This is a genomic window from Streptomyces vulcanius (assembly GCF_042653945.1).
In the GTDB taxonomy this organism is placed as follows: Bacteria; Actinomycetota; Actinomycetes; order Streptomycetales; family Streptomycetaceae; genus Streptomyces; species Streptomyces mangrovi.
The window spans coordinates 1-57,671 of record NZ_JBHSFK010000043.1; the positions used below are offsets into that span (position 1 = coordinate 1).

Here is a 57,671-nt window from a genome sequence, read left to right on the forward strand (position 1 = left end):
GCAGGAAGTTCGTACATGAGGGTTTCCGTGTCATCGGCACCGACCGCGTCCCCGAGTACCACGCGGACGGCTCGGTGAAGCTGAACGCGAAGACCGGCAGACAGGTCATGGGCCGCTCGGTCGTGGTGCGCAGGCTGAACCGGCGGTGGGCGCAGGTGAAGGTGCCCGGCTGCGGCTGGGTCCGCTTCCGCCTCAGCACCGGCGGCAAGGGCCTTCCGCAACGGGCAGTGGCATGCCGCGTTCGCCGTCGTCCCCGAGCCGACACCCGCACCCGGCACCGGCGAGATCATCGGCATCGACCGCGGCGTCACCATCACCGCCGCTCTCTCCGACGGGCGGAAACTGAACTGCCCGCAGCTCACCGTCCGGGAGCGCGCCCAGGTCCGCGAACACCAGCGGCGCGCCGCCCGCGCCCCCGAAGGCAGCGAGCAGAAGGCGGCCGGGTACGCGGCAGTCGCCCGGCTCAGGGCCCGCGAGGCCAATCGCCGCAAGGACTGGTGCGAGAAGACCAGCACCCTGCTCGCCCGCACCTACGACCTGATCCGCTTCGAGAAGCTGAACATCAAGAACATGACCCGCTCCGCGAAGGGCAGCGTGGAGCGGCCCGGCCGGAACGTGGCGCAGAAGGCGGGCCTGAACCGGGGCATCCTCGCCCAGGGCTGGGGCCTGCTCCGGCAGCGCACCGGGCACAAGGCCCCAGGACGCGTCGAGGACATCCCGGCCCCGTACACGTCTCTGCGGTGCAGTGCCTGTGGATGGATCGACAAGAACTCGCGCAAGAGCCAAGCCGAGTTCGTCTGTTCCTCCTGTGGCTTCACCTGCAACGCGGACACCAACGCAGCATCCAACGTCGCGGCAGGACAGGGCGGGATCCCCCGCCCCCGGCGAACAGCCGGTGCCGGAGGGGTGACAACGGCCACCAGCCGTGCGAACGCCCGTGAACCTCAACCCACCTGGGTTGGAATCCCCCTCTTTGTAAGAGGGGGAGGATGTCAACGCGGCATGCTCGAGTTCGTCGGCTACCGTGTCCTGGCTCCCGTGATCACCTACGGGCCGGCACGCCTGGCCGACCATGACCGGGCAGCGGCGCTCGACGCGGTGCGGGAGTCCTTCGCGCTCATCGCGGCCGAGCCGCAGCCACAGCCCAGCACCCGGTGACCTCGGCTGCCGACGTGCGGTCCGTCAACAACCTCACCGCGGACTTCCGCGCCGGGCCCTCACTCGCCTCATTTCGACGGGCCGTGAAGGCTGTTGAGGACGGCGGCGAGCTTTTCGGGCGCGCTGATCATGGCCATGTGGCCGGTGTCGAGATCGATGACCTCGGGCCGGAGCAGCGCGATGGATCGCTGCTGGAGTTCCTCGACGTAGCACTGGTCCCGGGTGAGGTGTACGTACGTCTGCGGGATCGGGCGTCCGTAGCCGCTCAGGTCCACGGTCTCGCTCAGCAGGGCGGCCGAGTCGTCGGCGAGCCGGTCCAGGGTGGCGGCGGCGGTCGCCTCGTCCATGTCGTTGCACAGCATCGCGGCGGCGCCCTCGCGGCTCTGGTGGTAGACGCCGCCGGTGATGGACTGCTCGACCAGATTCCGCACTGCGGGATCGATCTGGTCGAGCACCCGGGATCCGTCCGCCGGCACCACGGCCGACACAAGGACGACGTGGCGGATCCGGTCGGGTATGAGGTTCAGGACGCGCGGGACCGTGACTCCCGCGAAGGAGTGACCGACCAGCACCACATCCCGCAGATCCTTCGCCTCGACGTCCTCCCGGACCGCGTCGGCGCAGTCCGCGAGAGTCACCGATCCCAGATCGACTTCGGCCCTTCTCCCGCGCCCCGGAAGGTCCACTGCCAGCGCTTCCGCCTCTAGGTGGGGGATCAGCTCGTCCCAGCAGTTCGCGCCGAAACCCGCCCCGTGGATGAGAACGAACGCCATGGTCGACCTCCTCGTCAACGACATCAGCAGAACCGTAACTGAATTCAGTTCTGTTAGGGAGGTCGCGGAGGTCAGGAAAGTCGGCGAGTGTCCGGATTCAGGGCTTGCCGGTGAGGTCGGCGTCCTCCGTGCTGACGGTGCCGGCCGTCCGGCCCGGGGCCGTCTGGTACGCCCAGTAGAGGTTGGTGTGGGCGATGACCTGGGCGGGCGGGGGCGCGCCCCAGGCTGTCTTGTCGCCGGTGGTGTGGGCGTCGGCGACCAGCGTCGTGTCGTAACCGCGCACCAGCGCGCCATGCAGCGTCGAGCGGATGCACGCGTCGCTCTCCGCGCCGGCGACGACGAGCCGTCCGACACCGAGGTCCGACAGGACGGTCTCCAGGCCGGTGTCCTCGAAGGAGTCGCCGTAGTTCTTGTGGACGAGGGGTTCGGCGGCGTCCGGCTTCAGTTCGGGGGCGAGCTGCCAGGCGTCGCTGCCCCGGGTGAGTTCCTCGTCGGAGTGCTGGACCCAGACCACGGGCACCCCCTCCCGCCGCGCCCGCTCGACCAGCGCGGCCACGTTGGTCACGACCGCGTCGCGTGCGTGCGCCCCGTCCACGACGCCGTTCTGCACGTCGACGACCAGTAGCGCGGTGTTCGGCCGGTTCTCGAGTGTGGTCATGGTCTCGCCCTCTCCCCGTCGGATGCCGTGCCCACCAACGTAGCCCCAGCCACTGACAACGGGCCGCGCCCCGTGCGCGGCAAGGGCACCCCTCAACCTCCTCGCACCGGTCTGACCTGGTGGAGGCGGCGCTCGCGCCAGGTGGCGAGCAGGCTGACGCCGTTGTAGCCGCGGCCGACGACGTAGAACATGGGACCGGCCACGAACATCACGAACACGGCGATCACGCTGACCGAGAAGAGGACGGGCAGGGACTGGCCCTCGGGAAGGGTGCGCCCGCCCTCGTGGAAGGCGTAGCCGAGGGCGGCGACCAGCACCACCGCGCAGACTGCCGCGAGGACGAGACACAGGGTCGCCGTCCGCCGCGTGCGGGCCTCGGTGCTCACCTCGGCCAGCAGGGAGGCGTCGCAGACCGGGCAGGTGAGTTCCACGATCTCTCGGCCCGACTTCGGACGGCGCACCCGGTACAGACTGTCCTGCCAGGTGACGGTGCGCGTCTTCGGCCGGATGATGCCGCCGGTGACCTTGTCGCTGAGGATGTGCCGCACCGCGACCTGCACGGTTCCGGGTATCGGTCTGTTCATGCCCTGGCGGTCCCCTCCGGCGCACGGCTCGCTGGTGAGCGAGTGGGCTCAACAGTGTGTGGCGTGTGGCTGAGGGGGCTCAACGCGCCGCGTAAGTCTTTGCCCTGACGTTGCTACAGCTTTCCGTCGCCCGTCAGGCGCCTCTGGCTCAAATGAGTTCCAAATCTTCCGTCGAAAACCTTCATGTGGCGGTGCTTCTTCGAAAGGATCCAGCCAGGATCGTGAACCTTCCGGTCCTGCTCGGATCAACCCCCCATGCTGTGAAGGAACTTCATGAGAAGAAGCACAGCCGTGCTGTGCGGCGCGACCGTCGTACTGGCCGGGTCACTCACGGCCGTCCCGGCCGATGCCGCCACGTCGCAGTCCGCGCAGGCCGTCCAGGCGGCGAAGGTCACCTGGAAGAAGTGCGCCACGGACGACTACCCGACCCTCCAGTGCGCGTCGGTGAAGGTGCCGCTCGACTACGCCAAGCCGCGAGGCCGGAAGATAACCCTGGCCCTGTCCCGCGTCCCGCACACCGCGAGGAAGTACCAGGGCCCGCTGCTGGTCAACCCTGGGGGCCCCGGCGGCAGTGGCCTGACCCTCGCCGGGTTCGTCGCGTCCTCGCTGCCCAAGGCGGTCGCGGCCCAGTACGACGTCATCGGCTTCGACCCGCGTGGGGTGGGCGAGAGCAAGCCCGCCCTGGACTGCAAGCCGGGCTACTTCAACCCGGTCCGTCCGGACTCCGTGCCCAGCACCTCCGCGATCGAGAAGGCCAACCTCTCGCGCGCCAAGTCCTTCGCCAAGGCCTGCGGCACGAAGTACGCGGATGTCCTGCCGTACATCAACACGGTCAACGCCGTGAAGGACATGGACTCGATCCGCGCGGCCCTCGGCGCCAAGAAGATCAACTACTTCGGTTACTCCTACGGCACCTACCTGGGCCAGGTCTACGCCAAGCTCTTCCCGACCCGGGTGCGCCGCCTGGTGCTGGACTCGATCGTCGACCCCGACGGGGTCTGGTACGACGCCAACATCTCCCAGGACTACGCCTTCGACGCCCGGCAGAAGGCGCTGATGGCATGGATCGCCAAGTACAACGGCACGTACAAGCTCGGCACCGACCCGGCCAAGATCGAGGCCAAGTGGTACGCGATGCGGGCGGAACTCGCCAAGAAGCCTGCGGGCGGCAAGGTGGGTGCCTCCGAGCTGGAGGACACCTTCATCCCCGGCGGGTACTACAACGGCTACTGGCCCTCCCTCGCCGAGGCGTTCGCCGCCTACGTGAACGACAAGAACGCCGACCCGTTGGTCGAGGCGTACGAGAACTTCGCGGCCATCGACGCCTCCGGCGACAACGGCTACAGCGTCTACACCGCTGTGCAGTGCCGTGACGCCTCCTGGCCGCGCGACTGGAACCAGTGGCGCAAGGACAACTGGGCCGTGTACAAGAAGGCCCCGTTCATGGCCTGGAACAACGCCTGGTACAACGCGCCGTGCGCGTTCTGGCCCACGAAGTCGATGAAGCCGGTGAACGTCGCCAACAGCAAGCTGCCGCCGGTGCTGCTGTTCCAGGCGACCAACGACGCGGCCACCCCGTACCAGGGCGGCGTCACCGTCCACCGCCTGCTCAAGCACTCCAGCCTGGTGGTCGAGCAGGGCGGCGGCAACCACGGCATCACGCTGAGCGGCAACACCTGCCTGGACAAGTACCTGGCCAAGTACCTCACCGACGGCACGGTGCCGCACGGCAGCGGTGTGGCCGACGCCGTCTGCCAGAAGACCGCCGACCCCAAGCCGGCGAGCACGGCGAAGTCCGCCCTGACCACGGACCGGTCGGCCACCACGGCCACCACGGCCCCCGCCGACACCCTGCACGGGCTGCTCGGCTCCCGCGGCTGAGCCAGAAACCTCGAGGGGCACCCGGCGGTGATCCACCGGGTGCCCCTCAGGTCGTACAGATCAGGTCGTACAGATCATGTCGTACAGAGAACTGCTACAGCTTCTCGATCACGTAGTCGACGCAGTGGGTCAGTGCCTCGACGTCCGCCGGGTCGATCGCCGGGAACATCGCGACACGGAGCTGGTTGCGGCCGAGCTTGCGGTAGGGCTCGGTGTCGACGACGCCGTTGGCGCGCAGGACCTTGGCGACCGCGGCGGCGTCGATCTCGTCGGAGAAGTCGATCGTGCCGATGACCTGCGAGCGCTTGGCCGGGTCGGTGACGAACGGCGTCGCGTGCTTCGACTCCTCCGCCCAGGTGTACAGCCGCGTCGAGGAGTCCTTCGTACGCGCCGAGGACCACGCCAGACCGCCCTGGCCGTTGATCCACTCCAGCTGCTGGTTCAGCAGGAACAGGGTGGCCAGCGCCGGGGTGTTGTACGTCTGGTTCTTGCGGGAGTTGTCGATCGCCGTCGGGAGCGAGAAGAACTCCGGGATGTGACGGCCGGACGCGTGGATCCGCTCCGCGCGCTCGATCGCGGCCGGGGAGAACACGCCGATCCACAGGCCGCCGTCGGAGGCGAAGGACTTCTGCGGCGCGAAGTAGTAGACGTCGGTCTCGGCGATGTCGACCGGGAGGCCGCCGGCGCCCGACGTGGCGTCCACGAGGACCAGCGCGCCCTCGTCGGCATCCTGCACGCGCGCGAGAGGGGCCGCTACGCCCGTGGACGTCTCGTTGTGGGTGAAGGCGTAGACGTCGACGCCCGCCTCGGCCCGCGGCTCGGGGTGCGTGCCGGGGTCGGAGGAGATCACGGTCGGCTCGGCCAGCCAGGGCGCGAGCTTCGCGGCCTTCGCGAACTTCGACGAGAACTCGCCGAACGTGAGGTGCTGCGACCTGTTCTCGATCAGACCGTGGGTCGCGATGTCCCAGAAGGCCGTCGAGCCGCCGTTGCCGAGGATCACCTCGTAGCCCTCGGGGAGGGAGAACAGCTCGGAGATGCCCTCACGCACCTGGCCGACCAGGTTCTTCACCGGTGCCTGGCGGTGGGAGGTGCCCAGGAGAGAGGCACCGGTGGCGGCCAGGGCGTCCAGCGCCTCCACCCGCACCTTGGAGGGGCCCGCGCCGAATCGACCGTCGGCGGGCTTGATGTCAGCAGGAATCTGGATCTCAGCCACGCAGGGAGGTTAGCCGGTGGAGGAAACCTCGGCGAAACCTCGTCCGTCGGGTGAGACGGCGTTCCAGTGGGTGGGCCGGTTCCGGGCGGGCTGATTTGCTGGACGTATGCCGGATCTCGAAGGTGAGTTGCGCAAGGCCGTCCGGGGCGACGTCGGCTTCGACGTCACCTCCCGCGCGCTGATGACCATGGACGCTTCCAACTACCGCCGGGTCCCGCTCGGCGTCGTCGCGCCCCGGGACGCCGACGACGTGGCGGCCGTACTGGAGGTGTGCCGGGCGCACGGAGTGCCGGTCGTGGCCCGTGGCGGGGGCACGTCGATCGCGGGGCAGGCGACCGGCACGGGCGTGGTGCTGGACTTCACCCGCCATCTGAACCGGTTGGTCACCCTGGATCCGGGGTCGCGCACGGCCGTCGTCCAGCCGGGGCTGGTCCTGGACCGGCTCCAGGAGGCCGCCGCCCCGCACGGACTGCGCTTCGGCCCCGATCCGTCCACCCACAGCCGCTGCACGCTCGGCGGGATGATCGGCAACAACTCCTGCGGCTCGCACTCGGTCGCGTGGGGCACGACCGCCGACAACGTGCGTGAGGTCGAGGTCGTCACCGCGCGCGGGCGGCGGGCGCGGCTGGGGCAGGGCTGGGCCGGGGCCCCCGACGGCCTGCGGGAGCTGGTGGACGGCGACCTGGCGCGGCTGCGCACCGGATTCCCCGTCCTTCCCCGCCGTATCTCGGGGTACGCGCTGGACGCGCTGCTGCCGGAGCGGGGTGCCGACGTCGCCCGCTCCTTCTGCGGCTCGGAGGGCACGCTGGCCGTGCTGACCGAAGCGGTCGTCGATCTCGTCGAGGCCCCACGCGCGCGTGTGCTCGCCGTGCTCGGCTACGCCGACGAGGGCGCCGCGGCGGACGCAGCCGCCGGGCTCCTCCCGTACGGGCCGCTCACCGTCGAGGGCATGGCGGCCGACCTGGTGCCGTCGCCGGCCAAGGGCGGGGCGCCGGCCGGACTGCCCCGGGGCGGGGCCTGGCTGTTCGTCGAGACGGGCGGCGACACGGCCGACGAGGCACACGCGCGTGCGCGGGCGATCGTGCGGGCGGCGGACGTCCTGGACGCGACCGTGGTCATGGACGAGACCGCCCAACGGGTGCTGTGGCGCGTCCGCGAGGACGCCAGCGGTACGGCGACCCGGATGCCTGGGGGCACCTCCCAGCCCCCTAGGGCTGGGGGAGGCTCCGAGGCCTGGCCCGGCTGGGAGGACTGCGCGGTGCCCCCGGCCCGCCTCGGCGCCTACCTGCGCGACTTCCGCGCCCTGCTCGCCTCCCACGCCCTGCGCGGGACGCCGTACGGCCACTTCGGCGACGGCTGCATCCATGTCCGTATCGACTTCGACCTGCTGACGTCGGCGGGCATCGCCCGCTTCCGCCGTTTCTCGGAGGAACTCGCCGGACTGGTCGTGTCCCACGGCGGCTCCCTCTCCGGCGAACACGGCGACGGACAGGCGCGGGCCGAGCTTCTGCCGAAGATGTACGGCGCGGAGATGGTGACGCTGTTCGAACGGGCCAAAGGGCTCTGGGACCCCGACGACCTCCTCAACCCCGGCATGCTGGTCCGCCCCGCCCCCCTGGACAGCAACCTCCGCTTCTCCGTCCTCCCCCGCGAACCCGTCCCGGTGGCCTTCGGCTACCCGTCCGACGGCGGCGACTTCGCCGCGGCCGTCCGCCGCTGCGTGGGCGTCGCGAAATGCCGTACGACGACGGTGCCGGCGGCGGGGCCCGCCGTGATGTGCCCGTCGTTCCGCGCGACGGGGGAGGAACAGCACTCCACGCGCGGGCGTGCCCGTCTGCTGCACGAGATGCTCGCGGGCGAGGTCGTGACCGACGGCTGGCGGTCGGAGGAGGTGCGCGAAGCGCTCGACCTGTGCCTGTCCTGCAAGGGCTGCCGGTCCGACTGCCCGGTCGGCGTCGACATGGCCACCTACAAGGCGGAGTTCCTGCACCACCACTACGCGGGACGGCGCCGCCCCGCCGCCCACTACGCGATGGGCCGGCTGCCCCAGTGGCTGCGCTGGGCGTCCCGCACGCGCGTGACGGCACTTCTCAACGCCCTCGCGCGCGTGAAGCCCTTGGCGTGGGCGGCGAAACGGGCCGCCGGCATCGCTCCCGAGCGGCGGATCCCCGCGCTGGCGGGGGAGCCGTTCAGCCGATGGTGGAGCCGCCGAGGCGCACCCACGACCACCGGCCGTCGTCCCCGGCGGGGCGAGTCTGCCGCTGCGTGGCAGTGGGGCAGGCGCCGCGAGTCTGCCGGTGTCTGGCGGTGGGGTCGGCGGGGTGAGTCTGCCGCTGCCGGCGGCGTCGGGCGCCCGACTGCCGAAGGTGCCGGTGATCTCGTCGTGCTGTGGCCCGACACCTTCACCGAGTATCTCTCGCCCTCCGTCGGCCGGGCGGCCGTCCGGGTCCTGGAGGCGGCGGGGCTGCGGGTGGCGCTGCCGCCGACCCTGCGGATGCGGGGGCGCCCGGTCGGCGACGGCCGCTCCCGCAACCCGCTCGCCCTGCTCACCGCCCGCCGGGGCCGCGTCTGCTGCGGGCTGACGTACGTCTCCACCGGACAGCTGGACCACGCGCGCGTGGTGCTGCGCCGGACGCTCGACCTGATGGCACCGGTGCTGGAGACGGCGGCGCCGGTCGTCGTCCTGGAACCGAGCTGTGCCGCGGCCCTGCGCACGGATCTGCCGGAACTGCTGCCCGAGGACCCGCGCGCCGCCCGGCTCGCCGCCCGCGTGCTGACCCTCGCGGAGGCCCTGGAGCGGTACGCCCCCGACTGGCGGCCGCCCCGCCTCGACCGCACGGTCGTCGGCCAGACCCACTGCCACCAGCACGCGGTGCTCGGCGACGCCGCCGACCGCCGCCTCCGCGAGGCCGCCGGCCTCACCGGGGAGCTGAGCGGCGGCTGCTGCGGCCTGGCCGGCAACTTCGGCTTCGAGAAAGGGCACTTCGAGGTGTCGGCGGCCTGCGCGGAGGAGCAACTGCTGCCCGCCGTACGGCAGTCCCCGCCCGGCACGGTCGTCCTCGCGGACGGCTTCTCCTGCCGGACGCAACTGGAGCAGCTGGCGGGCGTACAGGGCCGGCATCTGGCGGAGGTACTGGCGGACGGACTCCTCACGTAACTGCCAGCTTTTCCCAGAGTATTCACAGTGCGCCTTTGCTCTTTTTGCTGTTTGCAGAGAGGGGGAGCGTGTAGGTTTCTCGACATCGGGAGCCGGACGCGGAAACCCGAAACGATGGAAGTAAACGAAAGTACAGCGCATCCCCCAAGGAGTCGGAATGAGCTTCAAGAAGCTTGCCCCGCTGACCGCGAAGCCCAAGTCGAAGCAGCTCCCGCCCCCGCCGAAGCCCAAGCCGAAGAAGAAGCTCAAGCCGCAGCCGCCGCTGCCCGGCCGGGACAACTGAGCCCACGGTTCACAGCTGAAAAGGGCCGATGGGGCACCGTCGGCCCTTTCTCTTTTCCTTCGGGAGGAATATCAAGAATTATCGGGAAGGGAATTCATGATGGATGAAGAGGGTGAAGAGTACGAGTACGAAACCCCCACCATTCCCGCCCGGACCGCCTTCCGCCGCTTCTGGCCGCTGGCCAGAGGTCTGCGGAAATGGCTGCTGATCGTCTGGGTGTGCACGATCCTCACCGCGCTCGCCGAGACCGAGGCGATCCTGCTCTTCGGTGAGCTCACCGACAACGCCCTGCGCCAGGGCTCGCTCGCCGCGTTCTGGGCGCCCGCCGCCAAGTGGCTGGGCGTCGCCGCGGCCGGCGCGGTCGTGGCCTACGCCGGCAACTCCCTGGCCGCCTGGGCGACCGAACGCTTCGTGATGCGGCTGCGTGAGCATGTCTTCGACCACGTACAGCAGTTGCCGCCGCACTTCTTCCAACGCCATCGCCAGGGCGACCTGTTGTCCCGCCTCACAAGCGATGTCGAGGCGATCGAGACGATGGTCGTGTCCGGGCTCGTCGGCGCCGCCTCCGCCGCCTTCTCCGCCCTCTTCTACGCGGCGGCCGCGTTCTGGCTGCGCTGGGACCTCGCCGTCGCCACCTTCGTCCTCGCCCCCCTCTTCTGGCTGGCCGCGCGCCGTTTCTCCGGCTCGATCAAGGACGTCTCCCGCGCGGGCCGGGTCGCCGACGGCGCGATCACCTCGGTGGTCGAGGAGTCCCTCGGCAACATCGTGCTCACCCAGGCCTACGACCGCCGCGACGCCGAACGCCGCCGGCTCGGCGAGGAGGCCCAGGCCTGGTTCCGCGCCTCCGTCCGCTCCACCCGTCTCAACGAGGCGTACGAGCAGCTCGTGCAGGTCATCGAGACGGTGTGTGTGCTCGCGGTGATCGGCATCGGCGCCTGGGAGATCTCCACCGGCCGGATGACCCTCGGCCAGCTCCTCGCGTTCGCCGCCTTCCTCGGCTACCTCTACCCGCCCGTGCGCGGCCTCGCCCAGCTCGGTCTGACGATCACCGCGGCGACGGCGGGCGCGGAACGCCTCATCGAGATCCTCGACGTCCGCCCGTCCGTCAGCGACCCCCGCCGCCCCGTGGAGACCGGCCGCCCGGACGGCGCCGTCGAGCTCAGGGACGTCTCCTTCAGCTACCCCGGCGCGGACCGTACGGCCCTGGAGGGGCTGACGTTCGCCGCGCACCCCGGCGAGCTGGTGATCGTCACCGGCCCGAGCGGCGCGGGCAAGTCCACCGTCTCGAAGCTCCTCCTCCGCTTCTACGACCCCGACGCGGGCGAGGTCCTCCTGGACGGCACCCCGGTCCGCGACCTGCCTCTCGCCCGGCTGCGTGAGTACGTCACCCTGCTCCCGCAGGAGACCCTCGTGCTGCACGACACCGTCCGCGCCAACATCGCCTGTGGCCGCCCCGGCGCCAGTGAGCATGCCGTCGAGGAGGCCGCGCGGGCCGCAGACGCGCACGAGTTCGTCATGGGCCTGCCGGACGGCTACGACACGAGGATCGACCCCGGTTCGGCCCGCCTCTCGGGCGGCCAGCTCCAGCGCCTCGCCATCGCCCGCGCGCTGCTGCGCGACGCGCCCGTCCTGGTGCTGGACGAGCCGACGACCGGTCTGGACGCGATGGCCGCCCGCCGGGTCGTCAAACCCCTGCGCCGCCTGATGGCCGGCCGCACCACCATCATGATCACCCACGATCTCAATCTCGCCCCCGACGCCGACCGCATCCTCGTCGTGGACGGGGGGCGGATCGTGGAGACCGGCCGCCACGAGGACCTCCTGGCGCGCGGCGGCGCGTACGCCCGCCTCCATCGCTCCCAGAACAGCGCGGTGACGGACACGGGCGAGCTGCGTATGCCGCTGTTCGTGGAACAGCCGGTACCGGCGGCGGTCGCGTACGACTACCCGTACGACCACGGCACCTACGACCACGGGCAGCCCGCGGCCCACTGGCCGCAGCCGGTGTACGCCCCCTACGACCCGTACGCCGCCCCGGCCCCGATCCCCACCGTCCTGCCCGACGGCCGCCCCCTGTTCCGCGACGAGGAGTACTGGACGCCCGGCATCTGAGACAGCGGTATAAGCGGTTTACGCACCTGACGTAGTCCATTACCGTGGACTCGCCAGTGCACCGCGATGAACACATGAGCCCTTGGACCGCCCGTGACCACCACGTCAGAAACCGCCACCGTCTCCGTCGGCACTCCCGGCCGCCGCCGAGGCTCCCTCGGCCCCGTGGGTCTCGTCCTCGCGGGCGGCATCTCGGTCCAGTTCGGCGGCGCGCTCGCGGTGACGCTGATGCCGAGGGCGGGCGCGCTGGGCGTCGTGGCGCTGCGGCTGGCGGTGGCGGCGGTGGTGCTGCTGGTGGTCTGCCGGCCCCGGCTGCGCGGTCACTCCCGCACCGACTGGGGCACGGTGGTCGTCTTCGGCGTCATCCTGGCCGCGATGAACGGCCTGTTCTACCAGTCCGTCGCCCGCATCCCGCTGGGTCTGGCGGTCACCCTCGAAGTCCTCGGCCCCCTCGCCCTCTCGGTCGTCGCCTCCCGCCGCGCGGTCAACCTGCTGTGGGCCGGTCTGGCCCTCGCCGGCGTCTTCCTGCTCGGCGGCGGCGAGGGCTTCGGCCACCTCGACCCGGTGGGCGTCGCGTTCGCCCTGAGCGCGGGCGCGATGTGGGCGGCGTACATCGTCTTCAGCGCCCGCACCGGCCGCCGCTTCCCGCAGGCCGACGGCCTGGCCCTGGCGATGGCGGTGGGCGCGCTGCTCTTCCTCCCGCTGGGCGTCGCCGAGTCGGGCATGAAACTCCTCGACCCGGTCACCCTGGGCCTCGGCGCCTCGGTCGCGCTCCTCTCCTCCGTCCTCCCCTACACCCTCGAACTCCTCGCCCTGCGCCGTCTGCCCGCCTCCACCTTCGCGATCCTGATGAGCCTGGAACCGGCGATCGCGTCCACGACGGGCTTCCTGGTCCTCGGCCAGACCCTGTCGCTGGTGGAGGCGGCGGCGATCGCCCTGGTCATCGGGGCGAGCATGGGCGCGGTGCGCAGCCATGTGAGGCGGGGGAAGCCGCCGGTCCCGGAGGCCTGACCCGTCAGGAGGGGGCGGGGGAGCGCCGGGCGGCGAGCACCTCGCCGATGCGGTCCAGGGCGAGGAAGAAGAGGGGCAGGCAGAGCAGCGGGACGCACACCATCAGCAGGACGGAGTGCGTCGGCCGGTCGGTGAAGATCATCCAGATGTCGAGGGCGAACATCGCGACCGCGACGGTCAGGGCGCCGAGGACCGCCCGGTTCCCCGCGGTGCGCCGACGCGCCCCGCGCAGGATGCGCTCCTCCGTCTCGGGCCGGGTCTCCCGACGCATCAGTCCGGCTCCTACGGCGGTGGCGCACAGGCCTTCGACCTCGGCGATCGGGTCGGCCAGCTGATGCTCGTCGATGTGGGGCAGGAGGACCCGTCGCCCGTCGGTGCCGTAGAGGTAGGCGGGCCAGCGCGAGGTGCCCCGCTTGGTGCCCTCGACCCGGATGTCGTAGACCTCGGACCAGGCCCAGGTGCGGGTGCGCAGCAGCCCTCGTACGGTGATCCCGGCGGCCGTGACGGACGTACGTGCCCGCCACTGCTCCAGCACCACCCGGCCACCGAGGCCCAGCCAGATCACCGGGGTCACGATGTCCCAGGGCGACGTCCCGGACAGCGTCGTCGCCTTCAGCGCGCTGACGACGACCAGTACCGCCGCGGCCACCAGGGTGAGGTGCGCCGCGGGCACCCCTCGCCGTCTGCGGTACTCCCGCTCGATCCCGTCGTCCACCGGAACTCCCCCGTTCGCAGGCCCCGCACGGCACCGGACGCGTGAGGGCGTGGGGATGGTACCGCCGGTGTCTGTGGCCGGATCTCGTGCCCTCTGCGGTCCCTCCGAGACGGCAAATTAAATGCAAGCACGCTTGCTTGTTTCTTGGGGCCCTGCCATGCTCCACCCCATGGCCGACCCGACGCCCGTGATCGACGACCTCTGTGCCGAAAGCGACGAACTCGATCTGATCGTCGTCGAGTTGGCGCCCGAGCAGTGGGCACTCCCGACCCCCGCCCCGGGCTGGAGCATCGCCCACCAGATCGCGCACCTCGCCTGGACCGACCACTCCTCGCTGCTCGCGGTGACGGACCAGCCCGCCTTCTCCCGGCAGATCGAGAAGGCGCTGGCCGAACCCGGGGACTTCGTGGACAACGGCGCGGAGGAAGGCGCGGGGAAGCCGCCCGCGCAACTCCTCGCGGACTGGCGGACCGGCCGCGCGGCCCTCGCCGACGCCCTGCACGCCGCCCCCGACGGCGCCCGTTTCCCCTGGTACGGCCCGCCCATGTCCACCGCCTCCATGGCCACCGCCCGCCTCATGGAGACCTGGGCCCACGGCCTGGACATCGCCGACGCGCTCGGCGTCGTCCGCACCCCCACCGACCGCATCCGGCACATCGTCCGGCTCGGCATCCGCACCCGCGACTTCGCCTTCGGCGTGCACGGACAGCCCGTGCCGTTCGAGGAGTTCCGCGTCGAACTCACCAGCCCGTCGGGCGAGTTGTGGGTGTACGGCCCCGAGGACGCCGACGACCGCGTCACCGGCCCCGCGCTCGACTTCTGCCTCCTCGTCACCCAGCGCGCCCACCGCGCCGACCTCGCCCTCACCGCCGTGGGCCCGGACGCGGACCGCTGGCTGGACGTCGCCCAGGCGTTCGCGGGCCCGCCCGGAAACGGCCGTGCGCCCAAGGGGGAGCCGGCATGACGCCGCCCCTGCGCATCGGCAACGCCTCCGGCTTCTACGGCGACCGTCTCGACGCGATGCGCGAGATGCTCACCGGCGGTGAACTCGACGTCCTCACCGGCGACTACCTCGCCGAGCTGACCATGCTCATCCTGGGCCGGGACCGGCTCAAGGACCCGTCGGCCGGCTACGCCCGCACCTTCCTGCGCCAGCTGGAGGAGTGCCTGAGCCTCGCCCACGACCGCCGGGTCCGGATCGTCACCAACGCCGGCGGCCTCAACCCGGCCGGACTCGCCGACGCCGTACGGAAGTTGGCGGACCGTCTCGGCATCCCCGTACGTGTCGCGCACGTCGAGGGCGACGACCTGACTTCCCGTCACCCCGGCAGCCTCACCGCGCACGCCTACCTCGGCGGCTTCGGCATCGCCGCCTGTCTGCGCGAGGGCGCGGACATCGTCGTCACCGGGCGGGTCACGGACGCGGCCCTGGTCACCGGGCCCGCCGCCGCCCACTTCGGCTGGGCGCCGGGGGAGTACGACCGGCTCGCGGGGGCCGTCGTCGCCGGGCACGTCCTGGAGTGCGGGACGCAGGCCACCGGCGGCAACTACGCGTTCTTCCGGGACGGGGACGTCCGCCACCCCGGCTTCCCCCTCGCCGAGCTGCACGAGGACGGCAGCTGCGTCATCACCAAGCACCCCGGCACCGGCGGCTTCGTCGACATCGGCACGGTCACCGCCCAACTCCTGTACGAGACCGGCCCGGCCCGGTACGCCGGTCCCGACGTCACCGCCCGCCTCGACACCGTACGGCTCACCCAGGACGGCCCCGACCGCGTCCGTGTCGACGGCGTCCGCGGCGAGGCCCCGCCGCCCACCCTCAAGGTCGGCCGCACCCGCGTCGGCGGCTTCCGCAACGAGGTCGTCTTCGTGCTCACCGGCCTCGACATCGAGGCCAAGGCGGCTCTCGTACAGGACCAGTTGGCGACGGCACTCGGCAAAGTCGCCGACGCCCGCTGGGAGCTGGTGCGCACCGACCGCTCCGACGCCGACACCGAGGAGACGGCGAGCGCCCTGCTCCGGCTCGTCGTACGCGACCCCGAACAAGCGGCTGTCGGGCGGGCGTTGAGCGGCGCGGCCGTGGAACTCGCCCTCGCGAGCTACCCCGGCTTCCATGTCCTCGCCCCACCCGGCAAGGGCTCCCCGTACGGCGTCTTCGAGGCCGCCCACGTCCCCCGGGGCGAGGTCGAGCACCTCGCCGTCCTCGACGACGGACGCCGGATCCCCGTGGCGCCGGGCGCCGACACCCTCGTACTCGACGGTGTGCCGCAGCCGCCGCTCCCCGAGCCCCCGCCGCCGGGGCCCACGCGGCGCGCCCCCCTCGGGCTCGTCGCCGGCGCCCGCAGCGGCGACAAGGGCGGGGACGCCAACGTCGGCGTCTGGGTACGCACGGACGAGGCATGGCGCTGGCTCGTCCACACCCTGACGGTCGACCGTTTCCGTGAACTGCTCCCGGAGACCGGCGGGTTGACGGTCACCCGGCACGTCCTGCCCCGGCTCCGCGCCCTGAACTTCGTCGTCGAGGGCATCCTCGGCGCCGGCGTCGCCGCCCAGCACCGCTTCGACCCGCAGGCCAAGGCGCTCGGCGAATGGCTGCGCTCCCGTCACCTGGACATTCCGGAGGACCTGCTGTGACCGTCCTGCCGTCGGCGCTGGACACGACCGGCCCCGACTACCGAGCCCACCGCGAGGCCATGCTCGCCAAGCTCGCCGACCTCGACACCGAGCACGCGAAGGCACTGGCGGGCGGCGGCGAGAAGTACGTCGCCCGGCACCGGGGGCGCGGCAAACTCCTCGCCCGCGAACGCGTCGAACTCCTCCTCGACCCGGACACACCGTTCCTGGAGCTGTCGCCGCTCGCCGCCTGGGGGAGCGGCTACGCGGTCGGCGCCTCCCTCGTCACCGGCATCGGGGTCGTCGAGGGCGTCGAGTGTCTGATCACGGCCAACGACCCCACCGTGCGCGGCGGCGCCAGCAACCCCTGGTCCCTGAAGAAGGCCCTGCGCGCCGACGACATCGCCCTCGCCAACCGGCTGCCCCTGATCAGCCTGGTGGAGTCCGGGGGCGCCGACCTGCCGTCCCAGAAGGAGATCTTCATCCCCGGAGGCGCCATCTTCCGGGACCTGACACGTCTCTCCGCGGCCGGGATCCCGACCGTCGCGGTCGTCTTCGGGAACTCCACGGCCGGCGGCGCCTACATCCCCGGTATGTCCGACCACGTGATCATGGTCAAGGAACGGGCGAAGGTGTTCCTCGGCGGGCCGCCGCTGGTGAAGATGGCCACCGGCGAGGAGAGCGACGACGAGTCGCTCGGCGGCGCGGAGATGCACGCGCGCGTGTCGGGTCTCGCCGACTACTTCGCCGTCGACGAGCGGGACGCCCTGCGCCAGGCACGACGGGTGGTCGCCCGGCTCAACCACCACAAGGCGTACGACGATCCAGGACCGGCCGAGCCGCCGAAATATCCGGCCGAGGAACTGCTGGGCATCGTCCCCGGCGATCTCAAGATCCCCTTCGACCCGCGCGAGGTCATCGCCCGGATCGTCGACGGCTCCGACTTCGACGAGTTCAAACCGCTCTACGGCAGCAGCCTGGCGACGGGGTGGGCCTCCCTGCACGGCTATCCGGTCGGCATCCTGGCGAACGCCCAGGGCGTGCTCTTCAGCGCCGAGTCACAGAAGGCCGCCCAGTTCATCCAGCTCGCCAACCAGCGGAACATCCCACTCCTCTTCCTGCACAACACCACCGGCTACATGGTCGGCAAGGAGTACGAGCAGGGCGGCATCATCAAGCACGGCGCGATGATGATCAACGCGGTCTCGAACTCCAGGGTGCCGCACCTGTCGGTGCTGATGGGCGCCTCGTACGGCGCCGGCCACTACGGCATGTGCGGGCGCGCCTACGACCCGCGCTTCCTCTTCGCCTGGCCCAGCGCCAAGTCGGCCGTCATGGGCCCGCAGCAGCTCGCGGGCGTCCTGTCGATCGTCGCCCGCCAGTCGGCACTCGCGAAGGGGCAGCCCTACGACGAGGACGGCGACGCCGCCCTGCGCGCCATGGTGGAGCAGCAGATCGAGTCCGAGTCCCTGCCGATGTTCCTGTCCGGGCGGCTGTACGACGACGGCGTCATCGACCCGCGCGACACCCGCACGGTGCTGGGGTTGTGCCTGTCCGCGATCCACACCGCGCCGTACGAGGGTGCGCGCGGCGGCTTCGGCGTCTTCCGGATGTGAGGGACATGATTACGTCAGTTCTGGTGGCGAACCGCGGCGAGATCGCCTGCCGTGTCTTCCGCACCTGCCGTGAGTGGGGAATCCGGACGGTCGCGGTGCACTCGGACGCCGACGAGAACGCGCTCCACGCGCGCGTGGCCGACACGGCGGTACGACTGCCCGGCGCGGCCCCCGCGGACACCTATCTGCGCGCCGACCTGATCGTGAAGGCGGCCGTCGCGGCGGGCGCGGACGCCGTCCACCCCGGCTACGGCTTCCTCTCCGAGAACGCCGGCTTCGCGCGCGCCGTCCTGGACGCGGGTCTGGTCTGGATCGGCCCGCCGCCCGAGGCGATCGAGGCGATGGCGTCCAAGACGCGCGCGAAGGAGCTGATGGGCCTGGCGCCGCTGTCGGATGTGGGCGAGTCCGACCTTCCGGTGCTGGTGAAGGCGGCGGCGGGCGGCGGAGGCCGCGGGATGCGCGTCGTACGCCGCCTGGAGGAGCTGGACGCCGCCCTGGAGAGCGCCCGCGCGGAGGCCGCGAGCGCCTTCGGCGACGGCGAGGTGTTCGTCGAGCCGTACGTCGAGAACGGACGGCACGTCGAGGTCCAGATCCTCGCCGACACCCATGGCACGGTGTGGGCGCTGGGCACCCGTGACTGCTCCCTCCAGCGCCGCCACCAGAAGGTGATCGAGGAGGCCCCGGCGCCCGGGCTCTCCGCGTCGCTGGAGGAGGAGCTGAAGGGGCTGGCCGTACGCGCCGCGCGCGCCGTCTCGTACGTCGGCGCGGGCACGGTCGAGTTCCTGGTGGCGGGCGAGAAGGCCCACTTCCTGGAGATGAACACCCGCCTCCAGGTCGAACACCCCGTCACGGAGGCGGTCTTCGGCCTGGACCTGGTGGCCGAACAGATACGCGTCGCGGAGGGCGCCGCGCTCGCCGCCGAGCCGCCACACGCGCGTGGCCACGCGATCGAGGCCCGCCTCTACGCCGAGGACCCGGCGACCGACTGGACCCCGCAGACCGGCACCCTGCACCGCCTGGCCGTCCCGGACGGCGTCCGCCTGGACACCGGCTACGAGGACGGCGACGAGATCGGCGTCCACTACGACCCCATGCTCGCCAAGGTCGCCGCCCACGCTCCCACGCGCGCGGAGGCGCTGCGCAGGCTGGCCGGAGCCCTGGAGCGGGCCACGGTCCACGGCCCGACCACCAACCGCGACCTCCTGGTCCGCTCCCTGCGGCACGAGGAGTTCACCTCCGCCCGCATGGACACCGGCTTCTACGACCGCCACCTGCCCGAACTGACCCTGCCGACGGTCGATCCCCATGTCCCGCTGGCGGCGGCCCTCGCGGACAGCGCGGGCTCCCGATGGGGCGCCTGGCGCAACCTGCCCTCCCAGCAGCAGACGAAGCGGTACGCGGTGGGCGCCGAGGAGACCGAGGTCCGCTACTCGCACACCCGGACCGGCCTCATGGCCGAGGGCGTCCAGGTCGTGCACGCGGACCCCGCCCTGGTCGTCCTGGAGATCGACGGCGTACGGCGCCGCTTCGAGGTCGCCCGCTACGGCGACCGCGTCCACGTCAACGCCACCACTCTCACGGCCCTGCCCCGCTTCCCCACCCCGGAGACCCAGCACGCCCCCGGCTCCCTGCTGGCCCCGATGCCGGGAACGGTCGTCAAGCTCGCGGAGGGTCTCATCACCGGATCGAGTGTCGAGGCGGGAGAACCGCTGGTGTGGCTCGAAGCGATGAAGATGCAACACGTCATTTCGGCACCGACGAGGGGGACGCTCACGGCACTACCGGTGACGACAGGACAACAGGTACAGGTCGGCACTCTGCTGGCGGTAGTGCAAGAAACCTAGGGGCGCGGGGCTGCATCGATATGCGGCTCCGCCGCGTGAGCGCGACCAGCCACACACAACCCGCACCCGAAGGAGCACAGTGACCACCCTCATCGAACCCGACGAGCACAAGGCCCTCCGCGAGGCAGTCGCCTCCTTCGCCAAGAGCCACACCGCCCCCGAAACCCTCTGGCAGGAAGCCGCCAAGCTCGGCTACATCGGCGTCAACCTGCCGGAGGCATACGGCGGAGGCGGCGGCGGCATCACAGAACTCTGCCTGGTCCTCGAAGAGATGGGCGCCGCAGGCAACCCCCTCCTGATGATGATCGTCTCCCCGGCGATCTGCGGCACGGTGATCGCCCGCTTCGGCACGGAGGCCCAGAAACAGGAATGGCTCCCGGCGCTCGCGGACGGCTCCCGCCTCATGGCCTTCGGCATCACCGAGCCCGACGCCGGCTCCAACAGCCACCGCATCACCACCACGGCCCGCCGTGACGGCACCGACTGGCTCCTCACCGGCCGCAAGGTCTTCGTCTCCGGCGTCGACATCGCGGACGCGACCCTCATCGTCGGTCGCACAGAAGACGCCCGCACCGGCCGCCTCAAGCCCTCCCTCTTCATCGTCCCGCGCGACGCCCCCGGCTTCACCCACCGCAGGATCGACATGGAACTGCATTCTGTGGAGAAGCAGTTCGAGCTGGTCCTGGACGATGTCCGGCTCCCGGCGGAGGCGCTCGTCGGAGACGAGGACGCCGGGCTGCTCCAGCTGTTCGCCGGCCTGAACCCCGAGCGGATCATGACGGCCGCGTTCGCGATAGGCATGGGCCGCCACGCCCTGGCGAAGGCGGTCGAGTACGCGCGCGACCGCACCGTCTGGAACACCCCGATCGGCGCCCACCAGGCCATCGCCCACCCCCTCGCCCAGGCGCACATCGAGCTGGAACTGGCCCGCCTGATGATGCAGAAGGCGGCCCACCTGTACGACACGGGGGACGACACGGGCGCGGGCGAGGCCGCCAACATGGCGAAGTATGCGGCGGGGGAGGCCTGTGTGCGGGCGGTCGACCAGGCGGTGCAGACTCTCGGGGGTAACGGCCTCACGAGCGAGTTCGGGATCGCCAGGCTGATCACGGCCTCGCGCGTGGCCCGTATCGCCCCGGTGAGCCGGGAGATGATTCTCAACTACGTCTCCCACCAGACCCTGGGCCTGCCCAAGTCGTACTGAACCGCCTTGGAGGAACCGTGTTCCGCAGCGAGTACGCAGACGTCCCGCCCGTAGAACTCCCCATCCACGAGGCGGTGCTGGGCCGTGCCTCCGAGTTCGGCGACACGCCCGCGCTGATCGACGGCGCGGACGGCACGGTCCTCACCTACGAACAGCTCGACCGCTTCCACCGGCGGGTGGCCGCCGCCCTCGCCGAGGCCGGGGTCGGCAAAGGCGACGTGCTCGCCCTGCACAGCCCGAACACGGTCGCGTTCCCGATCGCGTTCTACGCCGCCACGCGCGCGGGCGCCTCCGTCACCACCGTGCACCCGCTCGCCACGGCCGAGGAGTTCGCCAAGCAGCTCGACGACAGTGGCGCCCGCTGGATCGTCACCGTCTCGCCGTTCCTGCAGACGGCCCGCCGGGCCGCCGAACTCGCCGGCGGCATCGCGGAGATCTTCGTCTGCGACAGCGCGCCCGGGCACCGCTCGCTGATCGACATGCTGGCCTCGGCCGCCCCCGAGCCGAGCGTCGACATCGACCCGGTCGAGGACGTGGCGGCCCTGCCGTACTCCTCCGGTACCACCGGCACTCCCAAGGGCGTGATGCTCACGCACCGGCAGATCGCCACCAACCTCGCCCAGCTGGCGCCGACGATCCCGATGGGCCCCGGTGACCGCATCCTCGCGGTGCTCCCCTTCTTCCACATCTATGGCCTCACGGCCCTGATGAACGCGCCGCTGCGCCAGGGCGCCACGGTCGTCGTCCTGCCCCGCTTCGACCTGGAGACCTATCTCGCGGCCATCCAGACCCACCGCATCACCGCCCTGTACGTCGCCCCGCCGATCGTCCTCGCCCTGGCCAAGCACCCGGCGGTCGCCCAGTACGACCTGTCGTCCGTGCGGTACGTCATCAGCGCTGCCGCACCCCTGGACGCCGGCCTCGCCGCCGCCTGCGCCGAGCGTCTGAACCTGCCGCCGCTCGGCCAGGCGTACGGCATGACGGAACTGTCCCCGGGCACCCACGTCGTCCCCCTGGAAGCCATGCGCGAGGCCCCGCCCGGGACGGTCGGCAAGCTCATCGCGGGCACCGAGATGCGGATCGTGTCCCTCGACGACCCCGACCAGGACCTCGGCGTCGGCGGGACCGGCGAGATACTCATCCGGGGACCGCAGGTCATGAAGGGCTACCGGGGCCGCCCCGACGCCACCGCCGCCATGATCGACACCGACGGCTGGCTGCACACCGGCGACATAGGGCGGGTCGAGGAGGGCGGCTGGCTGTTCGTCGTCGACCGCGTCAAGGAACTCATCAAGTACAAGGGCTTCCAGGTGGCCCCCGCCGAACTGGAGGCCCTGCTGCTCACCCACCCCGCCATCGCGGACGCGGCCGTCATCGGCGCCTACAACGACGACGGCAACGAGGTGCCGCACGCCTTCGTGGTCCGCCGCCCCACCGCCCCGGATCTCGCCGAGGGAGAGGTCGCCATGTACGTCGCCGAACGGGTCGCCCCGTACAAGCGGATCCGCCAGGTCACCTTCATCGACGCGGTACCGCGCGCCGCTTCGGGGAAGATCCTGCGCCGGCAGCTGAGGGAGGCGGAGACCCCGTGACGACGGCACTCATCGGCCGCACGCGCGCGAGGGGCATCGAGACGCTCAGCCTCGATTCCCCCGCCACCCGCAACGCCCTCACCTCGGCCCTCGTCGCCGGCCTCGCCGACGCGCTCGCCGACTGCGGGAAGGACCCCGACGTCCGCGCGGTCGTCCTCACCCACACCGGGGGCACCTTCTGCGCGGGCGCCGACCTGCGCGACCCGCCCGCCCCCGACGCCTACGTGGCCCTGCTGCGGCAGATCGTGGAACTGCCCAAGCCGGTGGTGGCCCGGGTCGACGGCCATGTCCGTGCGGGCGGTCTCGGTCTGCTGGCCGCCTGCGACATCACGACGGCGTCGACACCGTCCACCTTCGCCTTCACGGAGGTGCGCATAGGAGTCGCCCCGGCGGTGATCTCACTCCCCCTCCTCCCGCGCACCGACCCCCGCGCCCTCGCCCGCTACTACCTCACCGGCGAGCGCTTCGACGCCGGCGAGGCGGCCAGGATCGGCCTGCTGACGACGGCGGGCGACGACCTGGACGTCGTACTCGCACCCGTCCTCGACGGGCTGCGACGGTCCGCGCCGCAGGGCCTGGCGGAGACGAAACGGCTGCTCACGGCCAGGGTGCTGGAGGCCTTCGACCGGGACGCGGCGGACCTCACCGCGCTCTCGGCCCGGCTGTTCGCCACCCCGCAGGCCCACGAGGGGATGACGGCCTTCCTGGAACGGCGGGACCCGGCATGGGCACGGTGAGCGCGGTCGACCGCGCCGATCGCGTTCCCGACCGCAGCCCCAAGCAGGACCGCAGCCGGGCCACCCGGCAGCGGCTCCTGGAGGCCGCCGTGGCCTGTCTCGCCGAGCACGGCTGGGCGGGCTCCACGGTCTCCGTCGTCGCCGAACGGGCCGGTGTCTCCCGGGGCGCCGCCCAGCACCACTTCCCCACCCGCGAGGACCTCTTCACCGCGGCCGTCGAGTACGTCGCCGAGGAACGCTCGACCGCGCTGCGCACCCTCTTCCCCGAGGGCGGCGCCGACCGCGAGGCGGTCGTCGCCGCCCTCGTCGACCTCTACACCGGCCCCCTCTTCCGCGCCGCCCTCCATCTGTGGGTGGCCGCCTCCAACGAGGACCAGCTACGCCCCCGCGTCACCGAACTGGAGGCCCGCGTCGGCCGCGAGACCCACCGCATAGCCGTCGACCTGCTCGGCGCCGACGAGTCCCGCCCCGGCGTCCGCGAAACCGTCCAGGGCCTCCTCGACATGGCCCGCGGCCTGGGCCTCGCCAACCTCCTCACGGACGACGGGGGGCGCCGCGAGCGGGTGGTGGCACAGTGGGCGGGGCTTTTGGAAGGAGCACTGGACTGATGGAGGACCGATGGGTGACTGCTTCCAGGTGATCGTGGACCTCGACGTCAGCGAGGCCGACGCGCCCCGGCTCGCGGGGCGGCTGATCGAGCGGCTCGTGGCCGGGGGAGTCGTCCTGGCCGAACGGAACGACTCCATGGCGCTGGGCGGACATCCCGCCGGCCCGGACTGGCACCGCGCCGTGGCCGACGACTGGGACTGGCAGCCGTCGGACGGACTCGCCGTGCACACCGGACGCGGCGTCTTCCACAGCGGCGCCGACGTACCGGAGCACGCCGTCTGCCCGCGCTGCGGAGCCCGCACCCCGCTGGACGCCGAGGGCTGGGCGCGTGTCAGCGCGGCGATCTCCGCCTGGAGCGAGACGGGTACGGCCGATCTCCCCTGCCCCGCCTGCGCCGCCCCCACCCCCCTGCCGGACTGGGCCTGGGACGATGCGCCCTTCGCCTTCGGTCACCTCGGCCTGAGATTCTGGAACTGGCCCGACCTCACCGAGGAGTTCCGGGCCCACCTGGCCGACCTCCTGGACGGCCACCGCACGGCATACCTCTGGGGCAAGCTGTGACCGCCCGGTCCACCCGGTCCGCCCGGGTTTTCAGGGACTGAGCCGCTCCACGCGCCAGCTGCCGTCGGGCTCCGCCATATACCGCAGCCGGTCGTGGAGCCGGTTCTCACGGCCCTGCCAGAACTCCACGGACTCCGGCGCGACACGGAAACCGCCCCAGTGCGGCGGCACCGGCACCTGCTCGCCCTCCGGGTAGCGCGCCGCCAGATCGGCGTACGCGGTGTCCAGATCGGCGCGCGAGGCGACGACCGACGACTGCGCGGAGGCCCAGGCACCCAGCTGGGAGCCGTGCGGCCGGGTCCGGAAGTACGCGGCCGTCTCGTCCCGCCCGGTGCGCCGCGCCACACCCCGCACGATCACCTGGCGGGCCATCGGATGCCACGGGAACAGCAGCGAGACATACGGGTTGCGCGCGAGATCGCGGGCCTTGCGGGAGTCGTAGTTGGTGTAGAAGACGAAGCCCTGCTCGTCGAACTGCTTCAGCAGCACCGTGCGCGAGCTGGGCCGCCCCTCGGCGTCGGCCGTACTGACCACCATGGCGTTCGGCTCGAACAGATGCGCCTCGGTCGCCGCCTGCCCGAACCACCGTGCGAACTGCTCCACGGGGGTACCGGCCAACTCCTCCTCGGCGAGACCGTCCGCCCGGTACTGCTTGCGCATGGCGGCGGGATCGGGGCCGGGCCCGGAGTGTGCGGCGTCTGCGTCGGTCACATGGTCATCCTGCCGTACGTGCCGCTCCCACGGAGCAGATGGCACTCAGTGCCGCAACCACTCCCCAAAGGTGGCACTCAGAGATAGGCTGACGCGTGAGCACCGGCCGCACGGGGCATCAACCGGGCACCACCGGGGTGACCGTCCACGACCGCGAGTCCTCAGGAACGCGGATCCGCCGGCGACATCCGTCACACACTTCACGAGGAGCCGCCTCATGTCCGACTTCGTACCCGGACTCGAAGGAGTCGTCGCGTTCGAGACGGAGATCGCAGAACCGGACAAGGAGGGCGGTGCCCTGCGATACCGGGGCGTCGACATCGAGGACCTGGTCGGCCATGTCTCGTTCGGCAACGTCTGGGGCCTGCTCGTCGACGGCGCCTTCAACCCCGGCCTGCCGGCCGCCGAGCCGTTCCCGATCCCCGTCCATTCCGGTGACATCCGCGTCGACGTGCAGTCCGCGCTCGCCATGCTCGCGCCCGTCTGGGGCCTCAAACCCCTCCTCGACATCGACGCCGAACAGGCCCGCGACGACCTCGCCCGCGCCGCCGTCATGGCGCTGTCCTACGTCGCCCAGTCCGCGCGCGGCCAGGGCCGCCCGATGGTCCCGCAGAGCGAGATCGACAAGGCGCAGTCCGTCGTCGAACGCTTCATGATCCGCTGGCGCGGCGAGCCCGACCCCAAGCACGTGGCGGCCGTCGACGCCTACTGGACCAGCGCCGCCGAACACGGCATGAACGCGTCCACCTTCACGGCCCGTGTCATCGCCTCCACCGGCGCGGACGTGGCGGCGGCGCTCTCCGGTGCCGTGGGAGCCATGTCCGGCCCGCTGCACGGCGGCGCCCCCTCCCGCGTCCTCGGCATGATCGAGGAGATCGAGCGCACCGGGGACGCCGAGGCGTACGTCAAGCAGGCCCTCGACAAGGGCGAGCGCCTGATGGGCTTCGGCCACCGCGTCTACCGCGCCGAGGACCCCCGCGCCCGCGTCCTGCGCCGTACCGCCCGCGAGCTGGGCGCGCCCCGCTTCGAGGTCGCCGAGGCCCTGGAGAAGGCCGCCCTCGCCGAACTGCACGCCCGCCGCCCGGACCGCGTCCTGGCCACGAACGTCGAGTTCTGGGCGGCCATCGTCCTCGACTTCGCCGAGGTCCCGGCGCACATGTTCACGTCCATGTTCACCTGCGCCCGCACCGCCGGCTGGTCGGCGCACATCCTGGAGCAGAAGCGCACCGGCCGCCTGGTCCGCCCCTCGGCCCGCTACACCGGCCCTGGCACCCGAGGCCCCCAGTCGATCGAGGGCTACGCCGACATCGCCCACTGAGTCCCGGCAGTCGCCGCGGTCGCGCGCCGAAAACGCAGACGACCCGCGAGCCTGGGCCCTCCCAGGGGGAGGGGCCGGCCGGACGTACCGGCGGCTCGCGGGTCGGGTGACTGCGTTGAACTGGCCGGCTGCGCGTGTCAGGCACACGCTGGTCCGGCGTCGAACGGAGTCTGACGACGGGCCGCTAGCCCGCAGTCACCTCACGCGTCCGGGTTTCACTCATGAACCGGATCACCTCCTCTCACCGTGTAACAGGCACCCTAAGAACCCCCGGACCGCCAATCAACTCTTTTTTCCGACGGCGGGACGACGGGACGACGCGGCGGCGGAATGGGGCGACCTGAGGCTCTTGCCCGGGCCTGTGGGGCGCGGCGGTACAACGATTGCCATGCAATCTTGCGGGAACCATATGTGGGCTGCGTCACGTTCCAGTTGAATGAGGGCAAGTGAGCGAACCTGCAGGGGGTCCAGGTGAGTGCTTCCCGGCGTAGTGGGACCACCGACGAGCTGGGGCCGGACGAGCCCGAGCAGCCGGACGGCGGTCCCGACGGTCCTGGCGGGCCCGACGGCGCGGACCTGCTGGCCGCGCTGCTCGACGGCATGGACGCGGCGCTGTGCGCCTTCGACGCGGACGGCGTCGTCACCCATTGGAACCGTGAGGCCGAGCGCATCCTCGGATGGAGCGCGGCGGAAGCGGTGGGGCGACAGGGCTTCGCCGGGTGGGCCGTGCGCGAGGCGGACGCCGAGGAGGTGGAGAGCCGCCTCATGGCGGCCATGCACGCCGCCGGGCGTCAGGTGCACGAGTTCGCGCTGCTGACCAAGGACGGCGGGCGGGTGCTCGTACGGACCCAGTCCGCCGCCGTGCGGGGGCCCGACGGCAAGCCCGCGGGCCTGTACTGCGCCTTCAGCGAGGTGCACGCGCAGATCGACCTCGAGCGGTCCATCGCGCTCAGCGAGGCCCTGTTCGACGACGCGTCGTGGGGGGTCGTCCTCGTCGACGCCGATCTGCGGCCCGCCGTGGTCAACGCGCACGCCGCCCGCGCGCTCGGGACGGGGCGTACGGCCGTCCTGGGGCGCCCGTTGGGGGAACTGCTCACCCGGGGCGTGGAGGAGCTGGAGAACGCGCTGACGCACGTTCTCGCCGAGGGCGCTCCGCCGGCCCCCGCCGAGGTGTGGGTCGGGGTGCGCACCCCGGAGGGCGAGAAGCGGCGCTGCTGGCGCAGCGGCTTCCTGCGGCTGGCCTCGCCGCTCGCCGAGGAGCCGGTGCCGCTCGGTGTCGGCTGGCTCTTCCAGGACGTCACGGAGGCCAAGCAGGGCGAGCAGGAGGCGGCCCTGCTGCGCTTCCGCACCAACCAGCTGCACCGGGCGGCCCGCGCGGCGGCCGAGTGCGAGGACCCCGCGGAGGCGGCCACCGTCCACCTCGACTTCGCGCTCGCCGGGTTCGCCGACCACGCCCTGATCGACCGCGTCGCGGGCGGGCCGACGGCCGACGGGGACCCCGCGGCCCCTCCGATGCGGCTGGTGCGGGTCGCGGCCACCCCGTCCGGCGGGCCGGGGCCCAGCGCGCTCACCGGACACGCCGGTCTGCCCGTCCGGTACGCGGAGAGCCATCCGGCGCTCCAGTGCGTCGCCCGGGCCGGTTCGGTACGGGCCGCCGCCGGGGCCGTGGCGCCGGAGGAGGCCAGGGAGTGGGCGCGGGCGCGCAAGTGGCCCGAGGACACCGTGCACGCCCTGTGCGCGGTCCTGCGCAGCCGTGGCCGCACGCTGGGCGTGGTGACCTTCCTGCGCGGCGCGGGCCGTACCCCCTTCGAACGCTCCGACGCGACCTACGCCGAGGACGTCGCCGTCCGTATGGCGGCGGCCCTCGACCTGGCCGACCTGGTCGAGCTGGCGGACGGGTAGGGGATCCGGTCAGTGCCGGTAGAAGATCCGGTCGCCGTACTCCTCCATCACGCGGCCGTTCCAGTCGTGGCCGCCGTCCACGTTGCCCGAGCGCAGGAGCGGGGGCTCGATGCCGCGGTCGGCGAGGGAGCCGGCGGCGGTGGCCATGACGGCCTGGAGGAGCGCCGAGGTGACGACCGTGGAGGCGGGCGCGAACGGCGCCGGGACGGCGTCCAGGGTGAGCTCGGCGTCGCCGACCGCGATCTTCGAGTCCAGTACGACGTCGCAGTGGTCCTTGAGGAACGTCCCCGAGGCGTGCCGGGACTTCGTCTGCGCGGCGTACGCCACCGAGGTCACGCCGATGACCTTCATGCCCAGGGCGCGGGCGTTCAGGGCCATCTCCACGGGCAGGGCGTTGCGGCCGGACAGCGAGATGATCACCAGGGCGTCGCCCGCGCGGGCCGGCGAGGTGTCCAGGACGGCGCCCGCGAGGCCCTCCACGCGCTCCAGGGCGGAGCCGAGCGTGGCGGGTACGACGTCGACGCCCACGACGCCCGGCACCGCGAGCAGATTCATCAGGGCGAGCCCGCCCGCGCGGTAGACGACGTCCTGGGCGGCGAGCGACGAGTGCCCGGCACCGAAGGCGAAGAGCCGGCCGCCGTCCGCCACGGTGTCGGCGAGGAGCGAACCGGCGGCCTCGACCGCCTCGGCCTCTTCGTCGCCGACCCGCCGCAGCAGCTCGATGGCGGCATCGAAGAACCGCGCGGCGAGCGTGCGATCGCCGGAGCCGCCGGTGGCACTGCGGTCGCTCATCCGAGAAGCCCCTTCGCCGTGATCGGTGTGTGTCCACGTCCGTGTCGCGGATCACCGTGCGGTCTGGACCAGTGCGCTGTCAATACGCCTGCCGGTCGGCCGTCGCATCGCCCCGCGCACCGGCGTAACGTCCTCGTTTCAACGGCGCGGCACGCTTGTCAGTGGTATCCGGCAGAATTGAGGCCAGGGCCAGCGCACGCGCCGGAAAGCCGTCGAGCCTTCGGCAGATCTCATCAAGGGGCACGAATGTCCGGACTGATCGACACCACGGAGATGTATCTCCGCACCATCCTCGAGCTGGAGGAGGAAGGTGTGGTCCCCATGCGCGCCCGGATCGCCGAGCGGCTCGACCAGAGCGGGCCGACGGTCAGCCAGACGGTGGCGCGCATGGAGCGCGACGGCCTGGTCTCCGTGGCCAGCGACCGGCACCTGGAGCTCACGGACGAGGGCCGCCGGCTGGCCACGCGCGTGATGCGCAAGCACCGTCTCGCCGAGTGTCTCCTCGTCGACGTGATCGGCCTGGAGTGGGAGCAGGTCCACGCCGAGGCGTGCCGCTGGGAGCACGTGATGAGCGAGGCGGTGGAGCGCCGCGTCCTGGAGCTGCTGCGGCACCCCACCGAGTCGCCGTACGGCAATCCGATCCCGGGTCTCGAGGAGCTGGGCGAGAAGGACGGCGCCGATCCGTTCCTGGACGAGGGCATGGTCTCGCTGGCCGACCTCGACCCGGGCCTGGAGGGCAAGACGGTCGTCGTACGCAGGATCGGCGAGCCGATCCAGACGGACGCGCAGCTGATGTACACGCTGCGCCGCGCGGGCGTGCAGCCCGGTTCGGTGGTGAGCGTGACGGAGTCGGCGGGCGGGGTGCTGGTCGGCAGCGGCGGCGAGGCGGCCGAGCTGGAGGCGGACGTCGCGTCCCATGTGTTCGTCGCCAAGCGCTGAGCGATGCCACCCGCTCGCCGGCGTTTGTTGAAATGCTGAGCGATGTTCAACTCCTGGGGCTGCTGGGGCAGTTGAGGCGCTCCGGCGATGTCGTCGAATCGCAGATTCCCTGTGCCGAATGGCAGCGCGCACGGGCTTCCCGTGCCACGCTGTCGCGTGAGGCATATGACCTGAGGGGGGCGGGGATGGTGTGCCGCGGACGCCGCAGACAAGGAGAGGGCCCCGGTGCCGTACGGCACCGGGGCCTGTCCTCCCCTGTTTCGACCTGGAGCCCCGAGCTCTCAAGGTCGTTCCCCTCGGACCGGTTTCCCCGAGCGGTCCGCCTCCCGCTGAAGATCTCCCCTCGACAGCGGCGATCATTCCTCGAACGGGGTCACTCGAACGAGGGGTGTTGCTTGCGGAGAGTGCCTATCTCGAAAGGGTATTCGATAGCCTGCGTGTGATTCGACGTCTGAAGGCAGCACAACGGGTACGAGGGTCAGGGGGGTGCCAGAACTGTGGCGCGACGCATCGACGTGACCGGGGCGGGGGGCGTACGCCTGGCGGCATGGGAGTTCGGGGACCCGCCCAAGGGCGACCCGGCCGACAGCGGGGCGCACGCGATGATCCCGGCGCAGTCCACGGGATCCCGGGGAGGGCAGGAAGCCACGGCCGAGGCCGGGCTGTCCTCCGGCGTCCTGTTACTGCACGGCCTGATGGGCCGCGCCTCGCACTGGGCGTCCACCGCCCGCTGGCTCTCCGAGCGGCACCGCGCCATCGCCCTCGACCAGCGCGGCCACGGCCAGAGCGAGAAGCCCCCCGAGGCCGCCTTCACCCGCGAGGCCTACGTCGAGGACGCGGAGGCCGCCCTCGAACAGCTCGGCCTCGCCCCGGCGGTCCTCATCGGACACGCCATGGGCGCGCTGACCGCCTGGCAGCTCGCCGCGAAACGCCCCGACCTGGTGCGCGGGGTGGTCATCTGCGACATGCGCGCCTCCGCCCTCGGGGGAGCCACACAGCGCGAGTGGGCCGACTGGTTCAAGTCCTGGCCCCTCCCCTTCGCCACACTGGCCGACGTCCGCAGGTTCTTCGGCGAGGACGACCCCTGGGTGGAGCGTCCGAACCCCTCCCGCGGCGAGTTCTACGCCGAGGTGATGCACGAGTCGTCCGACGGCTGGCGGCCCGTCTTCGAGCCCGAGCAGATGCTGAAGTCCCGCGAGACCTGGGTCCACGACGCGCACTGGGAGGAGCTGACCCAGGTCCGCTGCCCCGCGCTGGTCGTACGCGGCCTGGACGGCGAGCTGGGGCGGGCGGAGGCACAGGAGATGGTGCGGGTGCTGCCGTCCGGGGAGTACGCGGAGGTGGCCGACGCGGGGCACCTGGTGCACTACGACCAGCCGGAGGCCTGGCGGGCGGCCATCGAGCCGTTCCTGGAAGCCGCGCTCGCCACACCACAGAGCCCGTAGAGCCCCCACGAGCCCACAGGGTTCAGCCCTTGCTCACCGCCATCAGGATCTCCGGCAGCCGGTCCGCCGTACGCGGTGCCGCCAGGCGCAGGCCCAGCAGGGTGATCGCCGTCCCGTACGCCGCGCCCGCCGGCAGCAGCACCCAGGTCCACGCGTCGCCGCCCGCGCTCACGTTCAGCCAGATCGTGGCCGCGATGACGGGCGCGCACAGCAGGGCCGCCGCGACCATCCCGCCGAAGACGGCGATCCAGGCGAGCCCGGTCTGCCCCGGGGCGACGTTCTTGTAGCCCTCCTGGGGGATCGAGTAGGGGAAGCGGGCCGACGTCCAGGCGCCGGTCGCCAGCATCGCGCCGAGCAGGGCGAGCGACAGCCCCAGCGCCTCGGGCAGCTTGGGCCAGTCCCCGAGCAGCGCGGTCGTCACCACGGTGACCAGCGTCGCGTACGGCAGGGTGATCACCAGCAGGGCGAGGGCACGCGCGCGTAGTTCGACGTACGCGTCCCGGGCGGACGAGATCGTCGACGCGACCATCCAGAACGCGGAGGTGTCCTGGCCGAACTGGTTGTACATCTGGATGCCGAGCATCCCGGCGGCGAAGCAGGCGAAGTAGATCGAGCCGGTGCCCTGGAGCGCGTTGAACACGGGCACGATCAGCCCGATCGCCAGGGACGTCACCCAGGCCGCCTTCGTCTTCGGGTCGCGCCAGACATAACGCAGGCTGCGCTCCATCACGGTGCCGGTCCGTCCGCCCGGCAGCAGCCGCGCCAGACCGGCCGCGCTCCCCTTCTCCCGCGCGGCCGGCTCCGCGCCGTACAGGGTGGAGGCGTCCGGCGAGGTCATCAGCCGCGTCAGGCTCCGCGTCCACATCGCGACCAGCAGCGCCAGCACCCCGGCACTGACGGCCAGTTGGGCCACCGCCGTGCCGTACGCGCCCTCGCTCACCGAGTCCACCGCACCCACCGCGGAGGCGGGCGGCAGCCAGCGCAGCACGTCGGCCACCGGATCGAGTTCGCCGAGCCCGGACACGCCGAGGCGCTGCGCACCGAAGTTGACGACCTGCGCGCCCACCGCGATGACCAGCCCGCTCAGCACCGCCAGATCGCGCCCCCTGCGGCTGGTCAGCAGCCGGATGTTGGCGGCGGCGACGGCCCGCGCGAGCGCCACGCACACCAGCAGCCCCAGCACGACACCCACGACCGCGACGACGTACGCCGCCGTCCCGTGCGCCACCGCGACCACCGACCCCACCAGCAGCAGCGCCGTGAACAGCGGCCCGATTCCCACCAGCGAGGCCGTCAGCAGCGCCCACACCAGCGGCCGGGGCCGCAGCGGCAGCATCACCAGCCGGGTGGGGTCCAGCGTCTCGTCCCCGCTGGGGAAGAACAGCGGCATCACCGCCCACCCCAGCCCCAGCACCGCCATCAGCACCACCACGAGCGAGTCGGCATGCGCATGCCCCCGCAACGCGATCAGCCCGACGAGCTGCAACACCGCGAACAGCAGAACGAGCACCGCGGAGGCGACGTACGCGGCCCGCCGCCCACCGGACCGCCGCAGCCCGTTGCGCAGCAGCGACAGCTTCAGCTGTACGACGGTGGAGGTCAGCGGAGTCATCGGCGCGCCCCGCCGCCGCCGAGCCAGTCCAGATCGGATCCGGTGTCGCGGCCCTGCGCGCCCACCAGCTCCAGGAACGCCCGCTGGAGCGAGGGAGCGTCCCCGCGGACCTCCTCCAGCGTCCCGTGGGCCCGGATCCGCCCGGCGGCCATCACGGCCACCCAGTCGCACAGCGACTCGACGAGTTCCATGACATGGGAGGAGAAGACGACGGTGGCGCCGGAGGCCGTGTACCGCTCGAGAACACCGCGGATGGTCTGCGCGGAGACGGGGTCGACACCCTCGAACGGCTCGTCGAGGAAGAGCACTTCGGGATTGTGGAGGAGCGCGGCGGCGAGCCCGATCTTCTTCCGCATGCCGGTCGAGTAGTCGACGACGAGCTTGTGCTGGGCGCCGGCCAGGTCGAGGACGTCGAGCAGTTGGGTGGCCCGCTTGTCCACCTCGGCGCCGGGCAGCCCCCGCAGCCGCCCGCTGTACCCGAGCAGCTCCCGCCCCGACAGCCGCTCGAACAGCCGTAGCCCCTCCGGCAGTACCCCGATCCGGGCCTTCACCTCGACCGGGTCCCGCCACACGTCATGCCCGACGACCTCCACGGACCCCTGGTCGGGCCGCAGCAGCCCGGTCACCATCGAGAGCGTGGTGGTCTTCCCGGCCCCGTTCGGCCCCACGAGCCCGATGAACTTCCCGGAGGGCAGATCGAGATCGATCCCGGCAACAGCCACTTGCTGCCCAAACCGCTTCCAGAGCCCACGCACGCGTACGGACGTCATGGTGGAACCCTACGGTGCGACAAGCGCCCTGAAGGGGCGCGGGGAACTGCGCGAGCAACCACGACGGGCCCGCACCCGAAAACGGCTATCGATCCCTGCCGCACGCATACGTGAGCGGCGAGATCAACTCCTCCGCATCCGGCAGCCACCGGTTCGCAGCCGTGGGCCGACAGGCCCACTGCACGGCCCCCCGGGACCCGAACCGCGTGGGCGGCGCGGCCACATACGCGCCCTCCGCCAGCGTCACGAGATCAAGCGCCCCGATCGACCACCCCAGCTTGCGCACCAGATCGGGCACCTTCGCCGAAGCCCCGGTGAGAACGAAGAAATGCATCCGCCGGTCCGGCGTCAGCGTGACCGGACCGAGCGTCAGCTCCATCCGCTGCATCCGTGCCAGCGCGAGGAACCCGGCGGTCTCAGGGACGGAGATCGCGTCGAAGGTGCGCCCGGTGGGCAGCAGGATCGACGCGTTCGGCTGTTTCTGCCACATCCGCCGTGCGACGGTCGCGCTGCCCGTCGCCTGGCCCGCCCAGTCGGGGCGGGTGGGATGCGCGCCCGGAGCGGGGCAGGTGGCGGAGTCGCAGGAGCAGCGCTGCACTCCGTCGACGGCTTCCAGCCAAGTGCCGGGGAAGACGTCCCAATGACGCTCCTCGGCGTAGCGAACGGCGGTGTCCAGCAGCGATTCCCCGCGCTGCTTCGGGATTTGAGTGGCGTCGGCGCCCGCAATGGTCTCTTCCACGGTGAGCACAACTCTAGCGGTCACCGGGGGTTACGCATGCCAGCGTGCGCGGGGGAGGAGCATCGGTTCAGCGTCCGGGGCGCATGGGTGCATGCGAGGGGGCGCGTGGAAGGAACGGGCGCGGTAGCGGGTAACCACGGGTGGGGGGCGGGCTTCCGCCGGTAACCAGGAAATACTCGGCAATCCTCTCATGCCTCGCATTTTCGTTATGTCCGTGGGGCATTGATCTTCTCGGCCGGAACTTCTCGGTGCGGAACTCCACAGGGGGTAGTGCCCATGGCCGCAAGGCCTCTAGTCGCGCGGCAGCCGAACGAACGGCTGCAGGCGCTCATCCAGGAGGCGGGGTGCTCGAACGCCGGGCTGGCCCGCCGAGTGAACATGTGCGGCGCCGAACACGGACTCGACCTGCGCTACGACAAGACGTCCGTGGCCCGTTGGCTGCGCGGACAGCAGCCGCGCGGGCGCGCCCCGGCGATCATCGCCGAGGCCCTCGGCCGCAAGCTCGGCCGTACGGTCACGATCGACGAGATCGGCATGGCCAACGGCAAGAACCTCGCCTCGGGTGTCGGACTCCAGTTCTCGCCGACCGTACTGGGTGCCATCGAGCAGGTGTGCGAGCTGTGGCGCAGCGATGTGGGCCGCCGTGACTTCCTCTCCGGTTCGTCCGTCGCCGCCTCGGCGCTGGTGGAGCCCAGCCGCGACTGGCTGATCTCGTCGCCCGACGCCCAGGTGGCGCGGTCGGCGGGACCGCGGGTGGGTCTGTCCGACGTGTCGGCGGTGAAGGCGATGACCCAGGCGCTGGTCGACCTCGACCACCAGTACGGCAGCGGGCATGTCCGCCCCGTCGTCGTGCACTACCTCAACAGCGTCGTCTCGGGGCTGCTGGCCGGCTCCTACCGGGAGGCGGTGGGCCGGGAACTCTTCGCCGCCGTGGCCCGGTTGACGGAGCTCGCCGGGTACATGGCCGTCGACACCGGCCAACCGGGCCTGGCCCAGCGCTACTACATCCAGGCGCTGCGCCTCGCCCAGGCGGCGGGCGACCGCGGCTACGGCGGTTACGTCCTCGCCGCGTCCATGAGCCATCTCGCCGCCCAGCTCGGAAACCCGCGCGAGATCGCGCAGTTGGCGCGCGCGGCGCAGGAAGGGGCACGGGGGCGGGTCACTCCGCGCGCGGAGGCGATGTTCCTCGCGGCGGAGGCCCGCGGTCACGCGCTGATGGGCGACGTACGGGCGACGCAGCTGGCGTCCGGCCGGGCGGTGTCGGCGCTGGAGGCGGCCGATCCGTCCTCGGGGGACGACCAGGCGTGGATCGCGCACTTCGACGAGGCCTATCTGGCCGACGAGTTGGCGCACTGCCACCGTGACCTGGGCCAGGCCGAGGCGGCGGCGCGGTGTGCCGAGCAGTCGCTGGCCGGGCACCCGGAGAGCCGGGCGCGGCGCCGGGCCATCGGGTACGTCCTCCTCGCCACCGCGCAGGTGCAGCAGCGCGAGGTGGAGCAGGCCTGCAACACCGGCCTCAAGGCGGTCGAGCTCCTCGAGACCCTGCGCTCCAACCGGGGCGCGGAGTACCTGGAGGACCTCCAGCAGCGGCTGGAGCCGTACGGGGAGGAGCCGGTGGTGCGGGAGTTCGGGGCGCGGCTGGAGTTGCAGACCGCGGCGTGAACGGACGGGGCGCCGCCGAGTGAACGCGGGGGAAACGCGCTTTCCCCCTCGGGGAGCGACGGGCGCGGCAGGCGGCGCTCCGGTCGTGTTACCGATGTCACTGGGAGGGAGGTCACGTCCTGAGCTGCGTGGCACGGGGTTCCGGGTACCCGGTAGCGTGAGCCGACGTTTCCGACAGTCCCCCATTCGTAGGAGTCCCGGTGACGCAGAGTGGACAGGGCGAGGAGCCCTCGGCGCGGCCCGCGCGCGAAGGCATCGTGCTGCCCTCCGACGGGGGCGAGCCCCTGTTCCCGGGCATGACGACGAGCGGCTCCCAGCCGGTCTCCCCCTCCGGGCGCCCCCCGGAGCGGTACGACGCCCAGCAGCAGGGCGCCCAGCAGGGCAGCCCCGTCGGAGGGCAGCACGACGCCCCGCCGTACGGGCAGCAGGCGCCGGCCGGCGGGCAGACCTGGGGCGGGTCCTGGGGACCCGACCAGCAGCCGCCCGCCCCGCAGCCGGAGCAGAGCTGGCCCCTGCCCGCGGACCAGCAGCAGTGGGGCACCCAGCAGCCCGACGCCTGGGGCGCGGGCCCCCTCCCGCCCGAGGCCGCCCAGCCGCCGGCGCCCGCACCGTCGTACGGCCACGACGCCCTGCCGCCGGCGCAGACACCGTCGTACGGCCAAGGCGGACCTCAGCAGCCGCAACAACCGCAGCAGCAGCCACAACAGCCGCAGCAGCCGTACGACAGCTATGGGCAGCAGCCGCAGGGCTACGGTTCCTACGGGCAGGGCACCCCCGGTATGCCGTTGCCGCCCGCCGTCGACGAGGGCGCCACCCAGTACATACCGCCGGTACCGGCTGACGACGCGCGTACCCAGTACATACCGCCCGTGCCCGCGGCGCCCGCCGCCGACGAGGGGGCGACGCAGTTCCTTCCGCCGGTCGGACCGGGCGCGCTGCCGCCCGAGACGCCGGCCGAGTCGACGCACTTCCTGGGGACCGGGGGCGGCGCGCAGCGCAACCCGGGTCCGATGCCGGGCGCGGGGCATCCCGACGCCGAGGCCACCCAGTACATCCCGCCGGTCGGCGCGCAGGCGCAGCCGCCGGCCGGGTTCGAGAACCTCTTCCGCGGCGGCGAGAGCCCCGCCGGGGCCACGCAGCAGCTCCCGCGGTTCTCCGAGCCGGAGCCCCCCGGGTACGGCGGCGGTGGCCCGCAGGGCTACGGCGCCCGCCCGGCCGCCCGCGCCCCCCAGCCCGCCTACATGCCGCCCGCACGCGACGACGACCACGACGGCGGCCGGGGCGGCGGGAGCCGCTCGCGGGTCCCCCTGTTCGCGGGGATCGGCGTCGTTCTCGCGGCCGTGGGCATCGGCGCGGGCGCGCTGCTCGGCGGCGGGGGCGGGGACGACCAGGGCGCGAACAAGACCGTCGCCGCGTCGGCCCCCGCGACCGGCGAGTCGGCGTCCTCGGACGCGGCCAAGGATCAGGCGGTCGCCCTGGACAAGCTGCTCGCGGACAGCGGCAGCAGCCGGGCCAGCGTGATCAGCGCGGTGGCCTCGGTGAAGACCTGCGACAACCTCCCCCAGGCCGCCGCGGACCTGCGGGACGCGGCCGGCCAGCGCACCGGCCTGGTGACGAAGCTGTCCGGGCTCTCCGTCGACCAGCTGCCGGACCACGCGGCGCTGACATCCGCGCTCACCAAGGCGTGGCAGGCGTCCGCGGCGGCCGACAACCACTACGCGGCCTGGGCCGACCAGGTGGCCGGCAACAAGCGCAAGAACTGCCGGAAGGGCGCCGCCCGCACGACCGCCGAGACCCAGGCCGGCAACCGCGAGAGCGGCACCGCCAGCGCCCGCAAGGCGGAGGCGGCCAAACTGTGGAACGCGATCGCGAAGACGTACGGCCTGACCCAGCGCCAGCCCACGCAGTTGTGACCGGACGGGTCAGTCGATGTCGGCCGACTCCAGGGTCCCGGTCACGTCGACGAAGCCCTTCTTCGCGGACACCAGACGGCCCTTCTGCACGGTCTGGAGGGTCACATCCGCGTTGACCAGGCGGGGGAAGCCGATCGCGCCGAGCCGGTCGGAGAACTTCCAGCGCAGGGTGGGGGTCAGGCCGCCGGTGGAGAACTTCCCGTCGTCCAGGGCGTTGCTGACCGTGGCCGAGGTCACCTTGCCCTCGCCCAGTGACTCCACGGCCTGCCGGAACACGGTGTAGGCGATGTAGGTGGTCTGTACGCCGGTGTCCGCGGCGTCGATGCTGGTGTCGGAGAACGCCTGCTCCTTGATCACCTGGTTCATCCCCTTCCAGCGCGTGTCGCTCGCGACGGGGTACCAGCCGGTGACGTACGCCCCCTCGTACGGGCTCGACGCGCCGCCGCTGGCGTCGAGGACCGTCTGGTCGACGCTGCCCAGCACGGTGGCCGTGCGGACGTCGGGGTAGTCGGCGCGGCTGCGGCGGAAGGAGTCCATGAAGGTGCTGGTGCGGTCGCCCAGCGCGGGCACCACACAGCCCTTCTTCCCGCCGGGGTCGCCGGTCGCGCGGGTCAGCGCCTGCTCGGCCTGCGCGGAGTACTCGGTGGCGTCCTCCGCGGCCAGCTGGTCGGCGGCGTCGTCGTGGCCGCCCGCCTGCAGACCGGCGTCGATCATGGGCGCCAGGGCGTCGCCCGCGATGGTGTCGGGGCGGACCAGGGTGACGGGGCCGCCGCAGGTCGCCGCCAGCTCCTTGCCGAGGCCGGCCAGGAGGGTCGACTGGCCGCTGTTGATGGGGTAGGACAGCGGGCTGGTGAACTCGGCGTTGGTCACGCCGTAGCCGCCTATGTAGGGGATGCCGGCGCCCTCGAGGTGCGGGAAGAACGCGTTGGAGTACTGGCTGTAGGAGCCGACGACCGCGACGGCCTTCTCCCTGACGGCCCGTCGGGCGCAGGCCGCCGCGGACACCGTGTTGTTGTGGTCGTTGCAGGTCAGGATGGTGAGCTTGCGGCCGCCCAGGCCGCCGTGGGCGTTGACCCAGCGGGCGTAGGCGCGGGCGAAGGAGGTCATGCCGGGCTTGTTCGTCGCGGCCGTGCCCACGGGCGCCCAGGTCATCACGACGATTCGGTCGTCCTCCGTGCCACCCGTGCCGGGGATGATCCCGCAGCCGGCGGTGAGCGACGCACAGGCCGCCAGGGCGCCCGCCGAGAGGGCGGTCGCTCTGTTGGTACCGAGGCCGCGAAGAAGCCTGGGGAGGACGGTGCTTCGCGGACGGGTGCGTCGCCTGCCAATCATGTAAACGCACGATTCCGCCACACAACTAACCCGCGAGTGACCCACGGTCAACGTAAGGTGACCTACGGGTGAATTGCGGGGGGTCCCTGTGGCTCCGCTGTCGGGAAAACGTACGATCGATCACTGTGCAAGGTTCGGAGAACTCTTCCCGTCGCGGCCGTCGCTCCTCCACCATGGGCGACATGCCACTGAACGACATGCCGTGGTGGCGCTGGCGCAGCAATGTGCGCTCCGCGCTGCACATGCTCTCCGACCCGGTGTTCCAGCAGAACGTCTGGCTGGCCGGCCTCGACGGGTACGGCGACGTCACCGACGCCGTCTACCGCCTGGTCGAGGACACCTGGCTCGACAACTGGTCCGCCGAGAAGTACGTCGGCACGATCTTCCGCGACTCGCAGGAGGCGGCCCTCGTCGACACCGCCGTCCTGCGGGTGCTGCGCATCATGCACCAGGTCGGCCCGGACGCCCCCGTCTCCGCCTACGTCGACCACCCCGGCTGGCCGGAGGCCATCCACGCGGCCCGCGACGCTCATGTGCGCATGGCGACGGCCGACGGGGACGACCCGGACGCGCCGCCGCGCACGCTGGAGGTCCTGCGGATCATGACGAGGTCCGCGTAGCGGACGGCCTCGGGCGGCCTCGGGCGGACATGAGACCCTGTGCTGCATGAACGAGCAGTCCACCCGAGCCGCGGCCACCCCCGCCGACCAGTACGTCCTCACCCTTTCCTGCCCGGACAAGCAGGGCATCGTGCACGCCGTGTCGAGCTACCTGTTCATGACCGGCTGCAACATCGAGGACAGCCAGCAGTTCGGCGACCACGACACGGGACTGTTCTTCATGCGCGTCCACTTCTCGGCGGAGGAGCCGGTGACCGTGGACAAGCTGCGCGCCAGCTTCGCGGCGATCGGTGACGCCTTCCACATGGACTGGCAGCTCAACCGGGCCGACGAGCGGATGCGCATCGTCCTGATGGTCAGCAGGTTCGGCCACTGCCTGAACGACCTGCTCTTCCGCGCCCGCATCGGCGCGCTGCCGGTGGAGATCGCGGCGGTGGTCTCCAACCACACCGACTTCGCCGAGCTCGTGGGGTCGTACGGCATTCCCTTCCACCACATCCCGGTGACGAAGGAGACGAAGGCGGAGGCCGAGGCGAAGGTGCTGGACCTCGTGCGGGAGCAGGACGTCGAACTGGTCGTGCTGGCCCGCTACATGCAGGTCCTCTCCGACGACCTCTGCAAGCAGCTCAGCGGGCGGATCATCAACATCCACCACTCGTTCCTGCCCAGCTTCAAGGGCGCGAAGCCGTACCACCAGGCGCACACGCGGGGCGTGAAGCTGATCGGGGCGACGGCGCACTATGTCACCGCCGATCTCGACGAGGGGCCGATCATCGAGCAGGAGGTCGAGCGGGTGGGACACGACGTCACGCCGGACCAGCTGGTCGCGGTGGGGCGGGACGTGGAGTGCCAGGCGCTGGCGCGGGCCGTGAAGTGGCACGCGGAGCGCCGGATCCTCCTCAACGGCCGCCGCACGGTGGTCTTCGCCTAGCAGCCCGGGCAATTCCGTTTCACGGGCGGCTGCGGGCGCCCGACTACATCCGGCTCAAGCTCGCGGCGGCGAACAGCACATCCCTGATCGCCTCCCGATCCCCCAGTTGCCCCGCCGCCGCCTCCTCCGGAGGAACATGCCCCGCGGCCAGGCGGCAGAACTCGACGTCGTCCAGGGCGACGTGGGCCACCTCGTGCTCGGCGGAGCCCACCGCGCCGGGGGAGTCCAGCGGGATCAGCCACTGCCCGCCGCCCTCGCCCTCGATCTCCAGCCGCAGACTGCGCCCGGGGCTGCCGGCGCTCACCAGGTGGCGGCTGGGCGCCGGGGTGGCGAGCCCCGCGCGCCGGCGTGCGGCGAGCGCCTCGGGGAGCATGCGCGCCGCGAGGTCGATCATGCCGTGCAGGTGGCGCGGCGCGGGCGGGGCGTACGGATAGTCGACCGCCTCCGCGATGTCCTCGGCGTGCACCCAGCACTCGAACGCCCGGTCCACCATCGCGTCCCGCAGCGGCAGTTCGAAGTCGCCGTACGGGATGGGCAGCGTGCCGGGACCCCCGCCGGTGAAGGAGACGGTCCGTACGAGCGCGTGGGTCTGCTCGCGCCAGGGGCCGCGCACCGCGCGCGTGGGCGGGAAGCGCGAGGTCTCCCAGAGGGCCTCCGTGCGCTCGGCGGGGGTGCGGGCGTCCGGCTTCTGGTCCTGGTCGCCGGGGAGCAGCGGGTCGTCCAGGCCCAGCGCGACGGCGATCAGCCCGTCCACCGCGAGGAGATGGGCGATGACCCCGGCGACGGTGGTCCGGCGGGTCGTCTCCCGTGCGCCGCGGAACCAGCGCAGCCGCACGGGCGCGTGCCACTCGCCGTCCCCGAAGTCCTGGAGCAGCGCGTCGAGCCGCGCGGTCTCGGCGTCGTACGACGCCGCCCAGGCCGGTACCGGGATGCGCGGTGGACGGCGCTCCAGACAGGCCTCCAGGACGCGGGTGCGCAGGCCCGGGTCGAGGTCGAGGCTCTCGGGGCGCTGGAGCAGGCCGATGGCCTCCCGCAGCCGCCGTGCCTCGTCCGCGCAGGAGCCGCAGGCGCCGAGGTGTTCCTCCACGGCGGCCGTCTCCTCGGCGGAGCACGCCGCCAGCGCCCACGCGCCCAGCAGCGACTTCAGCACCGGGTGCGGCAGCCGCAGCGGTTCAGGGGCGGTGAGCAGCCCCTCCAGCGCGGGCAGCGGCAGCCCGGTGTCCTCGACGGAGGCGCGGGGGAGCGGTATGCGGGGCGGGGGCGTGCCGTCGCCGCGGGTGTCCCGGGTCTCCTTGGCGCCGTCCTTCCCGTCCTTCTCGTCCTTCCCGTCGTTCCCGTCGTTCCTGCCGTCGCCGTCGTACGGCTCGAAGCCGTCGTCCGCGTCGCTCACGCCGCACCCCCGTATCCGGGCGGTGCGCCTGGGGAGGGGGCGTCGTGGGCCGTGGCGAGCAGTTGCAGGCCGAGGCGGAGCCGGCGGCGGGCCTCGTCCTCGGTGACGCCGAGGTCGGCGGCGGTCTGGCGGTAGTCGCGGCGCTGGAAGTAGGCCAGCTCCAGGGCGGCCCGCAGCGGCGCCGGCATGGCGTGGACGATGTAGTCGGCTCGGGCGGCGACCGAGGCGTGCCGCACCTTCAGTTCCAGTTCCTCGGTGGATCCGGGGCCGCCGTCGGCCAGCGCGGCGGTCTCGGTGGCGTGCAGCCGCTGCACGGCGAGGCGGTGCGTCAGCGCGGCCACCCAGGTGCGCAGGGGGCCCTGCATGGGGTCGTAGGAGTCGGGGTGCTGCCAGACATGGGCGAAGACCTCGCGGGTGATGCCGTCGGCGGCCTGTTCGTCGCCGAGCACACGGTGGGCGAGGCCGTGCACGAGCGAAGCGAAGCGGTCGTAGAACTCACCGAGGGCTGCCGCCTCACCGCGCGCGAGTCGCTGCTGCATCTTGCGGTCCCAGCGGGGCGGTGCGTCCTTCTTCGCCATGCGGCCCCCTCACCTGCGCCCGTGCCTGTGTCCAGCCTGCGTCCACTGCCACCTCGAATGTAGTCGGCACGTCCGGCGCCGCACGCCCCTTTGTTCCAATGTGCGCCCCCTGCCGGGCAGAGGATGGTATTGCGCGTCGCCTACCCGAGCGGCACGGACCGACGCGGACCGAGGCGGACTGACGCAGACCGATGCGGGATTGAATCGGACTGTGTGTGACAGTATCCAGCCGCTTTCCGTCGCTTTCCGTTTTTTCTCAAGCGTTTCGGGGCAACGCCGCTGGGCAGCCGCGCTGCAAGGAAGCGAAGGGACAGCTTCCGTTTACGGCGAGCGAAAGGCGTGAGGGTGGCCTTCAAAGTGACCGGCGGCGAGCGAGGCGGATGGGCCGTGCTCCGGGTGTCGGGCGAACTGGACCTGGTGACGTCGCCGGTGCTGCGTCAGCGGGTGCACGACGAGGTGGCCGAGGGCCGCCACAGTCTCGTCCTGGACCTCTCCGAGGTGTACTTCTGCGATTCCAGCGGTGTGGGCGTGCTCATCGCCGCCCGCCGTCTCATCCGGTCCTGCCGGGGCCGTCTGCGGCTGATCCTGCCCGCCCACGGGGTGGTGGAGGACGCGCACGTCAACCGGGTGCTCGGCGCGCTCGGCGTGCGCCGGCTCTTCGACGTGTACGGGGATCTCGCGGCGGCGGTCGACGAGGACGGGGACGCGGACGGGGACGCGGACGGCACGGAGCCGGAACCGCTTTCGGCGTAGCAGCACACATGGCGTCTCTGCCACACCTTTGTCCCGAAATTCCCCCGGTCTTGGCACAGCCGTCGCCTTCCGGCCGTTCGGGCGTCGCCGGCGTCGTACGCTCGCTGCCGGAAACATCTGTACGCGACGACGTAAGGCGGCCCGAGGAGACATGGTCAGCAGCGAGCACGAAGCCAGGATCGCCCGCCGGTTCGCCACCTTCGACCAGGACGGCAACGGCTACATCGACCGGGAGGACTTCGGCGGGGCCGCCAAGGCGCTGCTCGCCGAGTTCGGCACCGCGGCCCGGTCCGACAAGGGACAGGCGCTCTACGCGGGCGCCGAGGCCTTCTGGCAGGGCATGGCGGGCATCGCGGACCGCGACGGCGACCAGCGCATCACCCGGGACGAGTTCGTCGGCGGCGCGGTCAAGAGGCTGCACGACAGCCCCGACCGGTTCGCCGAGATCGCCCGCCCCTTCCTGCACGCCGCCCTCGGCCTCGCGGACTCCGACGACGACGGCCTGGCCAGCGTCGAGGACACCGCGCGCGTGCTGACGGCCCTGGGCGTCCCGGGCGACCTCGCCCGCACCGTCGCCGCGGCCCTGGACGCCGACTCGGACGGCCGGGTCGGCGAGGCGGACATCGTGCCGGCGTTCGCCCGCTACTTCACCGTGCCGGAGTAGCCGGCCCCGCTACCGTGCCGAAGTAGCCGGCAACCGCTACCGCGCCGGCTCCGAGTAGCGCTCCCGGAGCTTGTACTTCAGGACCTTCCTGAGCGTGTCGTTGCGCGGCAGGGCGTCCACCACCTCCAGCTGCTCCGGCAGCTTGTGCACCGACAGCCCTTCGGCGCGCAGATACGACGTCAACGCGTCGAGGCTCGGTTCACCCGCTCCCGGTGCCCGCTCCACCACCGCGCACACCCGCTCCCCGCGCTCGGCGTCCGGCAGCCCGATCACCGCCACGTCGCCGACCGCCGGGTGGGCGGCCAGCAGGTCCTCGATCTCCTTGGCCGAGATGTTCTCGCCCTTGCGGATGATCACGTCCTTCAGCCGCCCGGTGAGCACCAGATGCCCGCCGCCGGTCACGTACCCGAGGTCACCCGTGCGCAGGAACCCGTCCGCGTCGAAGGCCTCGGCCGTCTGCGCCGGGTCCAGATAGCCCTGGCACACCGCCTCCCCGCGCAGCCGCACCTCCCCGCCCTCCGCGATCCGTATCTCCATGCCCTCGGGCGGCCGTCCCTCGGTCGTCGCGAGGTTCTCGGCGGTGTCGTCCGGCGCCCCCATGGTGATCATCGGCACCTCGGTCATGCCGTACCCGTGGGTGAGCTGCACGCCCATCTCGCGCACCACCGCGTGGTACACCTCCGGCGGCTTGGGCGCCCCGCCCCCGGCGAGCAGCCGCAGGGAGGGGATCACCGGGGCGGTCGGGCGCTTGCGCTGCTCGGCCAGGAACATCGAGTAGAACGCCGTCGAGCCGCCGGCCACGGTCACTCCGTGCCTGCGGTACTCGTCCAGCGCGTCGGGCAGCGCGAACTGCTCGAACATCACCGCCGGGAAGCCGTACAGCAGCAGCATGACCGTGTAGTCGGGTCCCGCGATGTGCGCGTACGGGAAGGCCATCGAGCCCACGTCGTCGCCGGTCAGGCGCAGTGCGTGGGCGAGGCAGGAGCCGCCGGCGATCAGGGAGCGGTCGGTGTGGAGCACGCCCTTGGGGTCGGAGGTGGTGCCCGAGGTCCAGTAGATCCAGCGGACCGAGGTGCCGTCGGAGGGCGGCGGGGGCAGCACGGCCGGGTCGCCCTCGGGCAGGTCGTCGTACGCCTCGAAGACGCCCTTCGCGCCGAGCCGTACCGCCATCTCGCCGTGGTCGAAGCCGCGCCACACGCCCGGCACGGCGAAGAACTCCGCCCGTGACTCCCGCAGCGCGAACCCGACCTCGCGGTCCCGGTAGAACGGGATGACGGGGCTCTGTACGGCGCCCAGGCGGGCCAGCGCGAAGGACAGCACGGCCGTCTCGATCCGGGTGGGCAGCTGCCAGGCGACGACCGTGCCCGGGCGGACGCCCATGCCGTACAGCCCGGCCGCCGTTCGCTCGGCACGCGCGCGTAGCTCGCCGAAGGTCAGTGTGCGGTCCTCCTGGAGGAGCACGGGCCGGTCCGGGGTGAGGGCGGCACGGCGGGCGAGGAGGTCCCAGAGGGTGCGGGACGCGCTCAGCTCATGGGCGGTGTCGTTCACGGCGGCCCCCTGCCGGTAGCTGACGGGTAGTCAGATCGTGGGCAGAGCGTAGGGCCGGTCGGCTTGTCGGTCCATAGCCGCGGGGCTAGCCTTCCAGGGGAGAGTTATCTGACGGTCCATCAGAAACGGCCGTCGGGAACGGTTCATCAGAGACGGTGGCTCACGCACCTCAGGCCGGAGGGGACCCATGACGGAACTGCCCCGCATCATCAGCGTCGACGACCACGTGATCGAACCCGCGCACCTGTTCGCGACCTGGCTGCCGGAGAAGTACCGCGACCGCGGGCCGCAGCCGCTCACCGCCGGGATCGGGGAGCTCGCCTACGTCGCCGGGAAGTACCAGATCACCATGGACCCCGACGGCCAGCCCACCGACTGGTGGATCTACGAGGACCTCAAGTTCCCGTACAAGCGCAACATCGCCGCCGTCGGCTTCGACCGGGACGAGATGACCCTGGAGGGCATCACGCGCGCGGAGATGCGCCGCGGCTGCTGGGACCCCAAGGCGCGGCTCGCCGACATGGACCTCAACCACGTCGAGGCGTCCCTGTGCTTCCCGTCCTTCCCGCGCTTCTGCGGGCAGACCTTCGCCGAGGCGCACGACAAGGAGGTCGCGCTGGCCTGTGTGCGCGCCTACAACGACTGGATGGTCGAGGAGTGGTGCGGGGACAGCGGCGGACGGCTCATCCCGCTCTGCCTGATCCCCCTGTGGGACATCGACCTCGCGGTCGCCGAGATCCGGCGCAACGCCGCCCGCGGGGTGCGCGCGGTGACCTTCTCCGAGATCCCGACCCACCTGGGGCTGCCGTCGATCCACTCCGGCCACTGGGACCCCTTCTTCGCGGTGTGCGAGGAGACCGGGACGGTCGTGAACATGCACATCGGGTCGTCGTCCCAGATGCCGGCCGCGTCCCCGGACGCGCCCCCCGCCGTCCAGGCCTCCCTTTCGTTCAACAATGCGATGGCCTCGATGATGGACTACCTCTTCAGCGGCGTCCTGGTGCGCTTCCCGCGCCTCAAACTCGCCTACTCCGAGGGCCAGATGGGCTGGATCCCGTATGCCCTGGAGCGCGCCGACGACGTGTGGGAGGAACACCGCGCCTGGGGCGGGGTCAGGGATCTGATCCCCGAGCCGCCGTCGACGTACTACTACCGGCAGATGTTCTGCTGCTTCTTCCGCGACAAGCACGGGGTCGCGTCCCTGGACGTGGTCGGCCGGGACAACGCGACCTTCGAAACCGACTACCCGCACGTCGACTCCACCTTCCCACACACCAAGGAGGTGGCCCTCGACCACGTCAAGGGCCTCGACGACGGGACGGTCTACAAGCTCATGCGCGGCAACGCGATCCGCATGCTGGACCTGGACTTCGACAAGTAAGGGATCTCGCGGCAATGGATCTCTCGGACACCCCCGAGGACGCCGAGTTCCGCGCCAGGCTGCGGGAGTGGCTCGGCAAGGCGCTGCCCACGCTCCCGCCGAAGCCGTCCCCGGACGACTGGCCGGGCCGCCGCGCCTACGACCTCGGCTGGCAGCGGACGCTCTACGACGCCGGGTACGGCGAAGTGCACTGGGGCACGTCTCCGACCGTACGGCTCATCTTCCTGGAGGAGACCGAGAAGGCGGGCGCACCCTATGTGGGCGCCAATTTCGTCGGCCTGCTGCATGCCGGGCCGACGATCGCCGCGGAGGGCACGGCCGGGCAGCGGGAGCGCTGGCTGCCGCCGATCCTGCGCGGCGAGGAGGTCTGGTGCCAGGGCTTCAGCGAACCGGACGCCGGGTCCGACCTCGCGTCGCTGCGCACACGCGCGTGGCGCGAAGGTGACGGCGACGACGGCAACTATGTGGTGAGCGGGTCCAAGATCTGGACCTCGCACGCGGAAGTCGCCGACTGGTGCGAGCTGTTGGTGCGCACGGACCCGGACGCCCCGAAGCACCGGGGCATCACCTGGCTGGCGATGCCCATGGACGCCCCGGGGATCACCGTACGGCCGCTGCGGACGCTCGCCGGGTCCGCCGAGTTCGCCGAGGTCTTCCTGGACGAGGTGCGGGTGCCGGTCGCCAACCGGGTGGGCGACGAGAACGACGGCTGGCGGGTGACCATGGTGACGCTGTCCTTCGAGCGCGGTACGGCGTTCGTCGGGGAGGTCGTCGCCTGCCGGCGCGTGCTCGGCGAACTCGCCCTCGAGGCACGGCGCAACGGCCGCTGGGACGATCCGGCGCTACGGCGGCGGCTGGGCCTGCTCAACGCCGAGTTCCGGGCGCTGTGGCGGCTGACGCAGTGGAACGTGAGCGAGGCCGCGAGCGGACACTCAGGACGCTCCGGACACTCAGGACGCTCCGGACACTCTGGGCGGGGCGTGCCCGGCATCGGGGGTTCGGTTTTCAAACTGAGGTATTCGCACGCCCGCCAGGAGCTGTACGACACCGCGGCCGACGTACTCGGTGACGCGGGCCTCGACCTGGACCGGCCCTGGGTGCTCGACCGGCTCTCCTCGCTGTCGTACACCATCGCGGCCGGTACCTCGCAGATCCAGCGGAACATCGTGGCGGAACGGATCCTGGGCCTGCCGAAGGGGCGGTGACGTGCGTTTTCAACTGACCGAGGACCAGCGGGCGTTGAAGGCCGGTGTGCGCGAGCTGCTCGACCGGCGGTTCGGCCGGGAGGCGCTGCGGGCCGCTCTCGCGCGCGCGGAGGCGGAAGGGCCCACGGTGGACCGGGCGCTGTGGCGGGAACTGGGTGCCGCCGGGTTCTTCGCCCTGCGGCTGCCGGAGGCGGACGGCGGGGTCGGACTCGGGCTGCCCGAGGCCGTGTTGGCCTTCGAGGAGGCGGGCCGGGCCCTGTTGCCGGGGCCGCTGATCGCCACCCACCTCGCGGCGGGCGTCGTGCCCGGCGCGGCGGAGGGGGAGACGGTCGTCGTGGACATCGACGGCGGCGCCGGCGGCATTGGCGGCGGTGACGGTGGGGTGGTGGAGTGGCTGGCGGCGGCGGATGTGGTGCGGGGGGATGCCTCGGGGGCTGTGGCGGTGCGGTCGGTGGATCCGTTGACGCCGCTGCACTTGGTGCCCGGACACTCGGCGCCCGACCCGGCGGGAGTGCTTCTCACGGCCGCCGAGCAGCTCGGCACCGCCACGCGCGCGTGTGAGGCGGCCGTGCAACACGCGCGTACGCGCGTGCAGTTCGGGCAGCCCGTCGGGGCCTTCCAGGCCGTCAAGCATCTGTGCGCGGAGTCGCTGGTGCGGGTCGAGGTGGCCCGGGTGGCGGTCTACGCGGCTGCCGTCACCGCCGACCCGGCGGACATCGCGGCGGCCCGGCTGCTCGCCGACGAGGCCGCCGTGCGCGGCGCCCGCGACTGCCTCCAGGTGCACGGCGGGATGGGGTTCACCTGGGAGGCGGACGTTCATCTGCTCCTGAAGCGCGCCTGGGTGCGTACCCGGCGTGCGGGCGGTGGTACACAGAGTGAGGAAGCGCTCGCGGAGGACCTGGTGGCGCAGACCGTCCGGTAACGCGCCTGCCTGCGACGACGGGTCGGGAGGGGGCGGACGGCCGTACGGGTGTCGCGGATTGTGGCACCACGAGGTCACGCAGCGTTGATGCCGGGTTGTGTCCGATGTGTGACCCGTCACGGCCCGGAGTCGGTGGGTCGCTCCGGTACCTTCTGTGGGATGCGAGTGGTTCCGAGCGCTGACCGAGCCGGTGGTGCCCCTGGGGCGGTGCCGGATTCGACGGTGCGCGCCGCCGCTCTCAGGGCGGACGGGCATATGGCCGCCGCCTGTTCGACTCCCCGGGGCGGGCGTCGCACAGTATGCCGCACGAGTACTCCTTCGCGCTGGAATATGCCCGAAGCGCTTGTTGAGGTGACTGTGTGTCAACCAAGCTGTCTCGTAAGGGATTCACGTTCCGTCACGCTGCCTCTGGCCGTTGTTCTGGTCATGCAGAAAATGGCTACGATCGTGGCCCCCGTCGTCATGGTGCACACGCGGCTCGCGTGGCTTGCGTGGCGCACGGCCATGTGTCCGCCGGTTCGGATGGTGTGAGCGGTGCAGGTGCTTCAAGTGCAGCTGGAGATCCGGCCCGACCCCGCTGAGGTGGGGCGGGCCCGGAAGTGGGCCCGGTCGCGCCTTGCCGGGTCCGGCATAGGGGACGACGAACCGCTCGCCGAGACGCTGATCCTGCTCGTCTCCGAACTCGTCACCAACGCCGTGGTGCACACCGGCTGTCCGGCCGTGGTGCGGCTGTCCCTGCCGGGCGCCGGACCGGCCGGGACGAGCACGGTCCGCCTGGAGGTGGTCGACACCAGCGAGCGCGCCCCGGTGCCCCGCTGCGTGGGCGACGAGGCCACGGGCGGCCGGGGCCTGGCCCTCGTCGACTGTCTGGCGGACCGCTGGGGCTGGAACGTCGAGGGCGGCGGCAAGCGCATCTGGTGCGAACTGGACCGCTGCGAGGGGCCCGACGAGAACGCGGCGGACCGCGGTGTGGCGGACCGGGGGAGCGTGGGAGACCGCGAAGGCGTGGGGGAGCGCGGGAGCGCGACGGGGCGTCAGGGCGTGCCGGGGCGCCTGGGCGCGGCCCATCCGGGGCCGGCGTATCCGCAGCCGGTGTACGAAGGGTTCGCCTTCGAGGCCGTGTGAGCGTTCGACGCCGCCTGGGCTTCGTTGCCGTGCGGCGAGCCATCCGTACGGCGGGTTGACGGGCGCACGGGTGTGAGGCGCCGTCAGGGCGCGTCGCACGGTTGCAGAAAGCGCTGTCGGCCCGTACCGGCGCGGCCTCGGTGCGCCCGGGTGTGCTTCTGTGCGCGTCCATCACAAATGGGGCGTAAGCAATAAATTCCCGTCCGGGTGTTGACGCGGCGTGTCCGTTTGATCACGCTTGTGGACAGCGATTCGCCGTGAGGGGACGGCGAGGGCCTCGGTGACGGAAGCCCTCGGCGAGTGTGGGTCGCGATTCGGCGTCGGATCCCTCAGGGCCGGAGGGGAACCGGGGAAGGTACGCCGAGTCGGATGGCGGCGCGCGGTGCCGTGCTCGGGGCGGGCAGCGGCGCGCCGCCATCCGGCGTTTCGAGGGGCGGGGCTCAGAGAACGGCCACGGGGGCCACCGGAGTTCCCGTGCCGCCGACGAACGGCTCGGGCATAGCCGACAGCAGGAATGCGTAGCGCCCCACTTCTCCACAGGCTGTGGACAACTTTTCGAGATTCCAGTTCTGGCCCTGCAGCATCCCCATCTCCACCAGGTCCAGGGCGTGCACGGGCAGCCACAGGTCCTCGATCTCCGGCGGGAAGATCTCGAACGTGAGGGTGTCGTTGGCGACCGCGGCCACGTCGCGCGCGTGGAACCACTCCGGCGTGCGCACCGAGAGCCCCGGCGACGGGAAGCCGTAGCCGTGCTTGTCGCCCGCCAGGTAGACCTGGATCTGCCCGGTCCGTACGAGGACGACGTCGCCGGCACGCACGCGCGTACCGGCCAGCTCCTCCGCGGCGTCCAGATCCTCGGGCGTCACCGCGTGCCCGCCCGCCAGCCGGTCGACGCCACGCGCGCGTGCCACGTCCAGCAGCACCCCGCGCGAGACGATGTGCCGCGCCTTGTCGATCCCGCTGAACTCCGCGCCGCCGTGCGCGGTGATGGTGGAGGCGGGTCGGCCGTTGTAGAGCTTCCCCGAGTGCGAGACATGCGTCAGCGCGTCCCAGTGGGTGGCCGCCTGCAGCCCCATCGTCACGGCGTCGTCGCTGCACGCGACCGTGCCCGGACCGAAGATCTCCTGGTTGATCTGCACCATGGCGTGCAGCGGATTGACCCGCCCCGGGATCATCCCGGTCTGCACGCCGTCCTCGCGCAGCGGGAGCGCCAGCGGGACCCGTCGCCCGCTCCGCACCTCGGCGGCGGCCTCGCGCACGACCTCGTCGGTGATCAGGTTGAGCGTGCCGATCTCGTCGTCGGCGCCCCAGCGCCCCCAGTTGTTGACGCGCTTGGCGATCTCGTGGAACTCCTCCGGCAGTGTCATCCGGTGCCTCCCCGGGGGTTGTCCTCGCCCGTCCGACGGGACTTAGAATCTAACGGTCCGTCAGAAACCGGGGAAGGGGCTCGTCGTGGGGAACTTCTTGGCCGGCAAGGTGGTCGCCGTCACCGGCGCGGGGCGCGGCATCGGCCGGGCGGTCGCACTGGCCGCGGCGGCCGAGGGGGCGCGGGTCGTCGTCAACGACTACGGGGTTGCCGTGGACGGCGGCTCACCCACCAGCGAGGTCGCCGAAGCGGTCGTCAAGGAGATCGAGGCGGCGGGCGGGGAGGCGGTGGCCGTCGCCGACGACATCTCCACCATGGCGGGCGGCCAGCGGATCGTGGACGTGGCGCTGGAGGCGTACGGCCGCCTGGACGGGGTCGTGTGCGTCGCCGGGATCCTGCGCGAACGGATGCTGTTCAACATGTCCGAGGAGGAGTGGGACCCCGTCGTCGCCACGCATCTCAAGGGCACGTTCACCGTGTTCCGGGCGGCGTCCGCGGTGATGCGGAAGCAGGGCGGGGGCACGCTGATCGGCTTCACCAGCGGCAACCACCAGGGCTCCGTCTCGCAGGCCAACTACAGCGCGGCCAAGGGCGGGATCATCTCGCTGGTGCGGAGCGCCGCGCTGGGCCTGCACAAGTACGGGGTGACCGCCAACGCGGTGGCGCCCGTCGCGCGGACGAGGATGTCGGCGGGCGTGCCGATGGAACTGGCCGAGATCGGGGAGCCGGAGGACGTCGCCGCGATGGTGATTTTCCTCTTGTCCGACCGCGCGCGGGAGCTGGGGATAACCGGGCAGGTCTACACGGTCGCCGGTGCGAAGATCGCCGTGTGGGCACAGCCGAGGGAACTGCGTGCCGCGTACGCCGAGGGCGGCTCCTGGACCGCTGAGCGGATCGCGGAGGCGTTGCCGGGGTCGGTGGGGGTGGATCCGATGCCGATGCTGGCGCGGTTGGAGGAGATGGCGCGGGCCGCGGCGGAGGGGAGCCGACCGAACGCCTAAGAGCTCGGGGAACCTGTGGTTCGGCGGGTGCGGGCTGGTTGTGGCTGGTCGCGCCCACGCGGCGGAGCCGCATATCGATACGGCCCCGCGCCCCTTGGGAATTGCAGTCACCCTTGATTCAAGGAGGTGAACGTGGACTTCGGATTCAGCGCTGAGGACAGTGAGTTCCGCGTCGAAGCTCGCGCCTGGCTCGACGAGCATGCCCCGCACGCGTCGGACCGCCGCTCCTGGGAGCGGACTCTCGGCGCCGACGGGTGGATCGGGATCGGCTGGTCGGAGGAGGGGTACGGGAACCGGACCGCCACCCTCACCCAGCAGGTCGCCTGGGCCGAGGAGTATGCGCGGTCGTCCGCGCCGCCCAGATCCGGGCACATCGGGGAGAACCTTCTCGCGCCCACCCTCCTCGCCCATGGCACGGCCGAGCAGAAGTCCCGCTTCCTGCCCCCGGTGGCCGCCGGCGCCGAACTCTGGTGCCAGGGCTACAGCGAGCCGGGCGCCGGATCCGACCTGGCCGGAATCCGGACGCGGGCCGAGCTCGCCCCCGACGGGCGGACGTACCGCGTCACGGGCCAGAAGATCTGGACGTCCCTCGCCCACGAGGCGGACTGGTGCTTCGTCCTGACCCGCACCGACCCGGACTCGACGCGCCACCACGGCCTGACCTTCCTCCTCGTCCCCATGGACCAGCCCGGCCGGATCGAGGTGCGGCCCATCCGTCAGCTCACCGGCACCAGCGAGTTCAACGAGGTCTTCTTCGACGGCGCACACGCGCGTGCGGAGCACGTGGTCGGCGGCGAGGGCAACGGCTGGCGGGTCGCGATGAGCCTGCTCGGCTTCGAGCGCGGCGTGTCGACACTGGCCCAGCAGATCGGATTCGCACAGGAGTTGGGCCAGGTGGTGCGTGCGGCGGTGCGGACGGGCGCGGCCGACGACCCCGTCGTACGCGAGCGGCTGGTGCGGCTGTGGGCCGAGCTGCGGACCATGCGGTGGAACGCGCTGCGGACTCTGGGCGGCTCCGGCGGGCCGGGGGCGCCCAGTGTGGCCAAGCTGCTGTGGGCGGGCTGGCACCAGCGGCTGGGGGAGGTCGCGGTGCAGGTGCGCGGCGCGGCGGCGAGCGCCGGCCCGTCGGACTGGACACCCTCCGCACCGTACGAACTCGACGAGACACAGCACCTGTTCCTGTTCTCCCGGGCCGACACGATCTACGGCGGCTCGGACCAGATACAGCGCACGATCATCGCCGAGCGCGTGCTCGGCCTGCCCAGAGAGCGCAAGGGGGTCGTCTGATGCGAGGTGTGGTGTTCGACGGGAAGCGGGCCGAGGTCGTGGACGATCTCGGTATCCGCGATCCCGGACCCGGTGAGGTGCTCGTCGCGATCTCGGCGGCCGGGCTGTGCCACAGCGACCTGTCGGTGATCGACGGGACGATCCCCTTCCCGGCACCGGTCGTGCTCGGCCACGAGGGCGCCGGGGTGGTGGAGGCGGTCGGCGCCGGGGTCACCCATGTCGCCCCCGGCGACCACGTCGCCCTGTCCACCCTCGCCAGCTGCGGGACCTGCGCGGAGTGCGACCGGGGGCGGCCGACGATGTGCCGGCAGGCGATCGGGCGACCGCAGAAGCCGTTCACGCGCGCGGGGCGGGCGGTGTACCAGTTCGCGTCCAACTCCGCCTTCGCCGAACGGACCGTGGTGAAGGCCGTGCAGGCGGTCCGTATCCCGAAGGACATCCCGCTGCCGTCGGCCGCGCTGATCGGGTGCGGGGTGCTCACCGGGGTGGGCGCGGTGCTCAACCGCGCACGGGTGGGGTACGGCGAGAGCGTCGTCGTCATCGGCACCGGCGGCATCGGGCTCAACGTCCTCCAGGGCGCGCGGATCGCGGGCGCCCTGCGGATCGTCGCGGTCGACTCCAACCCGGCGAAGGAGGCGGTGGCCAGGCAGTTCGGCGCGACGGACTTCCTGCCTTCCACCGAGGGCGTGCGGGACATCCTGCCGACGGGCGCGGACCACGTCTTCGAGTGCGTCGGCCGGGTGGAGCTGATCCGCCAGGCGATCGACCTGCTCGACCGGCACGGTCAGGCGATTCTGCTCGGCGTCCCGCCCGCGACCGCCGAGGCGTCCTTCCTGGTCTCCTCCCTCTACCTCGACAAGTCCATCCTGGGCTGCCGCTACGGCGCCGCCCGCCCCCAGCGCGACATAGCCCTCTACGCCGACCTGTACCGCGACGGCCGCCTCCTCCTCGACGAACTGATCACCCAGACCTACCCCGTCGAGGACTTCGAGAAGGCGACGGCGGACGCGGAGGCGGGCCGGGTGGCGCGGGGGGTGCTCACGTTCTAGGCAGCTGCGACAACTACTGTTTACGTATCGCCACTTGGTAACTATAGTTGTCGCATGACCTCGTCTGAGATCACCACTGAAGAGCAGACAGAGCTCGCCAAGGCGCTCTACGACGCCCTCCACCCGCTCGCATCGGCCTTGCGCAACCGAGCGTCAGGGCTGCCCGAGGACCGCATGTGGGAGGGGGAACCGGTCGAAGTGGCCCTGTCCGTACTGGCCGCCTGGAAGGTGGTGGACGCGGAGGTCAAGAGGTTGACGGCCATCGCGGCGGGAACCGCGGGGTCCTACGGCGCGAGCTACGAGCAGATGGGCGTCGTCTGGGGTATCACCCGGCAGGGCGCCCGCAAGAAGTGGCCCGACGCTGTCGGTCCACCGGCGACCACGGCAGCGCGCACAAGCGCCGTACTCGAACTATGCGGTGGAACAGCCGAAGTGACGCAGGAAACCTCGTCCGGCGGCTGGAGGTGGACCGCCGAGGGCGCCGACGGAACACACGGCGCGCCCGACGCCGACATCTGGTACACGACGAAGGAGGAGGCCGCAGCCCACGCGGGAGCCTTCCTGAAGGAGCATGCCCCCGGGCGGTCCTAGAGCCGGCATCGGGACCGTGCGGGCAGGTCAGTCGTGGTCACCTGGCAGGTCAGTCACATGCCGCGAGCAGCTCTTCGAGGGCGGCGCGGATGGCTTCGTCCTGGACGAAACCCCGCCAGCCGCCGTAGCAGCGGAGCCGCTGATCACGGGACAGCACATCGCGCAGGAGCTGCGCAGTGGGTCGGGCGGCGTGGCCGATCCGGGCCAGGTAGCGCACGGCGGGGAGCATGACCGGGAGACAGGTGCCCTCGGCCAGCCCCTGCACCGCACTCGTCATGGCCGGGACGGTGGTCCCGGTATCGCCGGTCGTGGCCCAGAGGGCATGCGCTGCCTCGACACGGGTCCAGGGGTCGTTGTCGGCGGTCATGGCCCGGAGCTGGTCCGCGTAGCGGGCGGCGTGCGGGCCGAGGTCGGCGAGTATGCGCAGGGCGGGGCGCGGGATGCCCGCCCCGGTGGCGACTCCTCCGACTGCTTCCAGGGCCGGTCCGGGCTCGCCGCCGAGCTTCCAGTAGACCCAGGCCGCGACTTCTGCGCGGGGTTCGCCGCTGCCCGATCGGGCCAACAGCAGGTCTCGTGCCCCGTCCCCCGCCGTTCCGATCCCTGCCAGCGCGTTCGCTGCCGCTGTCCAGGTCCGGTCGTCCTCCAGGAGGGGGAGCAGTCGGGGAACCGCCGCCTTCGCGGCGGGACCCCAGTCCGCGAGCAGCCGGCAGAGGTAGTTGAGCACGTGGTCGCTCGTGTCGGCGTCGAGCCACTCACCGATCGCGGGCACGAGCAGCTCGGCATGGTCGGGAAGGTGGCCCAGGACCTCGTGAAGCATGGGGAGGACGGCATCGTGCAGGCGGTCGGGGTCGTGATGGAGCGCGGAACGCGCGAAGCCCGATCGCGTGCCGGCCATCAGCTCGATCAGGCCCGGCAGGCATCGCGGATCGTTCATCCGGGCCAGTGCCCACAGCGCGGCCTCGGCGACGGTTGCCCGTTCCCCGGTGTCCCGGGCGGTGGTGTCGCCGAGCAGGACGGCGACCTCGTCGGCGTGGGCTGCGGCGGCCGGGCCGAGGCAGGCCAGCAACTCGGCTGCGCGGAATCGGACCTCGGGGGCAGGATCGTCCAGCCGCGCGGAGAGGGCGGGGAGGAGTGCGGTGCTCGCTGAGCGCCATCGCGCCAGCAACCCGCCTGCCTGGGCCAGTGCGGCGACCCGCTGGTCGACGTCGGGATGGTCTTCCAGAAGGCCGAGGGTGAAGGTGGGCGACGGCCCGGTGAACAGTGCTGCGGTCCAGCGGTGGACACCCTTGACGCCGGTACTGACCAAGCTGGTGTGGCGCCACAACTCGACGCTCGGGTCCCGGACCGCTTCCAGCAGGAGGCCGACCTGCCGTACGGCAAGGTTCAGGTCGGCCGGTGCAAGCGCGTGCACCGCCGCCAAGCGGATCTGCGCCTCCGGAGCGTCGAGCAGCCGGTGGAGCAGTTCCAGAGCCTCGCCGGCCCGCGCGCCGGCGGGCTCTCGTCCCGCCGCCCGGCCGAGCGCAAGGACCAGGTCGAGGCGTGTCGCCGGATCGGCCTCCGCATGCCAGCACCGCACAAGCGCCGGCAGGACGAGCTCACCGGGGCTCTCGCAGACACCGAGTACATGGGCCGCGCCCCGTCGGATCTCCGGGACGGAATCGGTGAGCAGGACAAGCACCTTCGGCAGAGCCTCTTCCCATGCCGACTGCCAGCCGGGGTCCACGAACCTCTCGGTCAGCCGCCCGGCCTCGGCCGCCAGGCTCCACACCAGTTCCGTCACCTCGCGGCGAGTCGGGAGCGGTAC

49 protein-coding genes and 1 pseudogene (1 of these 50 running past the window's edge) are annotated in these 57,671 nt (G+C 71.9%); 33 read left to right on the forward strand and 17 right to left on the reverse strand.

The genetic code is table 11. From position 1 onward, the window contains the following. On the reverse strand, positions 1-199 hold a 199-nt coding region (locus ACFPIH_RS44155; RefSeq protein ID WP_385878801.1), incomplete at its 3' end, for a hypothetical protein. 77 nt (positions 200-276) lie between these two features. Between ACFPIH_RS44155 and ACFPIH_RS44160 the strand changes: the two are divergent. Further along, positions 277-1,158: pseudogene (locus ACFPIH_RS44160) on the forward strand (RNA-guided endonuclease InsQ/TnpB family protein); the annotation flags it as partial. A gap of 68 nt (positions 1,159-1,226) precedes the next feature. On the opposite strand, the gene ACFPIH_RS44165 reads toward ACFPIH_RS44160, so the two are convergent. The 3 genes from ACFPIH_RS44165 to ACFPIH_RS44175 all read right to left on the reverse strand — a co-directional run bounded on the left by ACFPIH_RS44165 (position 1,227) and on the right by ACFPIH_RS44175 (position 3,173). After that, complete coding sequence (locus tag ACFPIH_RS44165) at positions 1,227-1,931, reverse strand: alpha/beta fold hydrolase (RefSeq protein WP_381177081.1); 705 nt, start codon at positions 1,929-1,931, stop codon at positions 1,227-1,229. 97 nt (positions 1,932-2,028) lie between these two features. Further along, complete coding sequence (locus ACFPIH_RS44170; protein ID WP_381177078.1) at positions 2,029-2,589, reverse strand: isochorismatase family protein; 561 nt, start codon at positions 2,587-2,589, stop codon at positions 2,029-2,031. Between the two features lie 92 nt (positions 2,590-2,681). Further along, positions 2,682-3,173, reverse strand: a complete 492-nt coding sequence (locus ACFPIH_RS44175) for a hypothetical protein (protein WP_381177075.1) — start codon at positions 3,171-3,173, stop codon at positions 2,682-2,684. Positions 3,174-3,446: 273 nt separating this feature from the next. Between ACFPIH_RS44175 and ACFPIH_RS44180 the strand changes: the two genes are divergently transcribed. Then, positions 3,447-5,054: an alpha/beta hydrolase gene (locus ACFPIH_RS44180; RefSeq protein ID WP_381177072.1), complete on the forward strand. Its 1,608-nt coding sequence runs from the start codon at positions 3,447-3,449 to the stop codon at positions 5,052-5,054. A gap of 94 nt (positions 5,055-5,148) precedes the next feature. Here ACFPIH_RS44180 and serC read toward each other — a convergent pair whose 3' ends face one another. Next, entirely contained in the window at positions 5,149-6,267 is a 1,119-nt protein-coding gene (gene serC / locus ACFPIH_RS44185) for a phosphoserine transaminase (protein WP_381177068.1), read from the reverse strand. 106 nt (positions 6,268-6,373) lie between these two features. Here serC and ACFPIH_RS44190 point away from each other — a divergent pair, with 106 nt between their 5' ends. The 4 genes from ACFPIH_RS44190 (at position 6,374) to ACFPIH_RS44205 (ending at position 12,830) form a co-directional block, all read left to right on the forward strand. After that, the gene (locus ACFPIH_RS44190; RefSeq protein WP_381177065.1) at positions 6,374-9,424 is read left to right on the forward strand and encodes an FAD-binding and (Fe-S)-binding domain-containing protein; all 3,051 of its coding nucleotides are present in this window, start codon (positions 6,374-6,376) and stop codon (positions 9,422-9,424) included. A gap of 157 nt (positions 9,425-9,581) precedes the next feature. After that, positions 9,582-9,707 carry a hypothetical protein gene (locus ACFPIH_RS44195; RefSeq protein WP_381177062.1) on the forward strand — a complete coding sequence of 42 codons (126 nt, stop codon included), beginning with the start codon at positions 9,582-9,584 and terminating at the stop codon, positions 9,705-9,707. A gap of 99 nt (positions 9,708-9,806) precedes the next feature. Further along, a complete protein-coding gene (locus ACFPIH_RS44200; RefSeq protein ID WP_381177313.1) occupies positions 9,807-11,819 on the forward strand; it encodes an ABC transporter ATP-binding protein in 2,013 nt (670 codons plus the stop codon). A 93-nt stretch (positions 11,820-11,912) separates the two neighbouring features. Beyond that, complete coding sequence (locus ACFPIH_RS44205; RefSeq protein ID WP_381177059.1) at positions 11,913-12,830, forward strand: EamA family transporter; 918 nt, start codon at positions 11,913-11,915, stop codon at positions 12,828-12,830. 4 nt (positions 12,831-12,834) lie between these two features. On the opposite strand, the gene ACFPIH_RS44210 is transcribed toward ACFPIH_RS44205, so the two are convergent. Next, the gene (locus tag ACFPIH_RS44210; RefSeq protein WP_381177056.1) at positions 12,835-13,545 is read right to left on the reverse strand and encodes a PH domain-containing protein; all 711 of its coding nucleotides are present in this window, start codon (positions 13,543-13,545) and stop codon (positions 12,835-12,837) included. Between the two features lie 169 nt (positions 13,546-13,714). Here ACFPIH_RS44210 and ACFPIH_RS44215 point away from each other — a divergent pair, with 169 nt between their 5' ends. The 9 genes from ACFPIH_RS44215 (at position 13,715) to ACFPIH_RS44255 (ending at position 24,321) form a co-directional block, all read left to right on the forward strand. Then, positions 13,715-14,509: a TIGR03084 family metal-binding protein gene (locus tag ACFPIH_RS44215; RefSeq protein WP_381177053.1), complete on the forward strand. Its 795-nt coding sequence runs from the start codon at positions 13,715-13,717 to the stop codon at positions 14,507-14,509. Beyond that, positions 14,506-16,179, forward strand: a complete 1,674-nt coding sequence (locus ACFPIH_RS44220) for an acyclic terpene utilization AtuA family protein (RefSeq protein WP_381177050.1) — start codon at positions 14,506-14,508, stop codon at positions 16,177-16,179. Before ACFPIH_RS44215 ends, ACFPIH_RS44220 begins: the two co-directional genes overlap by 4 nt. Beyond that, positions 16,176-17,774, forward strand: coding sequence for an acyl-CoA carboxylase subunit beta (locus ACFPIH_RS44225; protein WP_381177047.1), 1,599 nt, complete (start codon positions 16,176-16,178; stop codon positions 17,772-17,774). The genes ACFPIH_RS44220 and ACFPIH_RS44225 overlap by 4 nt, the downstream gene beginning before the upstream one ends. Before the next feature lie 5 nt (positions 17,775-17,779). Continuing rightward, positions 17,780-19,618, forward strand: a complete 1,839-nt coding sequence (locus tag ACFPIH_RS44230; RefSeq protein ID WP_381177044.1) for an acetyl/propionyl/methylcrotonyl-CoA carboxylase subunit alpha — start codon at positions 17,780-17,782, stop codon at positions 19,616-19,618. 79 nt (positions 19,619-19,697) lie between these two features. Beyond that, positions 19,698-20,822, forward strand: a complete 1,125-nt coding sequence (locus ACFPIH_RS44235; protein WP_381177041.1) for an acyl-CoA dehydrogenase family protein — start codon at positions 19,698-19,700, stop codon at positions 20,820-20,822. 17 nt (positions 20,823-20,839) lie between these two features. Beyond that, positions 20,840-22,414, forward strand: a complete 1,575-nt coding sequence (locus ACFPIH_RS44240) for a 4-coumarate--CoA ligase family protein (protein WP_381177038.1) — start codon at positions 20,840-20,842, stop codon at positions 22,412-22,414. Further along, positions 22,411-23,151, forward strand: coding sequence for an enoyl-CoA hydratase family protein (locus tag ACFPIH_RS44245; RefSeq protein WP_381177035.1), 741 nt, complete (start codon positions 22,411-22,413; stop codon positions 23,149-23,151). The genes ACFPIH_RS44240 and ACFPIH_RS44245 overlap by 4 nt, the downstream gene beginning before the upstream one ends. Then, positions 23,139-23,759 (forward strand): TetR/AcrR family transcriptional regulator, encoded by a 621-nt coding sequence (locus tag ACFPIH_RS44250; protein ID WP_381177032.1) that lies wholly within the window; start codon positions 23,139-23,141, stop codon positions 23,757-23,759. Before ACFPIH_RS44245 ends, ACFPIH_RS44250 begins: the two co-directional genes overlap by 13 nt. Before the next feature lie 10 nt (positions 23,760-23,769). Then, positions 23,770-24,321: a hypothetical protein gene (locus ACFPIH_RS44255; RefSeq protein ID WP_381177029.1), complete on the forward strand. Its 552-nt coding sequence runs from the start codon at positions 23,770-23,772 to the stop codon at positions 24,319-24,321. 30 nt (positions 24,322-24,351) lie between these two features. Here ACFPIH_RS44255 and pdxH read toward each other — a convergent pair whose 3' ends face one another. After that, positions 24,352-24,981, reverse strand: coding sequence for a pyridoxamine 5'-phosphate oxidase (pdxH, locus tag ACFPIH_RS44260; RefSeq protein ID WP_381177310.1), 630 nt, complete (start codon positions 24,979-24,981; stop codon positions 24,352-24,354). Positions 24,982-25,249: 268 nt separating this feature from the next. Between pdxH and ACFPIH_RS44265 the strand changes: the two genes are divergently transcribed. Together ACFPIH_RS44265 and ACFPIH_RS44270 are read left to right on the forward strand one after the other, a co-directional pair. Beyond that, positions 25,250-26,350: a citrate synthase 2 gene (locus ACFPIH_RS44265; protein WP_381177026.1), complete on the forward strand. Its 1,101-nt coding sequence runs from the start codon at positions 25,250-25,252 to the stop codon at positions 26,348-26,350. 471 nt (positions 26,351-26,821) lie between these two features. Then, a complete protein-coding gene (locus ACFPIH_RS44270) occupies positions 26,822-28,252 on the forward strand; it encodes a PAS domain-containing protein (protein WP_381177023.1) in 1,431 nt (476 codons plus the stop codon). Between the two features lie 9 nt (positions 28,253-28,261). Here the strand turns inward: ACFPIH_RS44270 and ACFPIH_RS44275 are convergent, their stop codons facing one another. Then, a complete protein-coding gene (locus ACFPIH_RS44275) occupies positions 28,262-29,044 on the reverse strand; it encodes an SIS domain-containing protein (protein WP_381177020.1) in 783 nt (260 codons plus the stop codon). A gap of 246 nt (positions 29,045-29,290) precedes the next feature. Between ACFPIH_RS44275 and ACFPIH_RS44280 the strand changes: the two genes are divergently transcribed. Both ACFPIH_RS44280 and ACFPIH_RS44285 read left to right on the forward strand, forming a co-directional pair. Beyond that, complete coding sequence (locus ACFPIH_RS44280) at positions 29,291-29,983, forward strand: metal-dependent transcriptional regulator (protein WP_067020955.1); 693 nt, start codon at positions 29,291-29,293, stop codon at positions 29,981-29,983. Between the two features lie 497 nt (positions 29,984-30,480). Continuing rightward, entirely contained in the window at positions 30,481-31,428 is a 948-nt protein-coding gene (locus tag ACFPIH_RS44285) for an alpha/beta fold hydrolase (RefSeq protein WP_381177016.1), read from the forward strand. Positions 31,429-31,450: 22 nt separating this feature from the next. Here ACFPIH_RS44285 and ACFPIH_RS44290 read toward each other — a convergent pair whose 3' ends face one another. From ACFPIH_RS44290 to ACFPIH_RS44300, 3 genes are all read right to left on the reverse strand, one after another. After that, on the reverse strand, positions 31,451-33,040 hold the full coding sequence (locus ACFPIH_RS44290) for a transporter (protein ID WP_381177013.1): 1,590 nt from the start codon (positions 33,038-33,040) through the stop codon (positions 31,451-31,453). Next, positions 33,037-33,810: an ABC transporter ATP-binding protein gene (locus ACFPIH_RS44295; RefSeq protein WP_381177010.1), complete on the reverse strand. Its 774-nt coding sequence runs from the start codon at positions 33,808-33,810 to the stop codon at positions 33,037-33,039. Before ACFPIH_RS44295 ends, ACFPIH_RS44290 begins: the two co-directional genes overlap by 4 nt. 85 nt (positions 33,811-33,895) lie before the next feature. Continuing rightward, positions 33,896-34,558, reverse strand: a complete 663-nt coding sequence (locus tag ACFPIH_RS44300; protein ID WP_381177007.1) for a bifunctional DNA primase/polymerase — start codon at positions 34,556-34,558, stop codon at positions 33,896-33,898. A 267-nt stretch (positions 34,559-34,825) separates the two neighbouring features. Between ACFPIH_RS44300 and ACFPIH_RS44305 the strand changes: the two genes are divergently transcribed. Together ACFPIH_RS44305 and ACFPIH_RS44310 are read left to right on the forward strand one after the other, a co-directional pair. Beyond that, positions 34,826-36,211: a transcriptional regulator gene (locus ACFPIH_RS44305; protein WP_381177005.1), complete on the forward strand. Its 1,386-nt coding sequence runs from the start codon at positions 34,826-34,828 to the stop codon at positions 36,209-36,211. A gap of 200 nt (positions 36,212-36,411) precedes the next feature. Next, on the forward strand, positions 36,412-38,124 hold the full coding sequence (locus ACFPIH_RS44310) for a hypothetical protein (protein WP_381177002.1): 1,713 nt from the start codon (positions 36,412-36,414) through the stop codon (positions 38,122-38,124). A 9-nt stretch (positions 38,125-38,133) separates the two neighbouring features. Here ACFPIH_RS44310 and ACFPIH_RS44315 read toward each other — a convergent pair whose 3' ends face one another. Further along, entirely contained in the window at positions 38,134-39,456 is a 1,323-nt protein-coding gene (locus tag ACFPIH_RS44315) for an ABC transporter substrate-binding protein (RefSeq protein ID WP_381176999.1), read from the reverse strand. A gap of 119 nt (positions 39,457-39,575) precedes the next feature. Here ACFPIH_RS44315 and ACFPIH_RS44320 point away from each other — a divergent pair, with 119 nt between their 5' ends. Further along, positions 39,576-40,076: an SCO4402 family protein gene (locus tag ACFPIH_RS44320; protein ID WP_381177307.1), complete on the forward strand. Its 501-nt coding sequence runs from the start codon at positions 39,576-39,578 to the stop codon at positions 40,074-40,076. A gap of 46 nt (positions 40,077-40,122) precedes the next feature. Next, positions 40,123-41,007, forward strand: coding sequence for a formyltetrahydrofolate deformylase (gene purU / locus ACFPIH_RS44325; RefSeq protein WP_381176996.1), 885 nt, complete (start codon positions 40,123-40,125; stop codon positions 41,005-41,007). 43 nt (positions 41,008-41,050) lie between these two features. Here purU and ACFPIH_RS44330 read toward each other — a convergent pair whose 3' ends face one another. After that, entirely contained in the window at positions 41,051-42,397 is a 1,347-nt protein-coding gene (locus ACFPIH_RS44330) for a zf-HC2 domain-containing protein (RefSeq protein WP_381176993.1), read from the reverse strand. Beyond that, a complete protein-coding gene (locus ACFPIH_RS44335) occupies positions 42,394-42,975 on the reverse strand; it encodes an RNA polymerase sigma factor (protein ID WP_381176990.1) in 582 nt (193 codons plus the stop codon). The genes ACFPIH_RS44330 and ACFPIH_RS44335 overlap by 4 nt, the downstream gene beginning before the upstream one ends. 339 nt (positions 42,976-43,314) lie before the next feature. Between ACFPIH_RS44335 and ACFPIH_RS44340 the strand changes: the two genes are divergently transcribed. Together ACFPIH_RS44340 and ACFPIH_RS44345 are read left to right on the forward strand one after the other, a co-directional pair. Further along, on the forward strand, positions 43,315-43,728 hold the full coding sequence (locus ACFPIH_RS44340) for an STAS domain-containing protein (RefSeq protein ID WP_381176987.1): 414 nt from the start codon (positions 43,315-43,317) through the stop codon (positions 43,726-43,728). 151 nt (positions 43,729-43,879) lie between these two features. After that, positions 43,880-44,392 carry an EF-hand domain-containing protein gene (locus tag ACFPIH_RS44345; protein ID WP_381176984.1) on the forward strand — a complete coding sequence of 171 codons (513 nt, stop codon included), beginning with the start codon at positions 43,880-43,882 and terminating at the stop codon, positions 44,390-44,392. 36 nt (positions 44,393-44,428) lie between these two features. On the opposite strand, the gene ACFPIH_RS44350 is transcribed toward ACFPIH_RS44345, so the two are convergent. Then, positions 44,429-45,940 (reverse strand): class I adenylate-forming enzyme family protein, encoded by a 1,512-nt coding sequence (locus ACFPIH_RS44350; RefSeq protein ID WP_381176981.1) that lies wholly within the window; start codon positions 45,938-45,940, stop codon positions 44,429-44,431. A 187-nt stretch (positions 45,941-46,127) separates the two neighbouring features. Between ACFPIH_RS44350 and ACFPIH_RS44355 the strand changes: the two genes are divergently transcribed. The 4 genes from ACFPIH_RS44355 to ACFPIH_RS44370 all read left to right on the forward strand — a co-directional run bounded on the left by ACFPIH_RS44355 (position 46,128) and on the right by ACFPIH_RS44370 (position 50,573). Next, complete coding sequence (locus tag ACFPIH_RS44355; protein WP_381176977.1) at positions 46,128-47,321, forward strand: amidohydrolase family protein; 1,194 nt, start codon at positions 46,128-46,130, stop codon at positions 47,319-47,321. Positions 47,322-47,335: 14 nt separating this feature from the next. Beyond that, positions 47,336-48,526, forward strand: a complete 1,191-nt coding sequence (locus ACFPIH_RS44360) for an acyl-CoA dehydrogenase family protein (protein ID WP_381176974.1) — start codon at positions 47,336-47,338, stop codon at positions 48,524-48,526. Between the two features lies 1 nt (position 48,527). Further along, positions 48,528-49,448: an acyl-CoA dehydrogenase family protein gene (locus ACFPIH_RS44365; protein WP_381176971.1), complete on the forward strand. Its 921-nt coding sequence runs from the start codon at positions 48,528-48,530 to the stop codon at positions 49,446-49,448. A 549-nt stretch (positions 49,449-49,997) separates the two neighbouring features. Further along, positions 49,998-50,573, forward strand: coding sequence for an ATP-binding protein (locus ACFPIH_RS44370; RefSeq protein ID WP_381177305.1), 576 nt, complete (start codon positions 49,998-50,000; stop codon positions 50,571-50,573). Positions 50,574-51,013: 440 nt separating this feature from the next. Here ACFPIH_RS44370 and ACFPIH_RS44375 read toward each other — a convergent pair whose 3' ends face one another. Beyond that, positions 51,014-51,940, reverse strand: a complete 927-nt coding sequence (locus ACFPIH_RS44375; RefSeq protein WP_381176968.1) for a cyclase family protein — start codon at positions 51,938-51,940, stop codon at positions 51,014-51,016. Between the two features lie 85 nt (positions 51,941-52,025). Between ACFPIH_RS44375 and ACFPIH_RS44380 the strand changes: the two genes are divergently transcribed. The 4 genes from ACFPIH_RS44380 to ACFPIH_RS44395 all read left to right on the forward strand — a co-directional run bounded on the left by ACFPIH_RS44380 (position 52,026) and on the right by ACFPIH_RS44395 (position 55,867). Next, complete coding sequence (locus ACFPIH_RS44380; RefSeq protein WP_381176965.1) at positions 52,026-52,940, forward strand: SDR family oxidoreductase; 915 nt, start codon at positions 52,026-52,028, stop codon at positions 52,938-52,940. 132 nt (positions 52,941-53,072) lie between these two features. Further along, positions 53,073-54,227 (forward strand): acyl-CoA dehydrogenase family protein, encoded by a 1,155-nt coding sequence (locus ACFPIH_RS44385; protein ID WP_381176962.1) that lies wholly within the window; start codon positions 53,073-53,075, stop codon positions 54,225-54,227. Next, on the forward strand, positions 54,227-55,276 hold the full coding sequence (locus tag ACFPIH_RS44390; RefSeq protein ID WP_381176959.1) for a Zn-dependent alcohol dehydrogenase: 1,050 nt from the start codon (positions 54,227-54,229) through the stop codon (positions 55,274-55,276). Before ACFPIH_RS44385 ends, ACFPIH_RS44390 begins: the two co-directional genes overlap by 1 nt. Before the next feature lie 54 nt (positions 55,277-55,330). Then, complete coding sequence (locus tag ACFPIH_RS44395; RefSeq protein WP_381176956.1) at positions 55,331-55,867, forward strand: hypothetical protein; 537 nt, start codon at positions 55,331-55,333, stop codon at positions 55,865-55,867. A 49-nt stretch (positions 55,868-55,916) separates the two neighbouring features. Here the strand turns inward: ACFPIH_RS44395 and ACFPIH_RS44400 are convergent, their stop codons facing one another. Then, positions 55,917-57,671 carry the 3' portion of a hypothetical protein gene (locus ACFPIH_RS44400; protein WP_381176953.1) on the reverse strand. Its footprint extends 225 nt past the window's final position, so only the last 1,755 of its 1,980 coding nucleotides appear in the window; its start codon lies beyond the right edge, outside the window — the gene reads right to left on this strand; its stop codon occupies positions 55,917-55,919.

Bases quoted from the DNA above. Each gene is read 5' to 3' on its own strand.
- ACFPIH_RS44165 (WP_381177081.1), bottom strand. From the start codon at position 1,931: ATGGCGTTCGTTCTCATCCACGGGGCGGGTTTCGGCGCGAACTGCTGG.
- ACFPIH_RS44170 (WP_381177078.1), bottom strand. From the start codon at position 2,589: ATGACCACACTCGAGAACCGGCCGAACACCGCGCTACTGGTCGTCGAC.
- ACFPIH_RS44175 (WP_381177075.1), bottom strand. From the start codon at position 3,173: ATGAACAGACCGATACCCGGAACCGTGCAGGTCGCGGTGCGGCACATC.
- ACFPIH_RS44180 (WP_381177072.1), top strand. From the start codon at position 3,447: ATGAGAAGAAGCACAGCCGTGCTGTGCGGCGCGACCGTCGTACTGGCC.
- ACFPIH_RS44190 (WP_381177065.1), top strand. From the start codon at position 6,374: ATGCCGGATCTCGAAGGTGAGTTGCGCAAGGCCGTCCGGGGCGACGTC.
- ACFPIH_RS44195 (WP_381177062.1), top strand. From the start codon at position 9,582: ATGAGCTTCAAGAAGCTTGCCCCGCTGACCGCGAAGCCCAAGTCGAAG.
- ACFPIH_RS44200 (WP_381177313.1), top strand. From the start codon at position 9,807: ATGGATGAAGAGGGTGAAGAGTACGAGTACGAAACCCCCACCATTCCC.
- ACFPIH_RS44215 (WP_381177053.1), top strand. From the start codon at position 13,715: ATGGCCGACCCGACGCCCGTGATCGACGACCTCTGTGCCGAAAGCGAC.
- ACFPIH_RS44220 (WP_381177050.1), top strand. From the start codon at position 14,506: ATGACGCCGCCCCTGCGCATCGGCAACGCCTCCGGCTTCTACGGCGAC.
- ACFPIH_RS44230 (WP_381177044.1), top strand. From the start codon at position 17,780: ATGATTACGTCAGTTCTGGTGGCGAACCGCGGCGAGATCGCCTGCCGT.
- ACFPIH_RS44250 (WP_381177032.1), top strand. From the start codon at position 23,139: ATGGGCACGGTGAGCGCGGTCGACCGCGCCGATCGCGTTCCCGACCGC.
- ACFPIH_RS44255 (WP_381177029.1), top strand. From the start codon at position 23,770: ATGGGTGACTGCTTCCAGGTGATCGTGGACCTCGACGTCAGCGAGGCC.
- pdxH (WP_381177310.1), bottom strand. From the start codon at position 24,981: ATGCGCAAGCAGTACCGGGCGGACGGTCTCGCCGAGGAGGAGTTGGCC.
- ACFPIH_RS44265 (WP_381177026.1), top strand. From the start codon at position 25,250: ATGTCCGACTTCGTACCCGGACTCGAAGGAGTCGTCGCGTTCGAGACG.
- ACFPIH_RS44275 (WP_381177020.1), bottom strand. From the start codon at position 29,044: ATGAGCGACCGCAGTGCCACCGGCGGCTCCGGCGATCGCACGCTCGCC.
- ACFPIH_RS44280 (WP_067020955.1), top strand. From the start codon at position 29,291: ATGTCCGGACTGATCGACACCACGGAGATGTATCTCCGCACCATCCTC.
- ACFPIH_RS44290 (WP_381177013.1), bottom strand. From the start codon at position 33,040: ATGACTCCGCTGACCTCCACCGTCGTACAGCTGAAGCTGTCGCTGCTG.
- ACFPIH_RS44295 (WP_381177010.1), bottom strand. From the start codon at position 33,810: ATGACGTCCGTACGCGTGCGTGGGCTCTGGAAGCGGTTTGGGCAGCAA.
- ACFPIH_RS44305 (WP_381177005.1), top strand. From the start codon at position 34,826: ATGGCCGCAAGGCCTCTAGTCGCGCGGCAGCCGAACGAACGGCTGCAG.
- ACFPIH_RS44315 (WP_381176999.1), bottom strand. From the start codon at position 39,456: ATGATTGGCAGGCGACGCACCCGTCCGCGAAGCACCGTCCTCCCCAGG.
- purU (WP_381176996.1), top strand. From the start codon at position 40,123: ATGAACGAGCAGTCCACCCGAGCCGCGGCCACCCCCGCCGACCAGTAC.
- ACFPIH_RS44335 (WP_381176990.1), bottom strand. From the start codon at position 42,975: ATGGCGAAGAAGGACGCACCGCCCCGCTGGGACCGCAAGATGCAGCAG.
- ACFPIH_RS44345 (WP_381176984.1), top strand. From the start codon at position 43,880: ATGGTCAGCAGCGAGCACGAAGCCAGGATCGCCCGCCGGTTCGCCACC.
- ACFPIH_RS44355 (WP_381176977.1), top strand. From the start codon at position 46,128: ATGACGGAACTGCCCCGCATCATCAGCGTCGACGACCACGTGATCGAA.
- ACFPIH_RS44360 (WP_381176974.1), top strand. From the start codon at position 47,336: ATGGATCTCTCGGACACCCCCGAGGACGCCGAGTTCCGCGCCAGGCTG.
- ACFPIH_RS44375 (WP_381176968.1), bottom strand. From the start codon at position 51,940: ATGACACTGCCGGAGGAGTTCCACGAGATCGCCAAGCGCGTCAACAAC.
- ACFPIH_RS44390 (WP_381176959.1), top strand. From the start codon at position 54,227: ATGCGAGGTGTGGTGTTCGACGGGAAGCGGGCCGAGGTCGTGGACGAT.
- ACFPIH_RS44395 (WP_381176956.1), top strand. From the start codon at position 55,331: ATGACCTCGTCTGAGATCACCACTGAAGAGCAGACAGAGCTCGCCAAG.